The sequence below is a fragment of the Cellulosimicrobium sp. CpK407 genome (assembly GCF_051844275.1).
Classification (GTDB): domain Bacteria; phylum Actinomycetota; class Actinomycetes; order Actinomycetales; family Cellulomonadaceae; genus Cellulosimicrobium; species Cellulosimicrobium cellulans_G.
Genome location: NZ_JBGNYC010000022.1, coordinates 1 through 55,909, shown reverse-complemented (window position 1 = coordinate 55,909; position 55,909 = coordinate 1). Strand labels below are relative to the sequence as shown.

The window sequence follows — 55,909 nt, the reverse complement described above, 5'->3', positions numbered from 1 at the left end:
CCAGCCCCCGCACGTCGCTGCCCGTCGCCGGCCTGTCGAACGGCGCGACCGGACCTGCGACCGGCCCGGCGGCCGACGCCGCGCCGGTGCGCCCGAGCCGCACGTTCTACGACGAGGTCGGCGGCCACGAGACGTTCGTGCGCCTGGTCGACGCGTTCTACGAAGGGGTCGCCGACGACCCCGTCATGCGCCCGATGTACCCCGAGGAGGACCTGGGACCGGCGCGCTGGCGCCTCACCGCCTTCCTCGAGCAGTACTGGGGCGGACCGACGACCTACAGCGAGCAGCGCGGGCACCCGCGGCTGCGGATGCGGCACGCGCCGTTCAAGGTCAACCCCGAGGCGCGGGACCGCTGGCTCGCGCACATGCGCGCCGCCGTCGACACCCTCGACCTCGCGCCGGTCCACGAGGCGACGCTGTGGGACTATCTGGAGCGCGCGGCGCACTCGCTCCTCAACACCTTCGAGGACTGACCGACCCGCCGCCCGAGCGAAGGAGCCCCACCCGTGACCCCCGAGCCCACGCCGCCGTCGACCTCCCCGACCTCCCCCGGCCCGACGTCGGACGCCGCCCCGCGCGAGCAGGTCCCCAACCCCCTGAACCACCTCCTCGACGTCCTGCGCCTCGAGCGCGTCGGCGACGGCGACGGGTCGGCCGCCGACCCCGAGCACTTCCGCGGCGAGAGCGTGCACCAGCCGACGGGCCGGGTCTACGGCGGCCAGGTGCTCGCGCAGGCCGTCCTCGCCGCAGGGCGCACGGTGCCGGACGGGCGCCTCCCCCACTCGCTGCACGGCTACTTCCTGCGGCCCGGCGGCCTCGACGTGTCGATCGACTTCGCGGTCGAGCGGCTGCGCGACGGACGGTCGTTCAGCGCGCGCCGGACGCACGCGATCCAGCACGGCAAGCCGATCCTCTCGATGATCGCGTCGTTCCAGGAGGACCAGGGCGGCATCGAGCACTCGTCGCCGATGCCCGACGCCCCCGCCCCGGAGGACGTGCCGTCCGCGCTCGACGTGCTCGGCGGCATCGACCATCCGATCGCGCGCTTCTGGTCCCACCACTCGGCGTTCGAGCTGCGGCACGTCGGAGGTTCGCTCTACCTCGGCCCCGACCACGAGCCCAAGGACCACCAGATGGTCTGGATGCGGGCGCGCGGCGACGTGGGGGACGACCAGCTGCTGCACCGCGCGCTCATGGCGTACGCGTGCGACCAGGTGATGCTCGAGCCGATCCTGCGCGAGTCGGGCACGAGCTGGGTCACGCCGGACCTGTCGATCGCGAGCCTCGACCACGCCATGTGGTGGCACCGCGACGCACGGGTCGACGAGTGGTTGCTCTACGTGCAGTCGGCGTCGAGCGCCCAGGGCGGCCGCGGGCTCGGCGCGGCGCGCGTGTTCGCGCAGGACGGGACGCTCGTCGCGTCCATCGCGCAGGAGGGCATGGTCCGCCTCCCGGCGCTGTGAGCACCGGGAGGCGGACCGCCCTCACCGCGGTTGTCAGCCGGCTGTCAGCCGCACGCGACCGTCGGTGACGACGGCGGCGCGCCCGTGCCGATGAACCCGAACGACGTGGTGCCGCCGGCGGCGAGCGTGCCGTTCCAGCCGACGTCCGTCGCGGTCAGGACGCTCCCGCTCACGCTCGTCGTCGCGTTCCAGGCCTGCGCCAGACCACCGGGCGCGAGATCGAGCGACACGGTCCAGCCCGAGACGCCGGACGGCCCGGCCGTGACCGTGACCTCGCCCTGGTACCCGCCCTGCCACGACCCGCGCGTCGCGTAGGTCGCGGTGCACGCGCCGGGCTCCGGCCCGCCGTCGTCCGCGAGCGTCGTCGCCTCGGCGGCGAGCGACACCGGCGAGATGTTCCCGGCCGCGTCGCGCGCCCGCACCGTGTACCGGTACGTGGTCTCGGGCGCGAGGTCCTCGTCCGTGAAGGTCGTGCGCGCCGTGGAGCCGACGACCTCCCCGTCGCGCAGCACGTCGTACGCGACGACGCGGACGTCGTCCGTCGAGGCCGTCCACGACAGCGACGCGGTCGTCGCCGTCGTCCCCGTCACGGCGAGGTCGGTCGGCGTCGTGGGCGACTCGGTGTCCGGCTCGGTGGGGACGTCCTCGCCGAACAGGCGGTCGTAGTCGGCGAGCGCCGTCGCGACGGCGGTCTGGGCCCAGAACCGGTGGTAGGTGAACTCCGGCGCGGGCCCGCCGTCGAGGTGCGCCTGGACCTTCGACCAGTCCGGGTCGTCGAGGTAGAACGACCGCAGGTCGAGGAACGACGCACCGGGCTCGATGACGTCGCCGTTCGGCATGGTCCCCGTCCACCCGGCCGGCACGTAGGTCCCGTCGCCCGTGGTCGACGTCAGGACGTCGTCGAAGCGCGCGTAGTCGGCGCGCGTCTCGGTCGTCGCGACGCCGACCGGGTCGCTGTTCTGCTCCCAGATCGCGTCGAGCAGGTCCCGCGCGACCTGCTGCGCCGCGTCGTGCTGCGGCCCGTCGCCGCCGGCCGCGTAGTACATGAGCGAGCGGGCGAGCGCGCCGGCGACGCCGACGTCCTGGCCGTAGCCCGTCACCTCGACGCTCAGGCCCGCGTTGTCCCCCGGGTTCTGGGGGTCCCAGTCGTCGGGCTGGCCCGACCACGCGAGGTTGGACGGGATCTGCCAGGAGTCGTCCGTGACGGTGACGTGGTCGATCACCCACGGCACCCACTTGTCGAGGATCGCCTCGGCGCGCTCGTCGCCGGTCTCCTCGTAGAGCTGCGCGATGCGCTCGACGCCCCAGCCCTGCATGCCCATCCACGAGTTGGACGGCGGGTCGTGGTAGACGGGCGCCTCGGTGTACGCCATGCCGTAGAACGTCGCGACGTCGTCGGGGCGGTCGGCGTAGTGGCCGTCCCACGAGTTCGTGCTGCCGCCCGCGATCCCGCCCTCGGGCGACTGGAGCCACTGGAAGAGCTCGATCTGGCGGTCGAGGCTCGTGCCCCAGTCGTCGCTCGCCGTGGGCGAGGCCGGCTGGAGCGCGGGGTCGTTCGCGAGCGCCCAGGCCGCCATCGGGTTCTGGTACCCGAAGTGGGCGTGGCTCGACCCGATGCGCCAGGCCCACGGGCCGGACGTGTCGAGCGCGCCGCCCCACGCGTAGTACCAGGACAGCAGGTAGTGCGCGCTGCTCCGGCCCGACCCCGCGGCGCACGACGTGGACTCGCAGCCCGGCGTCTTGAAGTACTTGTCGAACAGCGCGTAGCGCAGGTAGTCGCCCATCTTCGAGGCCTTGCCGACCGTGTCGGCGACGGCCTCGGGCTGGCCCTGCTCGGTCGCGAACTTGTTCGCCCAGTAGGCCGCCTCGACCGCGCGCGCGTCGGCGTCGGGCGCGTTGGTGTACTTCCACTGCTTCGCGTACGACGCGTCGCCCGTGAAGAGGTCGAGGTAGCCGTTCTCGCCGCCGTAGGAGAAGTCGTCGATCGACGGCTGGGGCACCGTCTCCCAGACGGACTCCTGCGGGCCGCGCTGGAACGTGTTGATGTACGACGTGCCCTCGTGGTCCGGCCCGAGCAGCGTCGACGAGCCGGGTGCGGCGCCGAACCCGTAGACGTTGTCGACGTCGGCGAGCCAGTGCATGCCGTAGACCTCGGGCGTGCCGTAGGTCGAGCGCAGCTCGGCACCGATCGGGTCGGAGCCGACGGACACCGAGGAGTCGAGCTGCGACGGGTACTGGCTCGGGTGGTTGAACTCCGGCGCGTACGTCGCGGGCTTGGCCGGGTCGTACGCGCCGTTGGTGGGCTGGTTCTCCGTGGTGGGGATCATGTACGCCTCGAGCGTGTCCCACGCGTGGTTGAACGGCTCCCAGTCGCCGGTCACCTGGCCGTACGACGTCTCGAGCCACAGCCAGAAGGAGTACGCCTCCGACGTCGTCTCGTGGCCGTAGTCCGGCGCCTCGACCATGAGCGTCTCGACCGCGTGGTACGGGATGCCCTGGGGCGAGAAGTACCCGTTCGCCGGGTCGTGGATCTTCGCGTACAGCTCGAGGAACCGCTGGGTGTACTCGCCGTCGCCGGGCGCCGCGACCGCGTCGGCCGACGTGGACGGGGCCGGGTCCGCGCTCGCCGGCGGGACCGCGGCGAGGGCCGCGAGCGCGACGCCCGCGGCGATCGCCGCCGCCGTCGCGCGGCGCCGTGCGGCCCGAGCGTGCGGGGCGGTGGGTGGTGGCGCTGCGCGCCGGGACGTGCGTGGCATCGTGCTCCCTCTCGTCGTCGAGCCCCGCGGCGGCGTCACGGGAGCGCCGTCGTCGGCGCCCCACCTCCACGGGTCGATCGACTCTCGGCGGGAGCGCCGGGCTCTCACAACGCACGAAACGTTTCGGCCTGTGCCGACCACGGGACGACCGCGCCGTGCGCGCGCGCCCGCCGACGCGCGAGCGCCACCCCGGCGCGCCGCAGCACCTCGAGCGCGTCCGGCGCCCCCGTGACGTCCCCCAGGTGCTCGACGACGGCCGACCCGCACGCCCCGGCCGCGCGCACCGCCGCGTGGCGCGCGGCGTCCTCGGACACGCCGTCGAGGAGCACGACGAGGTCCGTCGGCGCCAGCGCGCACAGCGAGCCCGCCGCACCCAGCACGCCGCCGAGCCGGTGCAGCGCGGGGACCGTCGGCGGCGTGTCGAGCCCGACGGCGAGCACGTGCGCGCCGTACCCCGGGACCCGCGCGCCGCGTGCGATCGCCTGCTCGAGCCGGTCGACGAAGAGGGTGCGGTGCAGCACGCCCGAGTCGGGGTCGACGAGCGCCCGCTCGCGCAGCTCGCTGCGGTAGCGCTCGACGTCGGACAGCACGGCGAGCGCGCCGACCATGCGAGCCGGGCGCCCGCCGGCGTCGTGCACGGTCACCGCACGGCACCGGACCCGCACGTGCTCGCCGTCGGCGCACCGCAGCCGGTGCTCGACGTCGAGGGGCTCGGTCGTGCCCGCGAGCTGCGCGGCGACGGCGGCGTGCACCGCCTGACGGTCGTCCGGGTGCACGCGGCCGAGCCACTCCTCGGGGTCGTCCCTGAGGTCGGCCACGTCGCAGCCGACGATGCGCGCCCACGCCGGCGACCAGCGCACGGTGCCCGTCTCGACGTCCCAGTCCCACGTGCCGTCGTGGGACGCGATGGACACGAGCGCGGCGCGCTCGGCGCCCGCCTCGACCTCGAGCGCCAGCTCGCGCACGCGCTCGGCCGAGTCCGCGAGCGCGTGCCGCTGCTCCTGCAGCGACGTGACCAGGGCCTCGCGGTCCAGCGCGACGGCGAGCATGGCCGCCCAGTGGTTGTACCGCTCACGGGTGCTCGTCGTGCGCGTGTCCACGAGGCCGCCCACCACGAGGAACCCCCAGTCGGAGCGACCGAACGCGACCGGTGCGACGACCGTGAGCGAGCGCGGGTCGAGGAGCTCGCGGGGAGGGAACTGCGCGGTCGGGAGGACCGACCCCACGAGCCGCTCCACGGCCGTCCCCCCGCCGCGCGCACCCACGACCCGCAGCACGCGGCGCCCCGGGTCGCCGTCGAGGTCCTCCCACAGCGCGAGCGCCGCCGTGCCGCCCACCCCGCGCGGCAGCCAGTCGAGGCGCCGCAGGCCCTCCCCGTCGCCGCGCAGCAGGCCCAGGTCGACCTCGTAGAGGTCCACCAGGTCCTGCTCGAGCCGGCCCGTGCGCGCCACGGCCCCGTGCGCGCACCCGCGGGCGACGGCGACCACCACCTCGGCCGCGGTCGCCCGGACGGCGTCGGCCCGCGCGACCGCGGAGCCCGCCGGGAGGTCCCGGTGGGCCCCGCGCGACAGCACCGTGCGACCGAGCTGGGACGCGCGCGCCCCCGGGCGACGCCGTCGCACGTCCCGCACGAGCGCGGCGACCTCGGCCTCCAGCGCGGGCACGATCTGCTCGAGCGCCTCCTGCGACGGGCGCAGCGCCGCGGTGCGGTCCGCGAGCGAGCGCAGGGCCGGCGCCGGCGGGACCACGCCCGTGTCGGCGGCTCCCCGGAGCAGGTGCCGCAGCACCAGGAGCCAGGCGTCGACCGGGGCCGGGCGCTGGCCGCCGTCCGACCCGCGCCGCCGCAGGACCCCGCGCACGTCGGACCGCTCCAGGACGGACGCGAAGACCACCCGGGCCACCTCGTCGAGGGGCCGGGCCGGGTCCGCGGGCGCCGCCAGGGCGGCCTGGGCGGCCGGAGCGCCGATGAGCTCGCCCTGCGTGCCCTCCAGGCACCCGCACGACTCGCGCCGGATCAGGGCCGCCCGACCCAGCCGGTGCTCCCGGCCGACGTTCTCCCCGCGCGCCCGCGCGACGAGCAGCTCGGCGACCCGCTCGCCGACCTGGTCGTGCAGCGGGTCGACGGTCGACAGCCGGGGCCGCGACCGCGCTCCCGAGTCGGCGTGGTCGAACCCCACCACGGCCTGCTCCGCGGGCAGCTCGAACCCGCTGGCCTGCAGGCCCCGCATGAAGCCGATCGCGTTGCGGTCGGTCGCGGCGAGCGTCGCCGTCGTCGGCAGGCCCCGGGAGGCGAGCCGCCGCGCGGCGGCCTCGGCGCTCGCCTCCTGGTTGTCGCGCGTGCGGTAGACCCACGAGGGCGAGAAGGCCAGGTCGTGCGCGGCCAGCGCCGCGCGGTACGCGTCGTAGCGCTCGAGCGTGTCGCGCTGCTCGGTGTTGCCGACGAAGCCGATGCGGGTGTGGCCGTGCTCCACGAGGTGGTCGACGGCGGCGCGCACGCCTCCGGCGTTGTCGGGCGACACCGCCGGCGCGCGCAGCCCGTCCGCGCGCACCCCCAGGAGCACCAGCGGGACGCCCGACGCGTCGAGCTCGCGCAGCTCGGCGTCCGCGAGCGCCGTGGTCATCACGACGAACCCGTCGAACGACGAGCGCCCGAGCAGGGGCCTGCGGCCCGGTGGGCCCGGGAACTCGTCGCGGTCGAGGTCCGCCGGGTAGGTCTGGAGAGCGACCACCCGGTGCCCGTGCGCCCGCAGGACCCGGGCGATCCCCGCCAGGGACCTCCCGAAGTAGAACCCTCCGACCACGGGGCACAGCACACCGAACGTCAGGTGCTCCCCCGCCTGTCTCGGGCGCCTCGTCGCGTCCGTCGACATCCTCGTCACCGTCCTCGTCACGTCATCGTCACCGAGTCCTGGTAGGCATCATGCACCCAAACCGGGCACAGTGTGGGAGCGTGACCACCAACTCGTCCGCACACCCGGCCTCGCACCGCGGCGCCGACCCGGGTGCACGGCGCACCACGATCACCGACGTCGCGCGCGCGGCAGGGGTGTCGATCGCCGTCGTCTCCTACGCCCTCAACGGCCGCCCCGGAGTGTCCGAGCGCACCCGCCGGCACGTCCTGCGCACCGCTGCCGACCTCGGTTGGCGGCCGAGCGTGGCCGCCCGCTCGCTGCGCACGAGCGCGCGCAGCGTGGCGCTCCAGGTCGTGCACGCGACCGAGGGAGCCGCCGGACCGACCCGCGCCCTCGCGCTCGCCGCGGGCATGCGCACGGTCCTCGCGGAGCACGACCTCGCCCTCGGCATCGAGGTCACGGGCGACCGCGACGAGGGTGCCCGGGAGCTCGAGACGGGCTGGTCCGAGCGGCGGCACGCGGCGTACGTCGTGGTCGACGCCCACGCGCGCGACCCGCGGGTCCGGGTCGCCCGTGAGGCCTCGATCCCGCTCGTCCAGGTCGCTCCTGGCCCGGCCGACGCCGACGCGCCGGGCGCGCGGACCTGGTTCGCGGGCGACGCGGACGCGCGCGCGGCCCGCTACCTCGTCGAGCTCGGCCACCGCCGGATCGCGGTCCTCGTCTCGGACGCGCAGGACGAGCAGGCCCGCGCCGTGGTCGCGGCGGCGCGCGACGCGGGCGGCCCGGAGACCCGGGTCGACGTCGTCGAGTGCCGCACGTGGGAGGAGACCCGCACGCGTGCGGCGCGGCTGGTGGCGCACGACGCGCGCCCCACCGCCGTGCTCACCGACACGGACGTCACCGCGCTCGCCGTGCTCGAGGCGGGCCGGAGCCAGGGGCTCGAGGTGCCGTGGGACCTGTCGGTGCTGTCCGGCGAGGACTCCGCGACGTGCCGGCTCGTCGCCCCCGCGCTCACCGCCGTGCACCGGCCGTTCGAGCGGCTCGGTGCGCACGTCGCCGATGTCGTCGTCGCGCGCCTGGGCCTCGGACGCCCGGTCGCACGCCCCGACGCCGACCCGGCCGCGACCCGTCCGGCCGTCGACCGCGAGCGCCCCGCCGCCCGCCTCCTCCTGCGGGGCACGACGGCGCCACCCCGGAGCGCCTAAACGTTTCAGGCGGTAGCCGACGACGGCCCTCGTTCGTCACGTTGTCCCCGCCGGGCAGAGCCGCCCGGTGCGCGGACCCGTCCGCGCTCCCGGACCCTTGGAGGACCACGTGCCATCCCGATCCAGCCGACCGCGCAGGGGCGCGGCCGTCGCCGCGTCGCTCGTGCTGCTCGCCGCCCCGCTGGTCGCGACCGCCGCGCCGGCGAACGCCGCCGAGCCACGCGTGAGCAACCCGTTCGCCGGTGCCACGCAGTACGTCAACGACTTCTGGTCCGCCAACGTCGAGGCCGCCGCCGACCGCGCCGGCGGCGACCTCGGGTCCCGCATGCGGGCGATCGCCGACGAGCCCACCGCGGTCTGGATGGACCGCATCAGCGCGATCGAGGGCAACGCCGACGGCCCGGGCCTGCGGCACCACCTCGACGCCGCGATCGAGCAGAAGCAGCCCGGCGTGCCGATGGTCTTCAACCTCGTGATCTACGACCTGCCCGGTCGCGACTGCTACGCGCTCGCGTCCAACGGCGAGCTCAAGCCGAACGCCACGGACATGGCGCGGTACAAGACCGAGTACATCGACGTCATCGCCGACATCCTCGACGACCCGGCCTACGAGGACCTGCGCGTCGTCGCGACGATCGAGCCGGACTCGCTGCCGAACCTCGTCACCAACATCAGCACGCCCGACTGCCAGGCGTCCGCGCCGTACTACCGCGAGGGCGTGGCGTACGCGCTGGACGCTCTCCACGCCGTCGGCAACGTCTACTCCTACATCGACGCGGCGCACGCCGGCTGGCTCGGCTGGCCGAGCAACGGGGGCCCGGCGGCGAAGCTCTTCAAGGAGGTCGTGCTGTCGACGGAGGCGGGCTACGCGTCGGTCGCGGGCTTCGTCACGAACACGGCCAACTCCACGCCGCTGCACGAGCCGTTCCTCGAGGACGTCCAGCTCGGCAGCACGCCCGTGCGCTCGGCGAGCTTCTACGAGTGGAACGCCGACTTCGACGAGGCCGACTGGACCGCGCACCTCTACGACCTGCTCGTGGCGGAGGGCTTCCCGACGTCGATCGGCATGCTCATCGACACCTCGCGCAACGGCTGGGGCGGCGCCGACCGCCCGACGGCGGTGAGCACGTCGACGAACCTCAACACCTACGTGGACGAGTCGCGCGTCGACCGGCGGATCCACCGTGGCGCCTGGTGCAACCCGGCCGGCGCCGGGATCGGCGAGCGTCCGCAGGCCTCGCCCGCGGGCTTCCCCGAGTCGCACCTGCACGCGTACGTGTGGGTCAAGCCTCCGGGCGAGTCCGACGGCGCGTCGTCCGACATCCCGAACGACCAGGGCAAGCGGTTCGACCGCATGTGCGACCCGACGTTCGTCTCGCCGAAGCTCTCCAACCAGCTCACCGGCGCCCTGCCCGACGCCCCGCTCGCGGGCCAGTGGTTCGAGTCCCAGTTCCGGATGCTCGTCGAGAACGCCTACCCGGCCATCGAGGGCGACGGGGCCGGCGGCCCCGCGGACACCACCGCGCCGTCGGTGCCGACGGGCCTCACGGCGGGCGCGACCACGACCACGTCGGCGAGCGTGAGCTGGACCGCGTCCACCGACGACCGTGGCGTCACGGGATACACCGTGCTCGTCGACGGCGCGGCCGTGGGCACGACCTCCACGACCTCGTTCACCGTCACCGGTCTCGAGGCGGGCACGTCCTACGCCGTGACGGTCCGGGCGCGCGACGCCGCGGGCAACGTCTCCGCCGCGTCCGCGCCGCTCACCGTGACCACGGACGAGGACGACGGCTCGGGCGGTGACGACCAGCCGCCGTCCGCCCCGACCGGGCTGCGGGTCACCGGCACCACGACGTCCACGGTCGCGCTCGCGTGGAACGCGTCCACCGACGACACCGGCGTGACCGGCTACCGCGTGTTCCGCGACGGGACCCAGGTCGCCGAGGTCTCGGCGACGTCGTTCACCGACACCGGCCTCGCCGCGGGCACGGCGCACGTCTACGCGGTGCGCGCGGTCGACGCGGCGGGCAACCTCTCGGCCACGTCCGGCACCGTGACCGGCGAGACGGACGAGGACGGCGGCCAGCCCGCCGGGGCCTGCACCGTCGTCTACTCGGCGAGCTCCTGGAACACGGGCTTCACCGGCTCGATCCGGCTCACGAACGACTCGGCCCAGGCGCTGCAGAGCTGGACCCTGACCTTCGACTTCCCGGACGGTCAGAGCATCACCCAGGGCTGGTCCGCGCAGTACGCGCAGACCGGCTCGACGGTGACCGTGACCCCGGCGGCGTGGAACACCACGCTGGGCGCGGGCGCGAGCGTCGAGATCGGCTTCAACGGCTCCCACTCGGGGACCAACGACGAGCCGACGGCCTTCACGCTGAACGGCGCGTCCTGCACCGTCGGCTGATCTGAGACGACCGGCGGTCGGGGCCCCACGCCTCGACCGCCGGTCCTGTGCGACGTTCGATATCGATATCGACCCGAAGGGTGCACCCATGAGCAGGACCATCTGGAGACGACCTCTCGCGACGACGCTCGCGACCACGGCGCTCGTCGCCGCGACCGTCCTCCCGGTCGCCACGACCGCGACCGCCGCCACCGAGCCGCTCGGCGACGCCGCCGCGAGGCACGGCAAGACCGTCGGCTTCGCGCTCGACCCCGGCCGCCTCTCGGAGAGCGGCTACCGGGCGGTCGCCGACCGCGAGTTCTCGCTCGTCGTCGGGGAGAACGCGATGAAGTGGGACGCGACCGAACCCGCCCGGGGCTCGTTCTCCTGGGGGGCAGCGGACCAGGTCGCGAGCTACGCGGCCGCGCAGGGCGCGGAGCTCTACGGCCACACGCTCGTGTGGCACCAACAGCTCCCCGGCTGGGTCCAGGGCCTGACGGGCACGGAGCTGCGCACCGCCATGACGGACCACGTCAGCGCCGTCGCCGGGCACTTCGCCGGCGACGTCGAGGCGTGGGACGTCGTCAACGAGGCGTTCGAGGACGACGGCTCCCGCCGGCAGAGCGTCTTCCAGCAGCGCCTCGGAGACGGCTACATCGAGGACGCCTTCCGCGCCGCACGGGCGGCGGACCCGGACGCGGACCTGTGCCTCAACGACTACAGCACCGACGGGATCAACGCGAAGAGCACGGCGATCTACGACCTCGTCGCCGACTTCAAGGCCCGCGGTGTGCCGATCGACTGCGTCGGGTTCCAGGCGCACCTGATCGTGGGCCAGGTCCCGTCGACCCTGACCCAGAACCTCCGGCGGTTCGCCGACCTCGGCGTGGACGTGCGCATCACCGAGCTCGACATCCGCATGAACACTCCCGCCGACGCGCAGAAGCTGGCGCAGCAGGCGTCGGACTACGCGAAGGTCTTCCAGGCCTGCCTCGACGTCGACCGCTGCACGGGCGTCACGCTGTGGGGCATCACCGACAGGTACTCGTGGATCCCGGGCGTGTTCCCGGGGCAGGGCGCCGCGCTCGTCTGGGACGACGCGTACGCGCCCAAGCCGGCCTATGCGGCGATCGCCGATGTCCTGGGCGCCCGGGACGACGGACCGGGCGGCGACGAGCAGGCGCCGTCGGCCCCGACCGGCCTGCGGGTCACCGGCACCACGACCTCATCGATCTCGCTCGCGTGGAACGCCTCCACCGACGACGTCGGCGTCGCGGGGTACCGCGTGTTCCGCGACGGGACCCAGGTCGCCGAGGTCGCCGCGACGTCGTTCACCGACACCGGCCTCACCGCGGGCACCGCGCACGTCTACGCGGTGCGCGCGGTCGACGGGGCGGGCAACCTCTCGGCCACGTCCGGCACCGTGACCGGCGAGACCGAGGAGGGTGGCGGCGAACCCACCGGGACCTGCACCGTCGCCTACACGGCGAGCTCCTGGAACACGGGCTTCACCGGCTCGATCCGGATCACCAACGACTCGACGACCGCGCTGCACGGCTGGACCCTGAGGTTCGCGTTCCCGGACGGGCAGACCGTCCAGCAGGGCTGGTCGGCGCAGTACGCGCAGCAGGGCTCGACCGTCACCGTCACCCCGGCGCCGTGGAACACCACGCTCGGCGCGGGCGCGAGCGTGGACATCGGCTTCAACGGCGCCCACTCCGGTATCAACACCGAGCCGACCTCCTTCACGCTCGACGGTGCCGCCTGCGAGGTCGCCTGAGCGAGCGCGGGCGCCGTCCGGGGCGTGCAGGGGCCGCCCCGGGCGGCGCTCGCGCGGGATCAGTCCTCGAGGACGGGGACGGGGGTGCCGTCCGCGGTGCGCCCCACCACGACCGTCGGGGGCACGTCGGTGGGTGCCACCCGCTCGAGGTCGGCGCCCTCGCGGGCCCAGGTCGCCGGGTCGGGGCGCGGCCACGTGAGCGTCGACCCCTCGACGCGTTTGCCGTCCGTCGACGCGAGGACCTCGACGGACACGACCTCGCCCGACCCGACCACCACGAGCTCGGGCCGCGGCTCGGCGTCACCGCCGGGACCGCCGTCGATCCACTGCGCGACGAGCGGGGGGATCCGCGTCGTCGCCGGCGACCCCGGCGCGACCTCGCCGCCCCCGAGCCGGTCGGTCCGCGGGTCGCCCGGCTCCTCGCCGTCGGCGGGCGCCGGCGCCGGCCGGGAGGCGTAGACCTCCCACCACGCCCGGGGGTCCCACGCGCTCGTCGTGACCGCGACGACCGCCAGGGGCGTCCCGTCCCGCAGCGCGACCCCGTCCCAGAGCGCGGCGACCGGCGGGTCGGCGCGACGCCGCTCCTCCGTGCCGCGGTACGCGCCGAGGAGCGCGCTCCAGGTCGGAGCACCCGCGGCGGGGTCGAGGAGCCGGTCCCACAGCGTGTCGAGGTCGGCCGTCGTCACCGCGCCTCCGTCGGTGAACAGCAGACCCGGGTCGTCGCCGTCGGGGACCGCGCTCACCGAGGCCGCCCGGATCGCGCCACCGCGCTGGCCGACGAGCAGGCCCTCGTCGACGGGAACGGCCACGACGACCGGCGCGTCGTCGCCCTCGCCCCGGGGATGCACGACCTCGAGGCCGTCCGGCTCCGCACCGCGGGCGAGCGACTCGGCGAGCAGCAGCAGACCGTCGTCGAGCTCGACGGCCGCGCGCGGGGCCCACCGCTGCTCGTCGCTGTCCGCGAGGATCCTGTAGGCGTCGGTCCGTTCGCCCTCGGCGTCGACCGGCGCGAGGAAGGTCGCGACGTGGTCGTCCGAGCGGAGCGCGACGAGGCGGCCGGTGGGCGCGTCGTCGAGGCGGAGCTCGTAACGGCTCTCGAACGCGAGATCGGCTGCGGGGACGTCCCCGGCCCACAGCACCTCGATGGGCTCGTCGGCGGCGGGCGGCTCCTCCTGCCCGCCGACGTCCTCGCGCCGCCAGGTGTCGGCGGCGGCCTCGACGTCCTCGAAGGGCGCGCCGTCCACGGTGAGACCACCCCGGGTCGGGTAGCCCTCGAGGGTCGACGTGCTCACCGGCTCGTCGACGGGATCGGTGCCACCCCGCGCGACCAGCCAGAGGGTCAGCGCCCCGGCGAGCACGAGCGCCACCGCCCCGCCGACCAGCACGCGCCCCCTGCGGGTCCGCCACCACGGGCTCTCCGACGTCGTCATGTCCCCTCCCTCGTCCGCGCCCGCCACGCTAGCCGTGACGGGGCGCCGCCGGAGGCTCGGGCCATGGGGACCGCTCCCCATGCGCCGCGCGGCCTCGGTGCTCCCTGCCGCGCGAGCGGGCGTCGCGTCCCGCACCATGACCGGGTGCGACTGCGTCGGGTGTCCGTGACCTCCCCCGGGTACTCCCGCCGCCCGAAGGGCGACTCCTGGGTGTTCCTCGACGTCGAGGGGACTCCGCTCGCCGACGAGGACGAGGTCGCGCGGTGCACGCGCCTCGCGGTCCCTCCCGCCTGGACCGACGTCTGGATCTGCCGGTACCCGAACGGGCACATCCAGGCGTTCGGGCGCGACGTCGCCGGTCGCGGCCAGTACCTGTACCACGAGCAGTGGCAGGTGCGCCGTGCGCGGCGCAAGCACGACCACGTGCTCGACGTCGGCCGGCGCCTGCCCGCGGCCCGGCGTCGGGTCGCGCGCGAGCTCGCGCAGCCCGGCATGGGTCGCGAGAAGGTGCTCGCCCTGGCGTTCCGGCTGCTCGACCTCGCGTACTTCCGCGCCGGCGGCGAGATCTACGCGAAGCAGAACGCCAGCTACGGCCTGGCGACGATCCGCAAGGAGCACGCGCGGGTGCGGCGCGACGGGAGCGTGCACTTCCGCTACCCCGCGAAGTCGGGCCAGGTCCGCGACGTCGTCGTGGACGACCCGGTGGTCGCCGAGCTCGTCACGACGCTCAAGCGGCGCCGCGGCGGCGTCGAGCTGCTCGCGTGGCGCGACGACGCGCCCGGCGGCCGGGCCGCGTGGCACGACGTCACGAGCGCCGACGTCCAGGCGGGCATCAAGGAACGGCTCGGCGAGGACGCGACGCCCAAGGACTTCCGCACGTGGCACGCCACCGTCCTCGCGGCACGCGCGCTCGCCGACGCCGGGGCCGCGCCGGCCTCGGAGCGGGCGCGGCGACGGGTCGTCACGGGGATCGTCAAGGACGTCGCGGAGGAGCTGGGGAACACGCCCGCCGTCGCGCGGTCGTCGTACATCGACCCGCGCCTGTTCGACCTGTGGGAGCGCGGCGAGACCATCGGGTCCACGCGGTCGCAGGCGCGAGCCGAGCGCGAGCTCCTGGAGCTGCTCTCGTGAGGGCCGCGGTCACCGGCGTCACCGGCTACGTGGGCGGGCGGCTCGTGCCCGAGCTGCTGCGCGCGGGGTTCGAGGTGCGCGCGCTCGCACGGCACCCCGAACGGCTCGCGGGGCGCGAGTGGGTGCACGACGTCGAGACGGTGTCCGCCGACGCCGCCGACCTCGGGCAGATCCGGGCCGCGCTCGAGGGCGCCGACGTCGCGTACTACCTCGTGCACTCGCTCGGGACCGGGAGCACGTTCGAGGCGCGCGACCGCCGCACCGCGCTGACGTTCGCGCAGGCGGCGCGCGAGGCGGGGGTCGGGCGGATCGTGTACCTCGGCGGGATGTTCCCCGACGTCCCGGAGGGCACGCTCTCGCGCCACCTCGCCTCGCGCAAGGAGGTCGGCGAGATCCTGCTCGCCTCGGGCGTCCCGACGACGGTCCTCCAGGCGGCGGTGATCCTCGGCTCCGGGTCCGCGTCGTTCGAGATGATGCGCTACCTCACCGAGCGGCTCCCCGCCATGACGACGCCGAGGTGGGTCGACAACCGCATCCAGCCCATCGCGGTCCGGGACGTGCTGCGCTACCTCGTGGGGTCCGCGACGATGCCGCCCGACGTCTCGCGCGCGTTCGACGTCGGCGGGCCCGACGTCCTCACCTACCGCGACATGATGCAGCGCTACGCGCGGGTGGCCGGGCTCCCCCGCCGCGCGATCGTCAGCGTCCCGGTGCTCACGCCGAGGTTGTCGAGCCTGTGGGTCGGGCTCGTCACGCCCGTGCCGTCGGGCATCGCACGCCCGCTCGTCGAGTCGCTCCAGCACGAGGTCGTGTGCCGCGAGCACGACATCGCGCGGTACGTGCCCGACCCGCCCGAGGGCCTCGTCGGGTTCGACCGCGCCGTCGCGCTGGCCCTGGAGCGCGTCCACGACGGCGAGGTGACGACGCGCTGGTCGTCCGCCTCAGTACCGGGAGCGCCGTCGGACCCGCTGCCGAGCGATCCCGACTGGGCCGGCGGCTCGCTGTACGTCGACGAGCGGCGGACCGTCGTCGACGCGCCGCGCGATGTGCTCTGGCGCGTCGTCGAGGAGATCGGCGGGCAGGGCGGCTGGTACTCGTGGTCGCTCGCGTGGCGCGTGCGCGGGCTCCTGGACCGCGCGGTCGGCGGGCCGGGGCTGCGCCGCGGTCGGCGCGACGAGCGGCACCTGCGCGTGGACGACGAGCTCGACTGGTGGCGGGTCGAGGCGATCGAACCCGGCCGTCGGCTGCTGCTCCGGGCGGAGATGCGACTCCCAGGGCTCGCGTGGCTCGAGCTGCGCGTCGACGAGGCGGCCGCGGAGCTGCCCGACGCGACCGACCCCGCCGCGCCCGGGCCCTCGCCCGAGGACGCGAGCGGTCCGGGCCGGACCTACTTCGCCCAGCGCGCGCTGTTCTACCCCCACGGCCTCGCGGGCCAGCTCTACTGGTGGGCGGTCAAGCCGTTCCACGGCGTCGTGTTCGGCGGGATGCAACGCAACGTCGCCGCCGCCGCGGAGCGCGCCGCTCGCGCCGGCGAAACGTTTCAGGGTCGCGCGCGTCCTTGACCCCGGTTCCGCCGCGTCCGGACAGTGGCGTCGACCTGCGTCGACGCGGACGCAGCCGGACCGAGAGGCAGCCATGCACCCACGACCCACCGCGGCCCTCGCCGCGGGCGCCCTGCTCGTCGCGAGCCTCGCTGCCGCGACCCCGGCCTCGGCCGCGCCGGGTCCGACGCCGGCCCCCGCGGCGGCCGCCGCTGCCGCCACCGCGCCGAACTACGCCGAGGCCCTCCAGAAGTCGCTGTTCTTCTACGACGCCCAGCGCTCGGGCGACCTCCCCGACGACTTCCGCGTGAGCTGGCGCGGCGACTCCGCGCTCGACGACGGCGCCGACGTCGGGCTCGACCTCACGGGCGGCTGGTACGACGCGGGCGACCACGTGAAGTTCGGGCTGCCGATGGCGTTCACCACGACGATGCTCGCCTGGGGAGCGATCGCGAGCCCCGACGGGTACGCGGCGTCGGGGCAGCGCGACGAGCTGCTCGACTCGCTGCGCTGGGTCAACGACTACTTCGTCAAGGCCCACCCCGAGCCGGACGTGCTCTACGCGCAGGTGGGCGACGGCGACGCGGACCACACATGGTGGGGACCCGCCGAGGCGATGCAGATGGCCCGCCCGGCGTACAAGGTCGACCCGTCGTGCCCCGGGAGCGACGTCGCGGGCGAGACCGCGGCAGCCATGGCCGCGTCGTCGATCGTCTTCGCGGACTCCGACCCGGCGTACGCGGCCGAGCTCGTCGAGCACGCCGAGCAGCTCTACGACTTCGCCGACACGTACCGCGGGAAGTACTCCGACTGCGTGCCCGCGGGCGCCTTCTACAACTCGTGGTCGGGCTACCAGGACGAGCTCGTGTGGGGCGCGTACTGGCTCTACGAGGCGACGGGCGACGCGTCGTACCTCGCCAAGGCCGAGCAGGAGTACGCCGGTCTCTCCCGCGAGAACCAGACGAGCACGCCGTCGTACCGCTGGACGATCGCGTGGGACGACAAGACGTACGGCGCGTACGCGCTGCTCGCGCAGGCGACGGGCAAGCAGCAGTACGTCGACGACGCGAACCGGTGGCTCGACTACTGGACCACCGGGTACCAGGGCGAGCGCGTGCGCTACTCCCCCGGCGGGCAGGCGTTCCTCGACTCGTGGGGCTCGCTGCGCTACGCCGCGAACACCGCGTTCGTCGCGCTGACGTACGGCGACTGGCTGCGGGGCCGCGGCGACGCGACCCGTGCGCAGACGTACCATGACTTCGGCGAGCGCCAGATCGGCTACGCGCTCGGCGACAACCCGCGCGGCGCGTCGTACGTCGTCGGGTACGGCGAGGACTCGCCGCAGAACCCGCACCACCGCACCGCGCACGGCTCGTGGCTCGACTCGCTCGCCGAGCCTGCGGCGACGCGGCACGTGCTGTACGGCGCGCTCGTCGGCGGCCCGGGCGCGCCGGACGACGCCTACACGGACAGCCGCTCCGACTACGTCGCGAACGAGGTCGCCACGGACTACAACGCAGGCTTCACGTCGGCTCTCGCCTACCTCGTCGCCGAGCACGGGGGCTCCCCGCTCGCGGACTTCCCCCAGCCCGAGACGCCCGACCAGGACGAGTTCTTCGTCGAGTCGCGCCTCAACCAGCCCGGCACCGCGTTCACGGAGATCAAGGCCGTCCTGCGCAACCGGTCGGCGTTCCCGGCGCGCGTGCTGGACGACGTGCGCCTGCGGTACTGGTTCACGCTCGACGACGGCGCCGACCCGGCGACCCTGCGCGCCACGACGAACTACTCCGAGTGCCCCGGCGCGACGGCGAGCGTCGGCCACGCGGGCGGCGACCAGTACTTCGTCGAGATCGACTGCTCGGGCTCGGTCGTCTCCCCCGGCGGCCAGTCCCAGCACCGCCGCGAGGTGCAGTTCCGCGTCACGGCGGACGTCTGGGACGCCGCGGACGACTGGTCCTTCGCGCAGGTCGCGACGGGCGACGCCCTGGCGAAGAACGCGCGCATCACCCTCTACGAGGGCGACGAGCTGCTGTGGGGCGACGAGCCGTCGGCGGGGCCCGTCGAGCCGGACACCACGCCGCCGTCGACCCCGGGGGCGCCGACGGTCTCGGCCGTCACCGCGGCCGGGGCGACCGTCGCGTGGGCGCCGTCCACGGACGCGGGCCGCGGCGTCTCCGGGTACGACGTCCTGCTCGACGGCGTGCGGGTCGCGACCACGCCGGGCACGACGCTGGCCCTGACGGGACTCGCGCCCGAGACGACCTACCGCGTCGCCCTCGTCGCGACCGACCGGGCCGGGAACGCGTCCGCGCCCGGGCCGGCGGCGACGTTCACGACCCCGGCCGCGTCGACGGGTCCCGCGCCCGGCGCCTGCGCCGTCCGCTGGTCGTCGAGCGACTGGGGCTCCGGCGGGACGGTGACCCTCCGGCTCACGAACACGGGCACGACGGCGCTCGACGGGTGGGCGCTCGCGTTCGCCCTCGCGTCCGGGCAGACCGTGACGAACGGCTGGAGCGCCACCTGGACGCAGTCCGGCGCCGACGTCACCGTGCGGTCCGCCGCCTGGAACGGCGGCCTCGCCCCGGGGGCGTCCGTGGAGGTCGGCGCGAACGTCGCGCACGGCGGGACGAACACGCCGCCCGCGCGGTTCACGCTGGTCGGCGGGTCGGGCGAGACGGAGTGCACCGTCGGGTGAGCCCTCGCCCGGGTGCGTCGCTCGCGCCGGGACGCTGCTCCCCGGCGCGAGCGACGGTCACCTGCGGCGGCGGAAGGTCAGCGGGTCCTCGACGAACGGCTCCCAGGCCGCACGCTCGGCCTCGGTGATGCGGCGGGGCGCCCCCGTCGCCGCGTCGACCACGACGATCGTCGTCACGGCCTTCGCGTAGGGGACGCCGCCCGAGGTGGGGCCGGTGCGCTCGAAGCGCGCGGCGCCGTCGTGCACCTCGTAGCAGACCTCCAGGCTCGCACCGCCGAGGTGCCCGATCCACAGCTCGACCCGCACGGGCGTGCGCGTGAAGCCGAGGGGGCGCAGGTACTCGATCTCCTGCCGCGCCACGAGCGTGTGGCTCGTCGCGGCCGGCCCGGTCTCCAGGACCGCCGTCGGCCAGGCGTCCTCGCCGGCGTCCGGGTGGGTCCAGAACGCCGTGATGCGCGCGTCCTCGAGCAGCCGGAACATCTCGACGTTGTTGACGTGCGCGTACGCGTCGAGGTCGGACCACCGCAGGGAGACGGGGACGTGCAGGCGGGTCATGGAGGGTCCTCTCGTTCGACGGTGGCACGCTCATTCTCCCCTCCCGCACACCCCGCCCTACCCCCGCGCCGCCACCGGCCCCGGGGGCCAGCCGCCGAGCACGACACCACCCCGCGCCGAGCACGACATGAGGGTCGTCATGGGCGCGTTGACGACCCTCATGTCGTGTTCGGCGGGGAGGCGGGTCGTCAGGAGGCCGCGACCAGGGCCGCGGCGCGACAGCTCGCCAGCGCGGACAGCTCCTCGCCGACCGGGAGCCGCACCAGGCGGTCGGCGACCTGGCCGACGGCCTCGCGCAGGCGGCGTCGGGCACGGGCCGCCCGCCGGCGCCCGCCCACGGACGCGGCGGCGCGCGAGAGCACGGCGACGACGATGCCGACGACGATGCCGCCGAGCGCGAGCAGGGTCGGCCACGGGAGCTCGGGTGCGCCGGGCCCGCCGAGCGTGAGCACGGGCGTCGGCGGCTCGGGCAGGCGCAGGTAGGTGAACCCCCACAGTGCGGCGAGCCACAGCAGCCCCACCACGAGCGCCGCGAGCACGAGCCACTGCAACGCGCCGACGACGCGCCACCACACCGGGCGGCGCGACGCCTCGAGCTCCGTCCCGGCGACCGCCTGGTCGAGCGCGTCGGCGAGGTCGCTCGCGCCCTCGGAGGCCCGACGCCGCACGGCGAGCGCCCAGTCGTCCGGCACCCCCGCGGTGGCCTCGGCCGCGTAGTCGCGCACGGCGGTCTGCGCACCGGCGCGCAGCGCCGCCCCGACCGCGGGGAGCGACGTCCGGGCGAGCTCCGGCCGCAGCTCCGTCTCGCCCGCTCCCAGCTCCTTCGCCGCGCGCGCCCGGGACGAGCCGGGAGCGGGTCCCGTCCGGAGCCCGATGCGGCGCAGGGGGTCAGGCCGGAACCGCCCGACCCAGCGCGTGACGGGCCAGCCGGTCGCCGCGCGCGCGTCCCGGACCGCCGAGCCCCGCACGGCCGCGACGACCGTCGGCACGCCCGCGGCGGCCTCGAGCGCGTCGACGAGCCCGTCGCGCGCCCGTCGCGCGGCGCGCTCCGGCACGGGCTCGCCGCACGCGGCCGCGACCCGACGGGCGACGGCGCGCACGTCGGCCGCGAGCCGGTCGTTCGCCGCCCGCCGCCGGGCTGCGGCGTCCGCGAGCAGACCCCGGAGCTCGTCGAGACCCTGTCCCGTGCGCGCGGAGACCCCGAGGACGCGCGCGTCGCCGAGCCCGTCCTCCACGGCGAGCCGGCGCAGGTCCGCGAGGCACGCGTCGGCGTCGGCGGGCGAGAGCCGGTCGACCTGGTTGAGCACGAGCACGACGACCGAGTCGTGCCCCGCGAGCGGGCGCAGGTAGCGCTCGTGCAGCGCGGCGTCCGCGTACTTCTGCGGGTCCACGACCCACACGAGCAGGTCCGCGCGCTCGACGAGGCGCTCCGCGCGCACGCGGTGCTCGACGACCACCGAGTCGTGGTCGGGCAGGTCGAGCAGCACGAGGCCGCTCGTGACGTCACCCGCGCGTCGGCCGCGCAGGAGGCCGCGCAGCCCGCCGCCCGCGCGCGCGTCGTCCGGGTCGCCCGACGTGAGGGGCGTGCCCATCTCGTGCCGGCGCCGCACCTCGAGCCAGTCGAGGAGGGCCCCCGCGCCCGCCGCACCGGGAGTGCCACCAGGCGCCACGCCGCCCGTCGGGTGCCCCGCCCCACCCGTCCCCCACACGGCAGCCAGCGGGTGCGACGTCGTCGGGCGCTGGACCCCGACCGCCGCGAGCTCGTCCCCGACGAGCGCGTTGAAGACCGACGACTTGCCCGATCCCGTCGCACCGGCGAGCGCGACGACGGTGTGGTCGGCCGAGAGGCCCGCACGCTCGCGCGCCCGGGCGACGACGGTGCGCGCGTCGGCGAGCAGGTCGGCGTCGAGGCGCCCCTCGCCCGCGCGGACGGCGGTCTCGAGCGCGGTCGTGCGCGCCGCGAGGTCGATCGTCATGCGCGCTCACCGCCCAGGAGCCGTCGCCAGAACCCGGGTCTGCGGCGCGGCTCGTCGTCGGCCTCGGGCACGCTCGCAGGCTCGTCGTCCTCCGCACCGCGCCGGCCCGCGCCCCGCAGGAGCCGCGCGGCGTGCCGCCCGGTGGTCGGTCGGGCCGTGTCCTGGTCCCGCCCGCGCGCACGGCGCTCGACCCGCGCCGCCGCCTCGACCGCGCGCGCGGCCTCGCGCACGGTACGCGCCGTCTCGTCCGCCTCCGCGGTGCCGAGCGCGTCGAGCTGGGCCGTGTAGCGCCGTGCCTCGTCGTCGAGCACGGCACGCACCCGCTCGGCGAGGCGGTCCCGCGCCGTCCGGGTGAGGCGCCGGACCGCGTCGTCGCCGAACACGGCCTCGAGGAGCTTCTGCGCGAGGATCGCCGTCCCGCCCGCGATGCCGACCTCCGCGCCGGTGAGACCGCCCGTCGACGCGAAGACGACGACCATGAGGCTCAGCCCGAGCCCGTTGATCCCGAACGACAGCGCGCGTGCCGCCCCGCGCTTGCCCGCACCCTGCTCGCGCACGAGGTCGAGGACGTCGGACTGCCACCCCCGGATCTCCTCCGCGACCCGCGCCCGCACGCCCGCCGACGAGCGCGAGAGGTCGAGCCCGTCCAGGAGCGCCGTGCCCGCCGGGTCGGCGCGCCACCCGCCGTACGCGCGCTCGGCGGCCGCGTCCGTCGCGTCGAGCACGACGGCCTCCAGCCCGTGCGCGATCGCCTGCTCCACCTGCGGCGCCTGCGCCGGGCGCCCGCGGAAGAACGCCGCGACGGCGTCGCGCACGCGCCCGACGCCCTGCTCCACGGACCGGAACAGCTCGCTCGTCCCGACGAAGTCCTGCCAGCGCGCGAGCACCTCGCCGCGCAGCAGCGCGCCGTCGCTCGTGGCGGCGTCCACGGTGGCCGCGGCCTCGTCGTACGCGCGCCCGACGACGGCCCGCAGGCGCACGTCGGACGTCGCCTGGGCGTCGGCGGCTCCGGCCACGAGCACGGCCCGGCGCACGAGGTCGTCCACGACGCCGTCCCGCGTCGCGGTCGCGACCCGGTCGCGCGCGGCGCCGTCGGCCCCCAGCGCGGACAGCCACGAGGCGACCTCCGCGACGGACCGCTCCGGGAGGAAGCCGTCGACCAGCTCGGACTCCCCCACGACGAACAGCGGCGCGGTGTCCAGCCCGTTCTCGTCCATCATGCGGCGGAGGTCGTCGGCCACCGCCTCGGCTCCCGGGTCGACCCGGTCGAGCACGATCGCGACCTGCGCGCGCCGCTCGGCCGCACGATGCAGGAGGTCCCACGGGACCGCGTCGGCGTAGCGCGCGGCCGTCGTGACGAAGAGCCACAGGTCCGCCGCGGCGAGGAGCTGGGCCGCGAGCTCGCGGTTCGCCGTCTCCACGGAGTCGACGTCGGGCGCGTCCACGAGCGCGAGACCCTGCGGCAGCGCGTCGCTCGCGACGAGCCGGAGCGTGCGCGTCGGGTCGGCCGGGCTCGCGGTCGAGGTTCCCGCGGTCCGGCCGGGCACGGCGGTCGCGTCGCGCGCGACCGCGACGGGGTCCCGCCCGTGCTCGCTCACGCGCGCGAGGCCGGGGAGCACGCGGTCGGTGGAGAACCAGCGCTCGTCCAGCGGGTGGTGCACGAGGACGGGAGCGCGGGTGGTCGGCCGCAGCACGCCGGGCGCGGACACGTGCTCGCCCAGCAGCGAGTTCACGAGCGTCGACTTCCCCGCGCCGGTGGACCCGCCGACGACGACGAGCAGCGGCGCGGCGTGCGAGCGCAGGCGCGGCAGCAGGTAGTCGTCGAGCTGGTGCACCGCCAGGTCGAGGTCCTCGCGCGCCGCCGCCGAGCCCGGCAGGTCGAGCGGCAGCCGCGCGGCCGCGAGCCGGCCGCGCAGGATCTCCAGGGACTCGACGAGCCCCGCCGTCGCCGCGGCGCCCGCGGCGACGGCCCCGCCGGTCGCCGCGCCGCCCGGCCCCGCGCCGCCCCCTGCGGCCACGTCCGTGCGGACGTCGTCTCCGGGGTCACCGCTGGCCGTCATCCCGCCAGTCTGCCGGAACGCCGCTGGTCAGGCCCGGTGTGACACGGTCGGACCCCACCCTCTCCGCACGCGAGGTCGACCCGCCCGGCATCAGATCGGCCCTCCGAGGGTCGATCTGGGACGCTCGGGTCGATCTCGCGGTCGTGGCTCACTCCCCCAGGCGGCGCCGGAGCCACGCGACCCCCACCTCGGCCTGCGCGCGCTGGAACGCCCGCACGTGCGGGATCCCCGGCGGCGCGGGGTCGAGCGAGGACGCGAGGAAGTACCCCGTGAGCGCCGCGAGGTAGCAGGTCACGGCGTCGGGCTCGACGTCGCGCGGCAGCGGGTGCCGCCGGAGCACCTCTTCCGGCGGCGGGCCGCCCTCGACCTGCACGGCCGGGAGCATGCCGACCGCGTCGCAGAACGCGGCGCCGCGCGCGGCGTACGGCCAGTCGACGGCGACGGCGACGTGCCCGTCCGTGGCGCGCTCGCCGTGGACCGCGGCCCCCAGCACCGCGCCGTCCACGAGCAGGGCGTTGTCTCCCCGGAGGTCGCCGTGGACGAGATGGTCGCCCGCGGTGGCCTCGGGCCACGGCTCGGCGAGCGTGGCGAGCCGGTCGAGCCGGGCCGCAACCCACGGGTCGTACGTGCTCAGACCCGGCGGACGGCGGTCCGCGAGGTCCTCCCACTCGCGCCACCGGACGGTCTCCGCGAAGCGCGGGAGCGGCGCGTCCCCGGGGACCTCGACCTCCGCGACGCGGCGTGCGAGGCCGGCCACCGCGGCGAGCTCGTCGTCCCGCCACGGCGTGGCCACGGACCGGCCGGGAACGGCGTCGAACGCCAGCGCGACCCACTCGCCGACGCCGTCGAGGTCGTCGTCGAGGACCCACCGGAGCGCGGGTGCCGGCGTCCCCGCCGGCAGCGCCGCGGCGACGCGCGCCTCGAGCCGGTACAGGTCGCGGGTGAACGCGTGCTCGGGCCCGACCGCCTTGACGAACACGTCCCCGCCGCTCGTCCGCAGCGTGGACGCGAGCCCTTGCGAGTAGCCGCCGTCGTGGCTCGTCCACCCCGAGACGACGGCGCCCAGCCGGGCCTCGACGGCGGCGCGCACCGCCCGCGGGAGGTCGGGCCAGACGGGGCGTACGCGCGAGGGAGCGAGGTCGAGGGTCATGCCGCGCGATCCTGCCGAGGTGCCGACGGCGGCGTCAACGGGTTTCCGCGCCCGCAGCGGCGCGGGAGCAAGCGGGCGCGGAACCCGCGAACTCCCGGACACCCGGACACCCGGACACCCGGACACCCGGACACAGACGCACACACGCACAGACGCCGGACGGGAACGAGTCCCGCCCGGCGTCGTGGTCGCTCGACTCGCGGCGTCAGTCGCGCGTGAGCTTGCGGTACGTCACGCGGTGCGGGCGCGCAGCGTCGGCACCGAGGCGCTCGACCTTGTTCTCCTCGTAGGACGCGAAGTTGCCCTCGAACCAGTACCAGTTCGCCGGGTCCTCCTCCGTGCCCTCGTACGCGAGGATGTGCGTCGCGACCCGGTCGAGGAACCACCGGTCGTGGGACACCACGACGGCGCAGCCCGGGAACTCGAGCAGCGCGTTCTCGAGCGATCCCAGGGTCTCGACGTCGAGGTCGTTCGTCGGCTCGTCGAGCAGCAGGAGGTTGCCGCCCTGCTTGAGCGTGAGCGCGAGGTTGAGACGGTTGCGCTCACCGCCCGACAGCACGCCCGCGGGCTTCTGCTGGTCCGGGCCCTTGAAACCGAACGACGCGACGTAGGCGCGCGACGGGATCTCGACGTTGCCGACCTTGATGAAGTCGAGACCGTCGGACACGACCTCCCACAGCGTCTTCTTCGGGTCGATGCCGCCGCGCGACTGGTCGACGTAGGAGATCGACACGGTCTCGCCGACCTTGAGGTCGCCGCCGTCCAGCGGCTCGAGCCCGACGATCGTCTTGAACAGCGTCGTCTTGCCGACGCCGTTCGGGCCGATGACCCCGACGATGCCGTTGCGCGGCAGCGTGAAGCTCAGGCCGTCGATGAGCTGGCGCCCGTCGAAGCCCTTCTGGAGGTTCGACGCCTCGAGGACCACGTTGCCCAGGCGCGGGCCCGGCGGGATCTGGATCTCCTCGAAGTCGAGCTTCCTCGTGCGCTCGGCCTCGGCCGCCATCTCCTCGTACCGGGCGAGGCGGGCCTTCGACTTGGTCTGGCGGCCCTTCGCGTTGGACCGGACCCACTCCAGCTCCTCCTTGAGGCGCTTGGCGAGCTTGGCGTCCTTCTTGCCCTGGACCTGGAGGCGTTCGCCCTTCTTCTCGAGGTAGGTCGAGTAGTTGCCCTCGTAGGGGTACAGGCGGCCGCGGTCGACCTCGCAGATCCACTCCGCGACGTGGTCGAGGAAGTACCGGTCGTGGGTGACGGCGAGGATCGCGCCGGGGTACGTCGCGAGGTGCTGCTCGAGCCACAGCACGGACTCGGCGTCCAGGTGGTTCGTGGGCTCGTCGAGCAGCAGCAGGTCCGGCTTCTCGAGCAGGAGCTTGCACAGCGCGACGCGGCGACGCTCACCACCGGAGAGCACCGACACGTCGGCGTCCGGCGGCGGGCAGCGCAGCGCGTCCATCGCCTGCTCGAGCTGCGAGTCGAGGTCCCACGCGTCCGCGGCGTCGATGGCCTCCTGCAGCGTGCCCATCTCGGCGAGGAGCGCGTCGAAGTCCGCGTCGGGCTCCGCCATGAGCGCGGAGATCTCGTCGAAGCGCTGCTTCTTGGCGAGGATGTCCGCGACGGCCTCCTGCACGTTGCCGAGGACCGTCTTCTCCTCGTTGAGCGGCGGCTCCTGGAGCAGGATGCCGACGCTGTAGCCCGGGGAGAGGCGCGCCTCGCCGTTCGACGGCGTGTCCAGGCCGGCCATGATCTTGAGGATCGTGGACTTCCCGGCGCCGTTGGGGCCCACGACGCCGATCTTGGCGCCGGGCAGGAAGTTCAGGGAGACGTCGTCGAGGATGACCTTGTCTCCGTGCGCCTTGCGCGCCTTGTACATGGAGTAGATGAACTCAGCCACAGCCTGTCGTTCCACCGTTTCGGTCGGGAGAGGTACGGGATTCGTCGACCACTCAGCCTACGCGGTCGTGCCACCGGGGCGCGCCCGACGGCGCCGCGACCCCCGCGGGCCGCGGCACCGCCCGCAGGCGTCGCTCAGACGGACGCCAGCGCGCCGGTCTCGGCGTCGGCCACCGGCTCGGCGTCGACGTCGGCGGGTGCGTCGGCGTCGGACGGCTCGCCGGGCTCGCCCGCGAGCTCCGCGCCGGCGTCCGCGAGGGTCCACGGGTCGTCGAGCGGCGCGCCCTCGAACGCGGCGCCGTCGTGCGGCGCGGCGCCCGGTCGGCCGGACGACCGGTCCGGCCCGTCCGGGCCACCCGCGGTGCCGACCGCCACGGCACCGGCCGCATCGCCCCGGCGCGCGCCGTCGTCCTCGCGCCGGTGGACCGTGCGGGCGAACCGGGCCTCGCCGAGCGTCAGGTCGGGGCCGAGCGCGGTGGCCTCCACGACGAGGCTGGTGCGCGGGCCGTCCGGGCCGTCCCACTCGTCGAGCGAGAGCCGCCCCGTGACGACCACGGGGTCGCCCTTGTGCAGGGACAGCGCGACGTTGCGCGCGACGTGCTTCCACGCCTTGACGGTGAACCACAGCGTGCGGCCGTCGACCCACTCGCCGCGCTCGCGGTCGAGGTAGCGGCGCGTCTGGGCGATGCGGAAGCTCGTGAAGTCGTTGCCGGACTGCGAGCGGAACAGCGTGGGCGTGGTCGCGACGAAGCCGGACAGCGTGACCGTGACGTCACCGGGCATGGTTCCTCCTGAGGTCGGCGGCCGGGCTGGTCCCGACCACCGCCTCAGGGTGCGGTGGGAGCGGCGGTGCCGTCCGTCGTCGTGCCGTCGCCTGTGGACGGGCCCGCGACCTCCGGGCCTGTGGGTAGCCGTAGCGCCCCGGTGAGCGGCGCCGCGGGCGCCTTGTCCCGGGCGGACTGCGCCAGCTCGCGGACCTGACGGTGGGTGTCGAGGAGCGCCTGGGTCGGCTTGCCCATGGCGTCCTGCACGACCCGCTCGATCGCTCCCCGGCCGGACGCGAGCACCTGCTGCTCGCGCCGTCGCGCGAGCGTGCGGCGCACCTGGAGCGCGACGAGGAACGCGACCACGGCGCCGAGCACGGCGACCGCCGCGACGACCGCGCACACGGTGACGAGCGTCCGCCCGAGGTCGAGCACGCGCAGCGAGCCGAGCACGGCGAGGACGCCCGCGACGACCCCGAGGCCGAGCGCCGTCCAGGCCGCGCGCCGCGTCGGGCGCGACGACGAGGGCCCGCGCGTGTCGAGAGGGATCTTCGCGAGCGCCGACCGCGTCGCCTCCGCGACCTTCCCCGACGGCGCGACGGCGGCGTCGAGCGCCCTCTGCCACCCCGGTCGCAGGGACCGCCCGGCGCGCGCGAGCCAGCGCGAGCGCGAGAGCGCGACGGCGTCGGGCTGCGGCGGCGAGAACTCGGGTCGGCCGTAGCCGTTGCGCACCGCCGCGCCGACCTGCCCGGCGACGGCGGCGAGGCCCGTCGCGTCGGCGAGCGCGTCGACCTCCTCCTCGACGGCCGTGCTCATGGTCCACGGCACGTCGCCCGGGAGCTGCTCCAGCAGGAGCACGCCCGCCCGGTCGAGCTCGCCGGCGACGCGGCTCGCGGCGACGCTGCGCCGCGCGACCGCCTGCTCCAGCAGCGAGCGCAGCTCGTCCAGGCCCTCGCCCGTGCGGGCGGAGACGGTCGTGACGTAGACGCCGTCGAGCCCGTCCTCCTCGAGCAGTCGCCCCATGTCCTCGACGAGCGAAGCACGGCGCGCCTCGGGGACGGTGTCGATCTGGTTGAGCGCGACGACCATCGACCCCTCGAGCCCCGCCGACTTCTGCAGGTAGCCCGAGTGCAGCGCGTCGTCCGCGTACTTCTGCGGGTCCACGACCCACACGAGCAGGTCGACGAGCGGGAGCACCCGGTCGACGACGTCGCGGTGCGCGGGCTCGATCGAGTCGTGGTCCGGGAGGTCGAGCAGGACGAGTCCGCCGAGCGCCGCCTCGTCCTCGGCGTCGAGCTCGCCGTCGCGCGTGATGCGGCGCTCCGGGTCCACCTCGAGCCAGTCGAGCAGGGCCGTCGCCGCGCCGCTCCACGAGCACGCGGTGACGCGCGCCGTCGTCGGGCGCTTCACGCCGACGTCCGCGAAGTCGAGCCGCGACACGCGGTTGAACAGGCTCGACTTGCCCGACCCGGTGCCGCCCGCGAGCGCGACGACCGTGTGGTCGACGCCGAGCGCGAGGCGCTCGCGCACGCCCCCGATCGCGTCGCGCACCTGGGCCGCGACCGCGGGGTCGAGGCGGTCCCCCGCGAGGTCCACCGCGCGCGCGAGGTCGTCGACCCGGGCACGCAGCTGGGCGTCGTGGGACGTCACATGAGCCTCCTCAGCTCGGCGAGTCGTAGGCGCAGCCCGACGGCGGCGTCCGCGGCGAGCGCGGGGTCGGCGAGCGCGGTGAGGACGGGCTCGGCCTCGCGCTCGACCATGGTCGCGGCCCGGTCGGCGAGGTCCTCGCGCAGCGCCGCGAGCGCGTCGTCGCCCGTGTCGGCGAGCACGGTCCGCACGAGTCGGGCCGCGTCGTCGCTCCCGGCGGCGCCCGCGAGCAGCAGGGCGGCGAGACCGGTCTCGCCGAACGCCTTGACCGCCGCCCGGGCGGGCTCGCCAGCCGTCGGGGCGGCGAGCTCGGAGACGACCTGCTCGGCCCGCCGGGACCACTGGAGCACCTGGGTCGTGGCCGAGGCCTCGCGCCGCGCGGCGGCGTCCTCCTCGGTCGGCAGGACGTCGGAGGCTCCTGGCAGCGGCCGGTCCCCGTCGAGCGCGGCGCGCAGCGCCTCGTGGGCCAGGACGCCGTTCGCGGCGAGCGTGCGGTGCGCGGCGTCGCGCGTCTCGTCGAGCAGCGGGGCGAGCACGAGGTCGCGCGCGCGCCCGCGGCGCTTGGACGACCGGACCACGCCGCCGCGCACCTTGACGCGGTCCACGCGCTCCGCGCCCGTCACCTGGGCCCACCGCGCCTCGAGCGACCCGTGCGCGACGGCGCCGTCCAGCGCGGCCCGGCGTGCGGCGTCCCGCACGGGCGGGACCGCCTTCTCCGCCGCCGAGCGCAGGTCCGCCGCGGCCTCCACCTGCTGCTCCACCGCGTCCGAGACGCCCGTGACCCACGCGGGCAGCGCGCCGAGCGCCCCCTTGAGCGTGCGCACGATCACCGCGCGCGACCGGTCCGGTCCCGCGAGCATCGTGAGCCAGCGCGCGACCGGCGCCACGACGGAGCGGTCGAGCAGTCCCTCGTGCGGGCCGACGTCGGGCACGACGAAGAGCGGGGTCCCGTCCATGCCGTGGTCGCGCAGGCGCTGCAGCAGGTCGCCGCGGATCGTCGTGAGGGTCTCGCGCGGGACGCGGTTGAGCACCATCGCGACGCTCGCGCCACGCTCCTTCGCGCGCGACAGCGCCTGCCACGGCAGCGCGTCGCCGTAGCGCGAGGCGGTCGTGACGAACAGCCACAGGTCCGCCGCCTCGAGCAGCAGGCTCGCCGTGTCGCGGTTCTCGGACAGGAGCGAGTCGAGGTCCGGGGCGTCGAGCAGGCCCGTGCCGCGCGGGACGCCGTCGTGGTCGACGACGCGCGCGACGCGCGTCACCGGGCCCTCGACGATCACGTCCGCGTCGAGCGGGTTGAACGCGAGGACCGGCTCGCGCGTCGTGGGCCGCAGCACGCCCGCCTGCGACACCTCCTCGCCGAGCAGCGAGTTGTACAGCGTCGACTTGCCCGCGCCCGTCGACCCCGCGATGACGACGATCGCCGGGGAGGACAGCTCGCGCAGCCGCGGCAGCAGGTGCTCGTCGAGCTGCGTGAGGAGGCGGCGCCGTGACGCGTCCGACTCCGCCGCGCCCTCGATCGCGAGCGGGAGGCGCACGTCCGCCACGTCGCGGCGCAGGTCGCGCGCGACGTCGTAGACCGTGACACCGAGCTCCTCGGTCGCCTGCGCGGGCCTCCACGAGCCCGGCGACCGGCCGGGCGCGGCGGGGCTCGCGTCGCTCGTGGCGGCGTCTGGGGTTCTCACTGGTTCATAGTGACGGCTGCCGGGGGCCCCGCCAAACGCACGCGCCGCACGACGCGCGACCACCCCACCTGCACGTCCGTCATCACGGCCCCACCTCCCGAGCACGCCCCGCGCCCACTACGATGGGCGCGCGCCTCGATAGCTCAATGGATAGAGCAACGGCCTTCTAATCCGTAGGTTGCAGGTTCGAGTCCTGCTCGGGGCACCACCGAAGCGGCCCGTGACCAGCGCGAACGCTGGCACGTGTCGTCTACTCGTATCGTCCATTTCGCCCCGAACCCACGCTTAGCCCACGGAAACGGCTCAGCGACGAGGCTAGTGTCCCGGCATCCGTGCCGAGTCTGTGAAGATCGCGGCGTGGCGCTGACAGCGTTGGTGGGTGCGTGGTGTAATCGGGTTACGCGAGAGGGGTTCGACCCCGAGCGTCCCGCCTTCGGCCTCCGTCACGAGACGGGGGCCGTCGTGCTTCTAGCCTCGGGTCGGTCTCGGAACATCGAGGGGCTTCAAAGGGGGCGGCACGTAGGGGGCCCACAGTCGGTCGCGAACCACGAGCGACGACACGCGCTCCCACAGCTCGAGATTCGCACGGTGCACTTTCGGCCGGTGTGCATCCCTCTCGCTCGCGATGCGCTGCTTGAGGTAGGTCACGAGGTCGATCGCCTGAATCTGACGGTACTTTTCGGAATCGACGAACTCGATCTTGAGGATGCGGTCCAGGTTGGTCGATCGGTAGCCCCACGTCCCGGTCCGCTTGAACTGCTGGAGCGAGCGAACCACTGATGCGGCGAAGCGGCAGTCGTCCGCGAAGACGTACGCCGCCTGATTCGCGACCTTCGCCCTCTCCTGAATCCGTTCCAGGGTGTACATGAGCGCAGCCTCGTGCTCGTTGTACCCCCGGCTCTTGTAGGCCGCTTCGAAGCTTCGCCTCTCGATGCCCTCGAAGATGAACATCGACGCACGGAATGCGATCGCGTCCAGTGCCCACCCGTAGACCGCGATCCTCTGCCGAGGAGCGAGCGCCCGCCACTCCTCCTTGCCCTGGAACATGTTGACACCGTGCAGTTCGGTCTCCGCCGGCACCCCGAACTCGCGCTCAGCCCGAGCCATCACCGCGTCGAGGTCTGCCGCGAGTAGACGCCGCTGAGCGGCGGGCATCACCATGGCACCAATTCGGTAGACGTCGCGATCTGCCGACTCATCAATCAGCGCAATCCAGCGCTTCTCAGCGTTCAAACCGTGCTGCCCAATCGACGCTCCTACGTGGACCCGCGTGGTACTCGAACGAGCGTACTAGTTGGGGTGCGACCCCACGCCTCCCCTACGGCGTGTCTGAAACCAGACGCTCCAGAACCGTACGGACGTCCGGGCCAGCATGGGTCCTCTGGACGTAGTGACGCGCGGTGACGTCGGTGCCTGCGTGGCCGAGCTGCCCGGCGGCCGCGGCGAGGTCGGCGTTCGCGTCGATGAGCGTCGCGACGGTCTTGCGGAACGTGTGCGGGGTCACCCACCCGAACCCTGCCTGGTCGCGGACCTTCCGCCACGTCTTGCGGACGTTGTTCGGGTCTCGGAGCGCTCCGCTGCGGGAGGGGAACACGAGGTCGTGCACGTTCCCCGCGGGCTGGGTGACGCGGCGGCGCAGGAGCGTGTCAGTGGCGAAGCGCGGGAGGAGCAGGCGGCGGCGCGACGTCGAAGTCTTCGGGTGCGCCTGTCGCTCGAGGTGCCAGTGCCCGGCGTCGTCCTTCACGTTGATGATCGTGCCCGTGATGGTCACGGCCGCGTGGTCGGGGTCGAGCTCGACGTCGGCCCACCGGATCGCGAGGAGCTCGCCGATGCGCGCGCCGGTCGCGAGGAGGACGTCGACGATGTCGAGGAGGTCGTCGGCGCGGCGCGGGCCGCGCACGGGCTCGACGTAGCCGCTCGTCGGCTTGATCGGGCGACCCTCCTGCCAGGCGAGGGCGGCGGCGCGCAGCGTCGCGACTTCCTCGAGCGTGAGCGCGCGCGACTCAGGGCGGGTCACGGTGATGTCGGCGACGTCGCGGACCGGGTTCGCGGTGGCCGCGCCGTGGCGTACGGCAAGGCCGAGCGCGCCGGACAGCACGGTTCGGCAGAGCTTCGCGGTGGGAGCGCCGACGCGGGTCGTGACGCCCTTGAGGAACGCGTCGAGCCGGGACACGGTCGCTTCTCGCACGAGGAGCCCGCCGACGCCCGGAAGGACGTGGTCGTCGAGCACCTCGCGGTAGCGGCGCACGGTGCCCGCGGCGAGGTCGCGTGCGCGCACCTCGGCGTGCCAGACCTCCGCGACGACGCGGAGCCGCGTGTCGGCGGTGATGTCGTCGCCGGCGGGCGCGGAGCGTTCGGTGAGGTACGTCGTGAGCGCCGAGCGGGCGGCGTTCTTCGTGCGGCCGGTGCGCTCGACGAGGCGCGTGACGCCGTCGTAGTCGCGGAACCGCGTCCGTGCCCGGTAGCCGCCTCGCGGGAGCGCGGTCACGAAGACGGTCCCCCACGTGCCGACGGGGAGGGGCGGCCTACCCATCCTTGGTCTCTCGCGCCCAGACGACGTCGACGAGGTCGGCGATGATCTGGCGCGACTGCGGGGTGATCTGCTGCAGGCGGTCCGCGATCACGCTGATGTCGGAGTCGGGGAACGTGTCGCTCTCCGCGATGCCCGACGAGACGAGCGCAGCGCGCTTCACGACCTCGGGCGGCAGCCGTAGGCCCTTGGCAAGCTTGTTCAGGGTCTCGTCGCGCGGGAGCTTCGCGCCGGTGCCGATCGCGAGCTGCCCGACGCGGGCTTTCGAGAGGCCGGCGGCGCGGGCGATGTCCGCGTAGGAGTCCCCCGTCGCGTCTTGGTGTCGGCGGATGAGCTCGGCGAGGCTCAACCGCGTGGGCATGCTCGGGTTCGCTCCATCTGTCATGCGCGGGAGTCTACAAGTTGTAGACGATCGCGTCTAGCAGTGGACGACGCGCTGACCAGTAGGGATAGACGATCACCCGACCCGGTGCTACCTTCGTAGCGTCTACTAGAAATAGACGCTCGACTACGAGGGGTGACCGTGACCACGAAGACCAGCAAGCTGACGGTGATCGCGAAGCGCGGTCCGCTCGCGGCGGCGATCAAGAAGAGCGGCCTGTCCTACCGCGAGTTGCAAGAGAAGACCGGGCAGTCGCGATCCGCGATCAACAACCTCGTGCGCGACGGCCAGCGATACGCGATGGACGAGGAGCGCGCGAAGGCCCTCGCCAGCGTCCTCGGCGAGCCCGTCGAGCGGCTGTTCGCTCACAAGAACGGCGACCCGCTCGGCGGCGTCCAGTGAGCTACGAGTCCTTCCTCGCGAACGAGATCGAGCGGCACGACGAGCGGCGGTGCCTGCGCTGCGACGACGAGCCCGTCGAGCACGACGGCGACCTGTGCCGCGAGTGCGTCGCCGCCGTCGAGAGCGAGTACGAGGAGGCCGCCGGTGACGACGACGCTGCCTGATGGACTCCGCGGGCGGCTCATCCTCCCCGCCGCCGAGTACCGCCGCTCGCGCCTCCCGTGGCTGCGTGCGCGCCGCACCGGGCTCGGTGCGTCCGACACGTCGGCCGTCCTCGGCCTCAACCCGTGGGCTACGCCGTACTCGGTGTGGGCCGACAAGGTCACCGCCGCACGTCCCGTCGACCGTGTCGTGTCCGAGGCCGCGGAGTGGGGCTCCGAGCTCGAGGCCGTCGTCGCGCGCAAGGTCGCGACCCGGCACCCCGACCTCGGGAAGATCGCGCCGACACCGGGCCTCCTCGCGCACGAGGAGCACCCGTGGATGCTCGCGACGCTCGACCGCCTCCTCGTCCCGCGTGGCCAGCGCGACGCCGCGCCGACGTGTCCGCTCGAGGTGAAGACGGTCAGCGAGCACATGTACCGCCACCACTGGCTCGACGGCGTCCCTCCGACGCACATCCTCGTCCAGGTGCAGCAGCAGCTCGCCGTCACGGGCTACGACCACGCGTTCGTCGCGGTGCTCGTCGGCGGCCAGTACATGCCCGAGCCGTTCCGCGTCGAGCGGGACGACGCGGTCATCGCGCGGATGACGGAGTACGCGGGCGAGTGGTGGTCGCAGTTCGTGGACGGGCGCACCCCTCCCCCGCTGACCTACGCCGACCGCGCCGACCTCGCCGTCGTGCACCCGGGCGACCTCGACCTCGACCCGCTCGTCGCGGACGACGCGATCCTCGCCGCCTTCGCCGACTACGTCGACGCACGCCGCCGTCGCGACGAGGCGATCGAGGACATGGACCACAGCGGCTTCCTCGTGAAGCGCGCGCTCGGCGACCACACCGCTCTCGCCGACGAGTTCGGCACGATCCTCGCCACCTGGCGACCCACCAAGACGGGACGTTCGTTCCGCGTGAAGGGATGACCATGACCACCGACTCCCCGACCTCCCGCACGTCGCTCCTCGCCGTCGTCGCGGCCCGCACGGGCAAGACCCCGGCCGCCCCGCGCGAGCGCCGCACCCGACCGCTCACCGGCACCGCGCAGCACCCGCTCGTGCTCCTCGCGGGCGGGCCGAAGGTCGGCAAGTCCTACGCCCTCGCCGCGGCGTCCGCCGACCGTCGCGTCGCCCGGCTCGCCGTCGTCGAGGTCGGCGGCGACCAGGGCGCGATGGACGCCTACGGCGCGATCCCCGGCGCGCGCGCCGAGCTCGTCGAGCACGACGGCACGTGGGCCGACATCACCGCCGCGATCCAGGCCGAGTGCGCCGCCGACCCGACGCCCGGCGGGCTGAACGTCCTCGCGATCGACGGCGCGACCAGCCTCTGGGCCGTGCTGTCCCGCGAGGCGCAGCGCGGCGGGCGCGACCTCGGGCCCGGCGGATGGGCCGCCGTCAACTCGACGTGGGCCGACTTCCTCACCGTGCTGCGCACGTTCCCCGGCCCGGTCGTCCTCACAGCCCGTGTCGACGGCGAGACGATCGTCGACGACGCCCTCGGCCGCATCCGCACGCAGCGCGACCTCGCATTCGAGACCGACGTCGTCGTGCAGGCCACCGGGCACCGCCGGTTCACGCTCGCCGGCGCGCGCTCCCTCGCGCTCTCCGACGTCGCCGAGTCCGGCCCTGTCGAGCTCGGCGACCTCGTGCTCGCCGACCTCTTCGAGCTGCTCGGCGCGGACGAGGCCGGTGCCCGGTGAAGCGGCCCCGGTTCAAGGTCCGGTGGTCGCGCCGCGCGGGCCTCTGGTACGTGTTCGACCGCCTCACCGGAACGGTCCTGGCCGCGCCGACGCACGACGAAGCGATGGAACGGTGCCGCATGCTCGCCGCGAGCATGGCACTCACGCCCCCCGCCTGGCTCGCCAACGCGGCCACGGAGCCGACGGCGTGAAGAGGTCGAAGCCGCTGACCCGGCGCACGCCGCTCGCGCGGTCCGCGACGCCCCCGAAGCCCCGCGCGCGGACCAAGCGGTACGTGCCGCACGTCATCCCCGCGCGGCTGCGCATGGACGTGTACGCCCGCGCGGGCGGGCGCTGCGACCTGTGCCGCATCCCGCTCGCGGGCAACGCGTTCGACGCCCACCACCGCAAGCTGCGATCGCGCGGCGGCGAGGACTCGCTCGAGAACCTCGTCGCGCTGCACCGGCACTGCCACGACTGGGTGCACCACCACCCGGCGGACGCGACCCGGCTCGGCTTCATGGTCGCCTCGCACGCCGACCCCGCCACCACTCCCCTGCACCTGCACGGCCGCACCTGGGTCCTGCCCGACGGCCGCGCGTTCGTCCCGACGACACGAAGGAGCACGACATGAGCACCGCCCTCGCCCGCCGCACCGACCCGGAGACGTCGCACCTCGCGGCGAAGCGCGCGAAGAAGCACGCGCCGACCGTCCGGGCGTGCGTCCTGACGGTACTGACCGAGAACGGGCCCCTAACGCACGACGACCTCATCCGGGCGTTCACGCGCCGCGGTGTCGACGAGCTCGACTGGCCGCACGCGACGGCGTCGTCGATCCGGACTCGCTGCCACGAGCTCGTGGACGACGGCCTGGTCGAGGTCGTGCCCGACGAGGTCGGGCGGTCGGCCAACGGCGGCAAGGCGCGTCTCTGGCGCGCCGTCGACGTCCACTAGTAATAGACGAAGGAGCGAACTTCGATGTCCAACCTCACCATGACCGACCTGTTCTGCGGCGCTGGCGGCTCGTCCACGGGCGCGGTGTCCGTCCCCGGCGTGTCCGTCCGGCTCGCCGCGAACCACTGGGATCGTGCGATCGAGACGCACAACACGAACCACCCCGACGTCGACCACCTGCAGGCCGACATCTCGAACACCGACCCCCGGTACGTCCCGACGACCGACATCCTCTGGGCCTCCCCGGAGTGCACGAACCACTCCCGCGCGAAGGGCCGCAAGGCCCACCGTCAGCCCGACCTCTTCGGGGACGTCCTCCCGGACGAGGCCGCCGAGCGGTCCCGCGCCACCATGTGGGACGTCGTCCGCTTCGCCGAGACCCACCACTACCGCGCGGTCCTCGTCGAGAACGTCGTCGAGGTCGTCGACTGGTCGGCCGAGTGGGGCGTCAAGGGCGGCCTCTTCCAGTCCTGGCTCGGCGCGATGCACGCCATGGGCTACCGGCACCACATCGTGTCGATGAACAGCATGCACGCGCAGGGCTACGGGCTGCCCGCCCCGCAGTCCCGCGACCGGGTCTACATCGCGTTCTGGCGGCAGGGCGAGCGCGCGCCCGACTTCGAGCGCATGCAGCGCCCCCGCGCGTATTGCCCGCGCTGCGACGAGGTCGTCGACGCCATGCAGTGGTGGAAGAAGGTCGACGGGCAGGCCCGCCCGGGCCGGTACCGCTCGCAGTACCTCTACCGGTGCCCGAACGTCACGTGCCGCAACGAGGTCGTCGAACCCGCGTGGCTCCCGGCCAGCTCGATCATCGACTGGTCGAACCCGGGAACCCGGATCGGCGACCGCGACAAGCCGCTCGCCGACAAGACGATGCGCCGCATCCAGGTCGGGATCGAGCGGTACTGGTCCCCGATCCTCGCCGAGAACGGCGGCAACCCCTACGACGCCGCCGACCCGAAGCACCCCGGGTTCGGCAACCCGGGTTCGTACTACCGGGCGTGGCCGATCACTGACCCGACGCAGACGATGCACACCCGCGAGTCGAAGGGCCTCGCGTACCACCCGCTCATGGTCCCGGTCGAGGGCCGCGAGGGGAAGGAAGCGCGCATCGCCGCCGAGGCCGCGCGCACCATGACCACGAGGAACGAGACCGGGCTCGCGCTCCCGCCGTTCCTCCTCGACCGGCGCTTCGAGTACCGGGCCCGGGACCTCGACGACCCGATGCCGACGCTCACCGCGAACGACACGAGCAAGGCGCTCGTGCACCCGCCGTTCATCGCCGAGCTCCGCGGTGGCGGATCGACCGCGCGGCTCGCCGACGACCCACTGGCGACCGTCACGGCATCCGGCAACCACCACGCGCTGATCCTTCGGAACAACGGCGGCGGCGCGGAGATGACCACGCCCGCGTCCGAGCCCGTGCGGACCGTCACCACCGCCGGGCACCAGTCGCTCCTCACTGGCGGCACCGTCAACATCGACGACGTCCGCTTCCGGATGCTCGAGCCCGACGAGATCAAGCAGGCCATGGCGTTCCCCGCCGACTACGTCGTGGTCGGCAACCGGCGCGAGCAGGTGAAGCTCTCCGGCAATGCCGTCACCCCGCCCGCCGCGCGCGACCTCGTCGCGACCGTCGCCGCCGCGATCACCGGAGAGGACGTGGCGGCGTGAGCGCCGAGGAGGGCACCACCGTCCCCCTGTGGTGCGCCGTGTGTCAGCGCTTCGTCGACCACCACGCCGCGACGGTCTCGGTCACACGCGGGGGTCGCGTGCTGCACGTGACACCGGAGGTCCTCGCGAGGCATCGCGCGACGCACGAGGGCGGTGACGCGGGGTGAGCGTGATCTTCGAGGCCGCGCTCGACCAGTACCGCGCGTGCCGAGAGGCGTTCGAGGACTACCGCGAGGGCCAGTACCGGCGCGCGCTCGACGAGCTCGGCGGCGTGCTGCTCAACCGCGACGGGCAGCGCGAGCGCGTCGACACGTACTCGCTGTTCATCGGGTCGCACCAGCGCGCCGACCGGTGGGCGTCGGAGGAGCTGCGCGGCTGGTGGGCCCGGCACGGACGCATGACGTACGCGGAGTTCGAGCGGCAGTACGTCGAGCAGATGTGGGGCGAGGCAGCGTGAGCGGCGAGGTCATGCGCGCGATGCCCTACTCGCCCGACTGCGGCCAGGGGAAGCACAAGGCGTGCACGGGCGACGCGTGGGACTTCGACGTCGACGAGCCCGCGCCGTGTGCGTGCGGCTGCCACGCCGCCGCGTCGGGGCCGCCGACGCTGCGCTTCGTCGTGCCGCCCGCGCTGTGGCTGACGTCGAACCGGCCCATCACGAACCACGCGTACAAGGCGCGCCTCGTGCGGGCCCTGCACGGGCTCGCGAAGGACGCGGCCGAGGAGCAGTCCCTCACGCCCGTCACGGGCCGTGTGCACGCCGTCTGGCGCATCGCCTACCCGAAGGGCACCGGATGGAAGCACGGCGACGCCGCGAACGGGCACCCGACCTGCAAGGCGCTCCTCGACGGCCTCGTCACCGCGGGCGTGCTCGCCGGTGACGGGCCCCGGCACGTGCGCCCCGAGACCTACGACCGATCCGAGAACCACACGGAGCGCGGCGACCACGTCGTCGTGCTCGAGCTCCACCCGGAAGGAGGCGGTGCACCGTGAGCGTGGAGTCCATGGCGCTCGCCCTGCATCACTCGCGGGCGAAGGGCACGACGAAGCTCGTGCTCCTCGGCATCGCGAACCACGACGGCGACGGCGGGGCGTGGCCCGCGCTGTCGACCCTCGCGCGGTACGCAGGCGGGGTCGACGAGCGCACCGTGCGGCGGTCGCTGCGCGAGCTCGAGGCGCTCGGCGAGATTCGTGTGCACGTGAACGGGGGCGGTGACCGGAGCACCCCGGGCGACCGCCGCCCGAACCTGTACGAGGTGCTCGTCGCGTGCCCGTCGAACTGCGACCGGACGGCGCGTCACCGCCTCGTCGACGGGGGGACGCCAGTGTCCGCCCGTCCCGCGAACGGGGGGACACGCACGTCCTCCCGTGGCGTCGACGGGGGGACGCCAGTGTCCGAACGGGGGGACGTGCGTGTCCGGGACGGGGGGACGTGGGTGTCCGGGGAACCATCCTTTGAACCATCCACTAACCGTCCGAGGGGGGAGGCTCCCGAGGAAGCGTCACCAGCGCGCGACGACGACCGCGACACCCCCTCCCCCTTCGAGGACCTCGGAGGGAACATCGCACCCGGGCCCGTGCCGCTGACGCGGCCGGACCGGTGCCCCCGCCACCAGCTCGACGACGACGCTCCCCCGTGCTGGGGCTGCAAGGCCGCCAGAGAGCGCGCCGAGCAGGCAGCCAAGGACGCAGCGCACGCCGAGGCCGAGCGGCAGCGCCAGGAGCGACACACGGCCGCCGTGCAGGCCCGGGCCGCGATCCGGTTCTGCCCCCTGTGCGACGAGCGCGGGTACATCTCCGTGCCGGGCAAGGGCGCGCGGGTCTGCGACCACGACCTCAGCCCCGAGCAGGAGGAGCGGGCTCGGCTCGGGCGTGAGCTCGTCGAGCGTGCACGCCGGGCCGCTGCCGAGGGGAACACGACGACGGAGGGGGACGAGTGAGCACGAGGCTGTACGAGGAGCAGCGGGCCCGCGAGCTCGCGCTGTACGTGACCAAGGCGGCGCGGGTCGTGCGCGAGGTCGGGGAGCGGTGGATCGAGTTGCACGGCCTCGTGCCAGCGGGCTCGGGCGGGTCGGCAGACGGGCCGTCGGGCCCGGCGCACGCTGGGCCGCGGGTCCCGGTCCGGGTGGACGTGATCGACCTCATGCGCGAGGTCGAGGCGTTCGTCGAGCGGTTCGTCCCGACGGTGCGCGGCACGCTGCGCATGGGCCTCGGCAGCACAAGGTCGGTGCCGACCGGGGTCGGGTTCCTCGCTGCGAGCCTTCCGGGCGTGTACGAGCAGGACCCGGACCTCGGCGACGAGGTCGCTCGGGACGGATTCCGCCTGCACCACCGGGCGGGGGTCGTCCTCGGCATCGTGTCGGGCGCGTACCGGCTCGAGGCGGAGTGCCACGAGTGCGGGATGCAGTCGCTGTGGCTTGAGCCGGAGTCCGCGACCGTGGCGTGCGGGATGCCGGGCTGCGGGGGTCGGTGGCCTCTTTCGGCGTCGCGGCTCGTGCACTCTTCGGCGACGTCGTCCCAGGTCGGGGGGTGATGTCCGGGCGAGTTGGGAGCCGGGTCCGTCCGCTACCCGCTATGGTTCGAACACGTGTTCGAACTAGAACGGGTGTGCATGTTCGGATGCGACCGCGGCGAGAGGTAGACATCACAACGAACTGTGCACTATCGTCTACAACTAGTAGACGGGAAGGAGCGAACATGACCCACACCGCTTGGAGCCCGATCGACGACGACGGGTTCTCCCACAAGGAGCCTGTCACCCTCGGGTGGGGCCCGATCGGCCCCGACGGGGAACCCGCACGCGTCGTGACGGTCCAGGCAGTCTGGACCGACCAGGACGGCGTCGCGGTGAGCATCACCGTCACCGACGACGAGCCCATCCCGGCGGCACTCATCCCCGCCGTCGCGGACGTCCTCGCCAACATCGCCACGGCCGCGCCTCCCGGCGCGATCAAGGCGGCATGACCCGGGCGCGGGTCGACCCGACCACGGACGGTCGACCCGCGCCCTCCCCGTCCACTGAAACTAGACACTCGTCCAGGGAGCGAACCCATGGCCCGACGCGCAGCCCTCAACGGCACCGCCGACCTCACGCACTCCGCGCGCGTCACCGTCGCCGAGCACTCGACCAGCACCAACGACGCACGCGAGCTCCTCACCATGCTGGGCCTCGACACCGAGCCTCTGCCCTCGCCGGCCGCCGTCGACCAGACGATCGTCGAGCGCACCGAGGCCCGGCCCCGACTCACCGCGCGGAGGCTCGCATGAAGGCGCTCGCCCTCGCGGCCGTCGCCGTCATGGTCGGCCTGCTCGCCTCCGTGATCCTCCTGCCGCCCGCCGCCGGCGGGCTCGACGGCCGGGCAACCCTCGCCCTCGCGATCACACTGGGGGTCCTCATCGCGTACCGCGCGCACCGACGCACGCCCTGAACGTCCACCTGTTGTAGACGACCGACCACATGGAGCGAACCATGACCACGACCATCGCCGACCGCGTGCCCGTCGGCACCCGAGTCCGCTGCACCGACGGAGCGACCGCGACCGTCGTCGACCACCGCGACAAGGCCGCCGTCGGCCGCGCCTACGACTACGTCATCCGACTCGACCAGCCCGACGCGGACGGCGAGCGGATCGCGTTCGCGGCACGCGACGGCTTCGAGCCCATCGACGGCGGGACCCCCACCGGCCACCGCCCCGCCGTCGCGGCCGTGCCGGACGTGTGCGCCGTCGTCGCCGAGAACGGCGGCACGACCCTCATCGCCCCTCCCCCGCAGGCGCGCCGCGCCTACTCGCCGGACAGCCTCGCGTCCCTGCTCGTCGGCACACCACCTGGCGTCGCGCACCGGGTCGACGTCGAGCACGCCGTCCGCATCGCGACGCTCGAGTCGATCCTCGCCGAGTCCCGGCAGGAGACGCAGCGCGCGCAGGACGCCCTCGTCGTCGAGCGCGCGAAGGCCGAGGCGTTCGCCGCCGAGCTCGAGGCCGAGCGCGCGAACCACCTCGCGGCGTACCAGCGTGCCGCCGCCAACGGTGCCGCGCTGCTCGCGGCGCGCCCCGTCGTCGACGCCGCGCGCGAGCTCGTCGACCAGTGGGCCAACCCCGACGGCGGCAGCCTCCGGGAGTCCGCGCTCTCGACGGCGCTCACGGTCGCCGTCCGCGCGCACGCCGAGGCGACCCGATGAGCACCGAGTACCTCAAGCTCGCGGAAGCGCCGAGCCTCGTCATCCACTACCCGACGTGCAGCACGTGCGACGTCGACCTCGAGAACGACGGCGGCGACGGGTGGACATGTCCGTCCTGCGGCACCTCGTGGGACTACGACGCGAACGACGGCGACACCGGCGAGCTGTACGAGTCCTGGTCCGGGGAGGAGCTCGCAGGGCCCGTGCTCGACAAGGATGAGGCGTTCCAGGTGTCCTACGGGCGGAAGCGCGAGGAGCAGGAGCGATACCTCGAGTCCATCGGCATCAAGCCGTTGGCGATGAGGGCGGGGAGTGCCCGATGAGCACGCCCGCCCTGGCCCGCGCCACCGAGGCGACGCGGGAGCACGACCCCGCGCGGATGGATTGCCTCGACCACGACGGGTACTGCTGCCCCACTGGCGACGCTCACGACATGGGCGGCGCGCACGCTGCCCGAGCGCACCAGGCCCATGCGACCGTGTCCGCCGCCCTGCACGACCCCGACGACCCGGACTGGCTCAAGCGGGTGCTGGCCGATGCGGTCGGTGACGGCGAGGACTTCCGCGCCGGTCATCCCGGCATCGTTGCGGAGTACACCGCACAGGCCGATGCCGTGCGGGCCGCGATCCTCGCGGAGGTGGAGTGATGGACACGCTCGTCGTCGAGTTCCCGCTCGAGTACGCCGGCCTGGACCGCACGCTCGACGCGCTCCGCGAGGAGGCAGCCGAGCAGCTCCCCGAACTCCTGTTCGAGCTCGGTGCCGCGTGGGCATCCGACCCGGTGTGGCGCGTTGGCCCGTCGGAGCGCGCCGAGGACGGCGCGGAGGGCCTGTCCCTCTTCGCCGAGGGCCCCGGCGAACCGTGGCAGGACCCCGTCCGCTACCGCGGACGCGACTGGGTGAACACGTGACCGCGTCCGTCCGTCCGGCCCGGACGCCGGACACCACCGTCCCGGACAGCGCACCGGACACCAACCGAGAGCGAGCAGCCATCATGACCAACCCGCACCACCGCCCGGCCCGTATCAACCCGGACACCCGGCACGCGCTCGTCGCGGCGATGTCCGCGACCGGCCTCCTCGTGGCCGTGTCCTTCGTCCTGTCGTTCGCCGGACTGTCCGCCCTCGCCCCCTGGGCCGCCGTCCTGTGGTTCCTCGCCCCGCTCGTCCCGCTGTTCATCGACGGCGCGATCCTCGTCTACACGTACTCAGCTCTCGCAGCACGCGCCCGCGGCGAGTCCGCTGTCCGGCCGTGGACGTGGGTCGCGCTCTGGACGGCCGTGTCCAGCCTCGCGAACGCCGCGCACGCGTTCGGCATGGGTCCCGGCGGGTGGCAGGGAACCGTGGGCGCGGTCCTCGCCGGGCTCTTCCCGATCGGCAGCCTTCTCGGCTGCCACGAGATCGCCGACCGGATGATCGCCCGCCCGGACACCTCGGACGCGGCACCCACCCCGGACACCGGACGGCCCGCCCGGACGGACTGGGCCTCCATCGTCGACGAGCTCGGCTCCCCCGCCCGTCGCCGCCCTCGCACCGTCCGCCGGCACCGCGTCGCCGGACAGCCCCGTCCGTCCCGAGCCACCGACCACGCGGACACGATCGTCCGCCTCAAGGCGGACGGACTGTCCGTCCGTGCGATCGCCGACCACGTCGGCCTGAGCAAGACCACCGTGTCCGACTTTCTTCGCACCCAGGAGGTGCCCGCATGACGAACACCCACCACCCCACCCTCACCGAAGACGAGCTCGACGCGCTCCCGCTCGGCGCGCGCGTCGGCTTCACCGACGCCTGCGGGTGCCCGGGCGCGGCCGTCAAGGTGGGCACGCGCCAGTCGTCCGGCTCCGAGACGTTCTCGATCACCGGCCCCACCTGCGTGAGCTCGTTCGCCGTGTCGCGCCGCCGCGCCGTGCTGCTCGAGCCCGCGCAACCTACACCAACCGGCGACGACGTCCAGGTTCCGGCCGCAACCTTGACGGGCCCGGATCAGGTCGACAGCCTTCCGGCCCGCGCCGTCCTCCGCGACGCCAACGGCACCGTCGTCGAGAATGCGGGCGGGCTCCGTCCCTGGCTCCCGACCGGCTTCACCGAGGGCGTCGAGTCGACCGACCTCGTCTACCCCGTCGCCGTCCTGTGGCCGAACTCGCGGCGGTACGTCGCGGACCGCGAGCTCGCCGCGCATCACGTCGAGGCGGCCCGCCACCGGTTCGCGTCCGGGTCCGACCCCGTCGGGAGCAGGTACAACCCGGAGCTGCAGGCCGTCCAGCGCGGCGTCTTGCGCGTGCTCGACGCCACCATCAAGGCGATCCGCGATGGAAGCGAGGCGACCCGATGAGCCTCACGCCCAGCCCCCAGCACCTCGGCCGATCGTGGACCGGGCACCCGCTCGAGGACTCGTGCCCCTGCCCGCAGACCGCCTGCGGACTCGTCAGCACGGACACGATCGACCCGGCCTGCGACCAGCACGGCTTGAACGCCGCGCGGACCATGCGGCAGGTGCACGACGCCACCGCATGCACTCATCGGCACATCGTCACCGTCACCGTGAACCCGGCCGACCCCGACGACGAGGACGAGCGCCCGACGGTCGACAGGGTCGTCTTCACGTGCAACGCCCCGGAGGACGCCGACTGCCGCACGTACCCGACGTGCGACTGCGAGACGTGGCGGTGGAGCAACGACCGCATGTTCGACGAGGCTGGGCACCGCCGTGTACCGGGCCAGCCCTGCTGGATCACCGACTGGTTCGAGAACGACGGCGCGGTCTACGCCGGCGACGACCTCGACGACCTTCGCCGCGACGACTGCGTGCCAGCCGTCGCCCGCTCCGGCCCGATCAGCATGACGTTCGACGGTGACGGTGTCGAGTGGACGTGGTCCGCGTGAGCGGGCACGCCGACGCGACGGCCTACCTCGTGATCCGAGCCGAGCGGAACGCGTGGCGACCCCCGGACCCGGAGACCGGGCTCCGGCCCGTCCGCGGTGCGCGCGTGGTCGCGCTCCGCCAGGGACGCCCCGCGAAGCTCGAACGCGACGAGGTCGCGGTGAAGGTGACCGTGCGGTTGCCCACCGAGGCGTTCGAACCGCTCACCCCGACGGCCATCGTCACCGTGCCGACGGACCTCGCGCTGCGCGGCCCGATCGAGGTCAACGCCCGCGACATGAACGACGAGGAGGTCGACGGTGGCTGAGCTCATCACCGGCACCGCTCCGTCCGCGGGCGACGGCCGGGCCGCCGTCGAGAACCCCGCCGGCGAGGGCTTCCCCGGGCCGGGACCGTCCGTGGAGTACTACCGCTTCGTCCACAAGCACCAGCACATGGGTGACGCGCCCGGCGTGTACTGCCACGTCCCGTGGTCTGCGGTCTGCCAGTCCGAGGGCGTCGACCAGTCGCGCCTCTGCTGGTTCGACGACTTCGCCACGCAGCCCGAGGCGACCGCTGCCATGGACGCGCACATCCGAGCCAACGCCTGCGACCCCGACCGCGACGTCCCCGACGTCCCCCACCCGAAGGAGCCCACCCATGGCTGACTGCGAGCAGGAGCTGTGCCCGATGTGGGACGGCTGCGGCTGCCCGTGCGCGGCGTTCGGGCTCGACCGCGACGACCTACCGACATCAGGCGTCTTCACCGTCGAGGTCCCGGAGGAGAACGCGTGAGGCGGCCGAGGTGGCTCGACGCGCGCGAGGTGCACCGCTGGCTCACCCTCCGGTGCGGGCACTGCGGCCACCGCTTCCGGTGGAAGCGCGACGGCCGTCACCGCCTGAACCCCGGCGGGCCGGTCTACCACGGCCCCTGCATCGCGTACCTCGACTGGCGGAGGAAGGCCGACGAACGCCTCGACGTCCTCGGGACCGTCATGGACCTCGCCACCTTCACCGCGCGAGACGTCCAGACCGTCGTCGAGCTCCGCTACGAGAAGCCGACCGAGCGGTCCCAGGCGAGCAACCTCGCATGGCGCGTGTTCTACGACCTGGAGTGCGCTAACTCCCAGCCCCCGGCGTCCACAGGCCCGTGAAGTACGCGGTGAGCACGCCGGCGAGGAGCGTGCCTGCGACGGTCACCGCGACGACCTTTGCGTCACGGTGACCGCTCGCGCGGGTGGCGAGCATCTTCTCGCGGGGGGTGAGATCGACCATGAGCCGGCCGTTCGCCCCCGGGTGGTGGGGCCCGAGGCTGCCCTGCGGGATCGGGGGCGCGAGCAGGCGAAACAGCGAAGCGCCGACGAGCACCGTGAGCACCGCCGAGAACAGCCAGACGGCGAGTGGAGGTTCTGCCGCGAGCATCGCCCAGAGCCACAGACCGCCCAGAACTGCGGGCGCGCTACCGGCAGCGGCCTGCTTCCGACGCGCAGGGGGGGTCCGGCGACGCACGCCGGAGAGGAGCGCCTTCAGTGCGGCAGCGTGGGCGCGTTCCGAGGTCGACTCCCCTACCCGTGTTCCCATCATCTCGTCCCGGTTGGGGCTGGACATGAGCGCGGCTTCGTATTCGTTCAGACTGAGCCGCATCGTGTCGTGCCACTGATACCGGTTCCACTCGTCTGGCGGATTCTCAATCTCAGATGCGAACCCGACTTCGAACGTCACGTTCTCCCACTCGGCCCCGGCGAGGTCGGAGACCTTGACTCCGTACCGGGTGTTGCCCGTCCCGGAGTGGCTCCGCACGACCACTGTCGCGCCCGGAGGAGCGTGCGTTGCTGCCTCCGACTTGAAGATCCCCTCGGCGAGTTCGAGCGCTTCCTGGACGTCGGTCACCGTCACCACGCCGCTGAACACCCAGTCGTGCCGGTTGTCATCCGGGAGCGCACTGGGCACCGATCCCTGCGCTGGCCCGTACCAAACGTCCCGGCCCCATGACAGCAATCCCATGACCGAGAAAGGTACCCGCATCCCGTGACACAACTTGTAGACACGCACGCCGCGGCGGTCGCCGTCGCCCGCTCCCCCGCGACGATCCGTGACTGGCTCCGCAAGGGCTGGCTCACCGCGCATGGACGCGAGAACCGCCGCACCCTCGTCGACCTCGCGCAGGTCTACGAGGTCGCCAAGTCGCACGCGCCCAAACCGTCCACCACATCACGCACGCGCGGCTACTTGCAATAGACGTGCAGGTCGGCCACACTTCGATGCAGCGCTACACGTGTGCCCGCTTCGCTCCCGGGCGTGCTGGTGGCGCGACACCGTCCGCCCCCGGTCGAGCTGCGCGAGCTCCCGGGGGCGGACCCTGTTCCACAACCGAATAGCGCGCGAGCGGGCCGGGACCTGATGCCGGTCCGGGGCACCGAAGGGCACGACGTTGGCCCGCTCGCGGCACCCATGAGCACGCCCCGCCCTCCGGTGACAGCGTCGACACCCGGACGGCGGGGCCGCCACCCGTTCACAGACCCAGCGCCCGCGCCTTCGCCGCCGTGAACTCCTCGTCCGAAAGGATGCCCCGCTGGTGCAGGTCCGCGAGCCTCGCGACCTCCTCCGCACCAGACGCCGGCGCGGCTGGTGCCGACGGTGCGTGGTGAGCCGCGATCGCCGCCTCGACGGCGGCGCGTAGCGCCTCGAACTCCGGGCCCTGCTTCTTCGTCATGATGACGGAGTTCTCGTCCTTGCCCGCGTCGAAGGTCTGCGACCCGAACGACGACCGCCGCTCGACCCCGCCGCCCAGCGTGAACTGGATGAACCCGTTCACCAGTGCGCCAGGCTGCTTCCACTGCACCGCGGTGATCGACGCGATCGGGATGCGCTTCGTCCCCTTCCCGATCGTGGCCCGCGCGAGCCCCTTCCGCTCGATCGTCACGAACGACCCGTCGAACGTCACAACCCCGTTGACACCCTTGACCTGCAGCTCCTCGTTCATGGCCGAAGGGTAGCGATCGCCCGGAGGTGACGCCCGGTGCCCGTCGCTCCCCCGTCCCGCTGCCCCGTCCCCGGGTGCCACCAGCTCACCACCGACAGGGGTCGGTGCGCCGACCACCAGCGCAAGCCGTGGGAGAACCCGTCCGCGAACACGCGCGCCCTGACGGGTGCCGAGCGGGGCCGGTTCCGCCGCCTCGTGCTCGAACGCGACCCCGTGTGCCGCTGCACCGGCTGGTGCGGCAACCACCCCGGCCCCTGCACCGCCCCAGCAACGCAGGCCGACCACATCGTCCCGATCGGTGAGGGCGGTGCCCGCACCGACACCCGCAACGGGCAGGGCCTCTGCGCCTCGTGCCACGACGTGAAGACGTACCGCGACACCGAGCGCATGCGCGCACGACGACGAGGAGCGAACCGATGACCGACCCCCAGCCCACGGCCGCGACCGACGACGTCGTCGACCTCGTCCGCATCACGTGCGACGAGAAGTTCGGCAACCTCGTCGGCGAGCTCACGTCCCACCGGGACGCCGCCGCGTTCGTCGCCGCGCTCGAGCAGCGCGGCGTCGTCCTCACGCTCGACGGCGAGCTCGACCGCGCCACCCAGCAGGAAGCCCCCGCCGAGCCCCTCTCTCCCGCGCTCGACGTCGTCGTCAACGTGACGGTGCACGCTGAACCGGACACCCTCCCCCAGGTGCTCGACGCCCTGCTCCGCGACGCGGCCTCCACTGCCCGGGTGACCCGGTGACGGCCGCCGCTCTCGCCCTCGTCCTGGCCGCGATCAAGCGGGCGCGCGAGACGACGAAGGATGACTACGTCCTGTGGAGCGAGTCATGAGCGACGTCGCCACCGCTCTCCTTGACCTCGGCGGGTTCTTCCTCTGCCTCTGGTTCGCCGTCGCTGCGCTGTTCGGGTACGCGCTCGGCCGGATGATCCGACGACGCGACGAGCAGCAGGCACGCGAGCCCGAGCCGACCCCGCGTCCCGCGACACCCGACCGTGGCCCGCTCGTGTTCATCGCCGCACCGACGCAGCAGGCCGCACACCACTGGCGAGCGAGCCAGGCGCTCAACCCGTCCCACGTCCGCGTGTACACGACGGCCACGACGCTGTACGGGCTCACGCTCGTCGATGGCGACCGCATCGTCATCCTCAACGGCACGCCCGCCGACGTCCGCGTCGCCCTCGCAACAGTCCGAACCTGGTGTCACGGCGCGGACGTCACCGTCGAGGTCCCCGAGGTCGGGTACAGGAGCCGCTGACCACCCTCCCCAGGTGGAGGGGGTGTCGCGATCTGGCCCGACCTCGGCTCCGGCCGCGCCGCCGATCCTCTCTTCGCGGCTGCTCAGATCGGCGAAGGGGGGTGTCCACCGCTGGGTGGACACGGGAGGGGGTGACGTCGGGTGGGTCGGACCGCTGCTCCCGCGAAGCTGCGCCTCCTCAACGGGCGCGGCGAGGGCAAGGACTCGGGCGGTCGCCCGGTCGAGACCGGGCCGACGTTCCGGCGCATCCCGCCGACGCCGCCGGACGACCTCGTCGGCGAAGCGCTCGACGAGTGGAACCGGGTCGTGCCCGAGCTCGTCCGGCTCGACCTCCTCAAGGAGGGCGACCGGGCGACGCTCGTCACGTACTGCGAGGCGTGGGCCGTGTTCTGCGAGGCGACGGACCAGATTCGCGTGCACGGCCTGTTCATCGAGGCGAAGCAGGGCCTCATCCCGCACCCGGCGGTCGCGATCCAGCGCAACGCCGCGAAGGAGGTTCGCGCGATCGCCGCGCACTTCGGCCTGACCCCGAGCACGGAGCAGGCGCTCGCAAGGGGTGACGGCCGTGGCAACGACGACGAGAACCCGTTCGACTAGCACGAGCCGGGCCGCCAAGTCGGGGAACCCGGCGAAGCGCGCGACCGCGTCCGAGCCTCGTGGGCCGTCGGCCGCGGCGCTGCGCCGCCTCAAGATCAGTCCCGAGGTCGCGGCGTACATGGCGGCCCGGGGCATCCCGCTCCCCGACTGCCCGCCGAAGGTCAAGACCCCGGAGCCGCGCACCGTGCGCGGCGCGCAGTTCTCTTTCGACCACGTCGACCGCGTGCTCCGCGCGTTCACCGCGCTGCGGCACGTCGCCGGCCAGTGGGCCGGGAAGCCGCTCACGCCCGACCCGTGGCAGGTCGCGTACATCATCGCGCCGACGTTCGGGTGGGTCCGGTGGGACGACGACGCCGGGGACTACGTCCGGATCATCCGCGACCTGTACGTCGACGTCCCGCGCAAGAACGGTAAGAGCACGCTCTCGGCGGGCCTCGCGATCTACCTCGCGTGTGCCGACGGGGAGGCGGGCGCGCAGGTCGTCACCGCGGCGACGAGCGAGCGGCAGGCCGGGTTCGTCTTCAACCCGATCAAGACCCTCGCGGAACGCACACCCGCGCTCAAGGGCAAGGTCAAGGCGTTCGCGAAGCGCGTCGTTCACGTGCGCTCAGGGTCGTACATCGAGGTCGTCTCCTCGTCGGCCGACGCACAGCACGGCGCGAACATCCACGGCGGCATCATCGACGAGCTCCACGTCCACAAGACACCGGACCTCGTCGAGACGATCGAGACCGGCCGCGGATCCCGCACCCAGCCGCTCGTCGTCATCATCACGACGGCGGACTCCGGGAAGCCCGACACGATCTACGACCGCAAGCGCCGGTACGTCGAGCAGCTCGCCCGAGCGGTCATCAAGGACGAGTCGGTGTACGGCGTCGTGTGGGCCGCGGACGAGGGCGACGACCCGCACGCGGAGTCGACGTGGCGCAAGGCGAACCCGGGGTACGGGATCAGCCCGACCCGCGCGTACCTCGCGGCCGAGTCGCGGAAGGCGAAGAACAGCCCGGCGGACCTCGCCGCGTTCCTGCGTCTGCACCTCGGCATCCGCACGAAGCAGGAGTCGCGGTACATCGACCTCGCTGTGTGGGACGCGAACGCGGGCATGACCGTGCGCGAGGACGACCTCGTCGGCCGCGCGTGCTACTCCGGTCTCGACCTCGCATCGGTGTCGGACCTGTCGGCGATGTGCCACCTGTTCCCCGCGGACGGCGGAGGGTTCGACGCCGTCTGGCGGTTCTGGACGCCCGAGGCGAACCTCGAAGCGCTCGACAAGCGGACCGCCGGCGCGGCGTCCCGCTGGGTCAAGGAGGGGTGGCTCACGGTCACCCCGGGCAACGTCACGGACTACGACTTCATCGAGACGCAGGCCGTCGCCGACTCCGAGCGGTTCACGATCCGGTCGTTCGGGTTCGACCCCTACGGCGCGACGCAGCTCGTGAACAACCTCGCCGGCAAGGGCCTGCCCATGGTGAAGGTGCGGCAGGGGTTCCTCACCCTCTCCCCCGCCCTCAAGGAGTGTCAGCGGCTGCTGCTGCTCGGCTCCCAGGAGGACGCCGCGCGCCCGATGCTCCGCCACGGCGGGAACCCGGTCATGCGATGGATGACCGACAACCTCGCCGTCGAGACCGACGCCGCCGGGAACGTGAAGCCCTCCAAGCAGCGCGGCGGCACGTCCGGCAACAAGATCGACGGCTGGTCCGCGGTGGTGACCGCGATGTCCGAGGCCATGGCGAACGCCGAGGTCGAGTCCGTCTACACCACCAACGACCTGCGGGTCGTGTGATCCCGAGGAGGGGCGCGATGCGCGAGTTCCGCAAGCACTTCGGTCGGAACGTGAACGTCGTCGACGTCAGCGGCGAGTCGTTCCGCGGGCGGCTCATCGACGCCAGCAAGGAAGCGATCACGGTCGAGGTCGAGGAGTACTGGTTCGCCGACGGCGAGCGCGGCCCGAACCTCGCGGGCCACGTCGTGTTCCTCGCCGCGGCCGTCCGCTTCGTGCAGGTGCTGTGATGGGGCGGTTCGTCACGGTCGACGGTGAGCGCACCGGCCCGGCCGTCTACGTTCCCGACCCGCCCGTTCCGCTCGACACGCTCGTCGTCGACCCGCGCGACGTCTGGCGCACGCAGCCGTCGGTGCGCAAGGTCGTCGACTTCATCGCGCGGAACCTCGCGTCGATCCCGCTGCACGTGTACTCACGGACGGACGACTCGGGAGACCGGCGGCGCATCCGGGCCGGCGCGACGGCCGAGCTCCTCGGGCGGCCGATGCCGTACACGACGCCCTACCGGTTCTGGCACACCATCCACGTTGACGGCCTGATCTACGACCGGTGGTGCTTCGTCGTGCTCGACGCCGACGGCGACGCCCCGGCGCAGTTCTTCCGCATCCCCCCGGGCCGGTTCCGGGTGAAGCGCGACGAGTACGGCGTGCCGACCGCCGTCCGGGTCTGGCCCAAGGACGGCGAGCGGTACGACATCGACCCGGCCGTGTGCGTGTTCGACGGCGGCTACTCGTCGTCCTGGGGCCACGAGACCGCGCCCATCGAGACGATCAAGGACGTCCTGCTCGAGTCCGACGAAGCGCGCAAGTACCGGCGCGACCTGTTCCGCAACGGCGCGCGCGTCTCCAACGTGATCGAGCGTCCGAAGGAAGCCGGCCAGTGGAGCGACGCCGCCTGGAACCGCTTCCGGTCCCAGTTCGCCGCGTACAAGGCCGGCGGAGGCGACGAGGGCGGCACGCCCATCCTCGAGGACGGCATGACGCTCAAGAAGGTCGAAGCGTTCAGCCCGCAGACGCTCGAGGTGCTCGAAGCGCGACAGCTCACGGACGCCGAGGTCGCATCGTTCTGGCACATCGCGCCCGAGCTCGTCGGCGCGCGCGAGGGCAACTTCTCGAACGTCGACGCGTTCCGACAGATGCTGTTCAGCATCGCGCTGGGGCCAGGCATCGTCGCGTGGGAACAGGCGATCGACGTCATGCTCCTCCGGGTGCTCGGCGAGGCGGACGGCCGGTACGTCGAGGCCCACGTCGACGCGAAGCTGCGCGGGTCGTTCCTCGAGCAGGCGCAGGCGATGCAGTCCTCGATCGGCGCGCCGTGGATGACGCGCAACGAGGGCCGCCGCATGCGGAACATGCCGCCCGTCGAGGGCGGCGACGACCTCATCACGCCGCTGAACGTGCTCGCCGGCGGGCTCGCCTCACCGCGCGACACCGGTCCCGGTTCGGGCGGAGCAGGCGGCCTGCAACTGAGCGTCCCGCTCGGGGCCGACGACATCGCAAAGCGTGTCACCGCCGCGACTGCGCTCATCCGCTCCGGCTTCGACCCAGAGGCGTCCCTCGAGGCCGTCGGTCTCGACCCGATCAAGCACCTCGGCCTGCTGCCCGTGACGGTCCAGCAGCCCGACGACGAACCCGAGGAGGGCGCAACGTGACCTACCTGAAGCAGGCGAACGCCGCGATCAAGGCCGTTGGCCCCGGCGACGACAACGACCTGGCCGAGGGCGAGTTCCTCGCGCTCGTGTCCGTGTTCAACGTCGTCGACACCTACGGCGACGTCGTCCTTCCGGGCGCGTTCACGGACACGCTCGCGAAGCACGCGGCGTCGGGCGACCCGATCCCCGTCGTGTGGTCGCACCAGTGGACCGACCCGTTCTCCCACATCGGCCACGTCGTGAAGGCCGAGGAGATCGTCGAGGGCCTGCTCGTGCGTGGGGCCCTCGACCTCGAAAACCCGACGGCGACGCAGGTGCACAAGCTGCTCAAGGCGCGCCGTGTGCGGCAGTTCTCGTTCGGCTTCGACGTCGACGACGGCGGGTGGGGCGAGCGCGACGACAGCGAGGTGTACGAGCTGCGCAAGCTCACGCTCCACGAGGTCGGGCCCTGCCTGCTCGGCGTGAACCGCCAGACCGAGCTGCGAGACGTGAAGGGCACCCCGCCCTCGTCTCGCCGCGACAAGACGCCCCCCGAACGCAAGGGGGACGAGGGGTCCGCAGCCCCGCTCATCACCGCTGACGCCCTCGGGGCGTGGGCGTTCACCAACAACCCCGAGGGGAGCAACGCATGAACCGCAAGGCACAGCGCCTCGCGCTCATCAAGGAGGCGCGGACCATCGCCGAGAAGGCGCAGGCCGAGAGCCGCGACCTGACCGAGAGCGAGGTCGAGCGCGCCAAGGCGATCCAGACCGAGGTCGCCGACCTCGACCGGCTCATCAAGGCCGACGACGAGGCCCGCGCCGCGCTCAAGGCAGTGACCGCCGCCGAGCCCGACGAGGACCGCGACGACGACGCGCCCGACGACACGGACACGAAGTCGTCCCGGACGCAGGTCACGGACCGCCGCGAGAAGGCGGACGCCCTCGCCCTCGGGCAGGCGTTCGTCAAGTCGGAGGCGTACCAGCGCTTCCGCAAGGCGTTCCCGTCCGGCGTCGGCACGGGCTCCGCCGTCCGGATCGAGCGCGAGCGCGTCGGTGACATGAAGGCGCTCATCGGCACGCCGGTCGCGCGCATCCAGCCGATCCGGTACCCGACGCTCGACATGATCGACCGCCCGCGCCTCACGCTGCTGGACATCATCAGCCGCGGTGAGATGGCCGGCGCGTTCGAGTACGTCCAGATCACGGGCGTGAACCGCGGCGCGAAGATCGTCTCCGAGGCGACCGACGCCGGGGACGGGAACGAGCTTAAGCCGCTGTCCGACTTCACGACCGCCCTCGCGGACGCGAAGCCGTACACGTACGCCGATGGCTACGACGTCACGAACGACCTCCTCGCCGACGCGCCCGCGTTCGCGACGTTCCTCAACACCGAGCTCGAGTACTCGCTCAAGTCGGAGATCGAGGACAAGCTGCTCAACGGCACCGGCACCAACGGCGAGCCGCGCGGCATCCTCAACACGACCGGCGTCCAGAACCAGGCGTTTGACGTCGACCAGGTGCGCTCGGTCCGCAAGGGCATCACGAAGGTGACGCGCCTCGGCGGCCAGGTCACCGCCGTCGTGATGTCCCCCGAGGACGACGAGGCGTGGGACCTGCTGCAGGACGACACGGGCCGCTACCTCGGTCAGGGCCCGTTCTCGTCCGGGCCGGGCACCGCGTGGGGCCGCCCCCGCATCGTGTCTGAGCGCCTGTCCGGCACGGGCACCGCGATCCTGGGCGACTTCTCGACCGTCGCGCTCCTCGACCGCGAGGGCCTGTCGATCGAGGCGTTCAACCAGCACAAGGACTACGCGCAGCGCAACAAGGTGTACGTGCGCGCGGAGCTCCGCGCCGGCCAGGTCATCTGGCGGCCGAACCGGCTC

60 protein-coding genes and 1 tRNA gene are annotated in these 55,909 nt (G+C 73.8%); 45 read left to right on the top strand and 16 right to left on the bottom strand.

The features are described from left to right. Positions 1-86: 86 nt before the first annotated feature. Complete coding sequence (locus ABWU78_RS11500) at positions 87-473, top strand: globin (protein ID WP_353709601.1); 387 nt, start codon at positions 87-89, stop codon at positions 471-473. 144 nt (positions 474-617) lie between these two features. Next, positions 618-1,463, top strand: a complete 846-nt coding sequence (locus ABWU78_RS11495) for an acyl-CoA thioesterase (RefSeq protein WP_439158442.1) — start codon at positions 618-620, stop codon at positions 1,461-1,463. 44 nt (positions 1,464-1,507) lie between these two features. Here ABWU78_RS11495 and ABWU78_RS11490 read toward each other — a convergent pair whose 3' ends face one another. After that, the gene (locus ABWU78_RS11490; RefSeq protein ID WP_439158437.1) at positions 1,508-4,219 is read right to left on the bottom strand and encodes a glycoside hydrolase family 48 protein; all 2,712 of its coding nucleotides are present in this window, start codon (positions 4,217-4,219) and stop codon (positions 1,508-1,510) included. Between the two features lie 104 nt (positions 4,220-4,323). Continuing rightward, positions 4,324-7,089, bottom strand: coding sequence for a substrate-binding domain-containing protein (locus ABWU78_RS11485; protein ID WP_439158436.1), 2,766 nt, complete (start codon positions 7,087-7,089; stop codon positions 4,324-4,326). 80 nt (positions 7,090-7,169) lie between these two features. Between ABWU78_RS11485 and ABWU78_RS11480 the strand changes: the two genes are divergently transcribed. The 3 genes from ABWU78_RS11480 (at position 7,170) to ABWU78_RS11470 (ending at position 12,448) form a co-directional block, all read left to right on the top strand. After that, on the top strand, positions 7,170-8,276 hold the full coding sequence (locus ABWU78_RS11480) for a LacI family DNA-binding transcriptional regulator (protein ID WP_253051214.1): 1,107 nt from the start codon (positions 7,170-7,172) through the stop codon (positions 8,274-8,276). 109 nt (positions 8,277-8,385) lie between these two features. Next, a complete protein-coding gene (locus ABWU78_RS11475; protein ID WP_439158435.1) occupies positions 8,386-10,689 on the top strand; it encodes a glycoside hydrolase family 6 protein in 2,304 nt (767 codons plus the stop codon). 88 nt (positions 10,690-10,777) lie between these two features. Beyond that, positions 10,778-12,448, top strand: coding sequence for an endo-1,4-beta-xylanase (locus ABWU78_RS11470; protein ID WP_439158434.1), 1,671 nt, complete (start codon positions 10,778-10,780; stop codon positions 12,446-12,448). A gap of 59 nt (positions 12,449-12,507) precedes the next feature. On the opposite strand, the gene ABWU78_RS11465 is transcribed toward ABWU78_RS11470, so the two are convergent. Beyond that, positions 12,508-13,878 carry a hypothetical protein gene (locus ABWU78_RS11465; protein ID WP_439158433.1) on the bottom strand — a complete coding sequence of 457 codons (1,371 nt, stop codon included), beginning with the start codon at positions 13,876-13,878 and terminating at the stop codon, positions 12,508-12,510. Between the two features lie 144 nt (positions 13,879-14,022). Here ABWU78_RS11465 and ABWU78_RS11460 point away from each other — a divergent pair, with 144 nt between their 5' ends. The 3 genes from ABWU78_RS11460 to ABWU78_RS11450 all read left to right on the top strand — a co-directional run bounded on the left by ABWU78_RS11460 (position 14,023) and on the right by ABWU78_RS11450 (position 19,245). Further along, positions 14,023-15,009: a DNA topoisomerase IB gene (locus tag ABWU78_RS11460; RefSeq protein ID WP_439158432.1), complete on the top strand. Its 987-nt coding sequence runs from the start codon at positions 14,023-14,025 to the stop codon at positions 15,007-15,009. After that, positions 15,006-16,571 carry an SDR family oxidoreductase gene (locus ABWU78_RS11455; protein ID WP_253051209.1) on the top strand — a complete coding sequence of 522 codons (1,566 nt, stop codon included), beginning with the start codon at positions 15,006-15,008 and terminating at the stop codon, positions 16,569-16,571. Before ABWU78_RS11460 ends, ABWU78_RS11455 begins: the two co-directional genes overlap by 4 nt. Before the next feature lie 73 nt (positions 16,572-16,644). Further along, positions 16,645-19,245, top strand: coding sequence for a glycoside hydrolase family 9 protein (locus tag ABWU78_RS11450; RefSeq protein ID WP_439158431.1), 2,601 nt, complete (start codon positions 16,645-16,647; stop codon positions 19,243-19,245). 57 nt (positions 19,246-19,302) lie between these two features. On the opposite strand, the gene ABWU78_RS11445 is transcribed toward ABWU78_RS11450, so the two are convergent. The 8 genes from ABWU78_RS11445 to ABWU78_RS11410 all read right to left on the bottom strand — a co-directional run bounded on the left by ABWU78_RS11445 (position 19,303) and on the right by ABWU78_RS11410 (position 30,966). Next, the gene (locus ABWU78_RS11445; protein WP_439158430.1) at positions 19,303-19,800 is read right to left on the bottom strand and encodes an acyl-CoA thioesterase; all 498 of its coding nucleotides are present in this window, start codon (positions 19,798-19,800) and stop codon (positions 19,303-19,305) included. Between the two features lie 188 nt (positions 19,801-19,988). Next, positions 19,989-21,776: a GTPase gene (locus tag ABWU78_RS11440; RefSeq protein WP_439158429.1), complete on the bottom strand. Its 1,788-nt coding sequence runs from the start codon at positions 21,774-21,776 to the stop codon at positions 19,989-19,991. After that, a complete protein-coding gene (locus ABWU78_RS11435) occupies positions 21,773-23,836 on the bottom strand; it encodes a dynamin family protein (protein WP_439158428.1) in 2,064 nt (687 codons plus the stop codon). The genes ABWU78_RS11440 and ABWU78_RS11435 overlap by 4 nt, the downstream gene beginning before the upstream one ends. Before the next feature lie 148 nt (positions 23,837-23,984). After that, entirely contained in the window at positions 23,985-24,986 is a 1,002-nt protein-coding gene (locus ABWU78_RS11430) for a phosphotransferase family protein (protein ID WP_353708076.1), read from the bottom strand. A 205-nt stretch (positions 24,987-25,191) separates the two neighbouring features. Then, complete coding sequence (gene ettA, locus ABWU78_RS11425; protein ID WP_047233192.1) at positions 25,192-26,874, bottom strand: energy-dependent translational throttle protein EttA; 1,683 nt, start codon at positions 26,872-26,874, stop codon at positions 25,192-25,194. Positions 26,875-27,008: 134 nt separating this feature from the next. Then, positions 27,009-27,656 carry a single-stranded DNA-binding protein gene (locus ABWU78_RS11420; protein ID WP_353708075.1) on the bottom strand — a complete coding sequence of 216 codons (648 nt, stop codon included), beginning with the start codon at positions 27,654-27,656 and terminating at the stop codon, positions 27,009-27,011. Positions 27,657-27,700: 44 nt separating this feature from the next. Then, the gene (locus ABWU78_RS11415; RefSeq protein WP_353708074.1) at positions 27,701-29,287 is read right to left on the bottom strand and encodes an ABC transporter; all 1,587 of its coding nucleotides are present in this window, start codon (positions 29,285-29,287) and stop codon (positions 27,701-27,703) included. Beyond that, a complete protein-coding gene (locus tag ABWU78_RS11410; RefSeq protein WP_353708073.1) occupies positions 29,284-30,966 on the bottom strand; it encodes a GTPase in 1,683 nt (560 codons plus the stop codon). Before ABWU78_RS11410 ends, ABWU78_RS11415 begins: the two co-directional genes overlap by 4 nt. A gap of 132 nt (positions 30,967-31,098) precedes the next feature. On the opposite strand from ABWU78_RS11410, the gene ABWU78_RS11405 reads away from it, so the two are divergent. Beyond that, a tRNA-Arg gene (locus ABWU78_RS11405) sits at positions 31,099-31,174 on the top strand. A 260-nt stretch (positions 31,175-31,434) separates the two neighbouring features. On the opposite strand, the gene ABWU78_RS11400 is transcribed toward ABWU78_RS11405, so the two are convergent. From ABWU78_RS11400 to ABWU78_RS11390, 3 genes are all read right to left on the bottom strand, one after another. Next, positions 31,435-32,199 carry a DUF3800 domain-containing protein gene (locus ABWU78_RS11400; protein ID WP_439158427.1) on the bottom strand — a complete coding sequence of 255 codons (765 nt, stop codon included), beginning with the start codon at positions 32,197-32,199 and terminating at the stop codon, positions 31,435-31,437. Between the two features lie 85 nt (positions 32,200-32,284). After that, positions 32,285-33,499: a tyrosine-type recombinase/integrase gene (locus ABWU78_RS11395; RefSeq protein WP_439158426.1), complete on the bottom strand. Its 1,215-nt coding sequence runs from the start codon at positions 33,497-33,499 to the stop codon at positions 32,285-32,287. Beyond that, positions 33,492-33,881, bottom strand: coding sequence for a helix-turn-helix domain-containing protein (locus ABWU78_RS11390; protein ID WP_439158425.1), 390 nt, complete (start codon positions 33,879-33,881; stop codon positions 33,492-33,494). The genes ABWU78_RS11395 and ABWU78_RS11390 overlap by 8 nt, the downstream gene beginning before the upstream one ends. A gap of 138 nt (positions 33,882-34,019) precedes the next feature. Between ABWU78_RS11390 and ABWU78_RS11385 the strand changes: the two genes are divergently transcribed. The 26 genes from ABWU78_RS11385 (at position 34,020) to ABWU78_RS11260 (ending at position 46,928) form a co-directional block, all read left to right on the top strand. Next, positions 34,020-34,280 carry a helix-turn-helix domain-containing protein gene (locus ABWU78_RS11385; RefSeq protein ID WP_186810365.1) on the top strand — a complete coding sequence of 87 codons (261 nt, stop codon included), beginning with the start codon at positions 34,020-34,022 and terminating at the stop codon, positions 34,278-34,280. Next, complete coding sequence (locus ABWU78_RS11380; protein WP_439158424.1) at positions 34,277-34,444, top strand: hypothetical protein; 168 nt, start codon at positions 34,277-34,279, stop codon at positions 34,442-34,444. The genes ABWU78_RS11385 and ABWU78_RS11380 overlap by 4 nt, the downstream gene beginning before the upstream one ends. After that, positions 34,425-35,357: a YqaJ viral recombinase family protein gene (locus tag ABWU78_RS11375; RefSeq protein WP_439158423.1), complete on the top strand. Its 933-nt coding sequence runs from the start codon at positions 34,425-34,427 to the stop codon at positions 35,355-35,357. The genes ABWU78_RS11380 and ABWU78_RS11375 overlap by 20 nt, the downstream gene beginning before the upstream one ends. 2 nt (positions 35,358-35,359) lie before the next feature. Then, positions 35,360-36,130: an AAA family ATPase gene (locus tag ABWU78_RS11370; protein ID WP_439158422.1), complete on the top strand. Its 771-nt coding sequence runs from the start codon at positions 35,360-35,362 to the stop codon at positions 36,128-36,130. Further along, positions 36,127-36,321: a hypothetical protein gene (locus ABWU78_RS11365; protein ID WP_439158421.1), complete on the top strand. Its 195-nt coding sequence runs from the start codon at positions 36,127-36,129 to the stop codon at positions 36,319-36,321. Before ABWU78_RS11370 ends, ABWU78_RS11365 begins: the two co-directional genes overlap by 4 nt. After that, a complete protein-coding gene (locus ABWU78_RS11360; protein ID WP_175008148.1) occupies positions 36,318-36,743 on the top strand; it encodes an HNH endonuclease in 426 nt (141 codons plus the stop codon). Before ABWU78_RS11365 ends, ABWU78_RS11360 begins: the two co-directional genes overlap by 4 nt. Beyond that, positions 36,740-37,063: a hypothetical protein gene (locus ABWU78_RS11355; protein WP_439158420.1), complete on the top strand. Its 324-nt coding sequence runs from the start codon at positions 36,740-36,742 to the stop codon at positions 37,061-37,063. Before ABWU78_RS11360 ends, ABWU78_RS11355 begins: the two co-directional genes overlap by 4 nt. Positions 37,064-37,087: 24 nt before the next feature. Further along, the gene (locus tag ABWU78_RS11350; protein WP_439158419.1) at positions 37,088-38,737 is read left to right on the top strand and encodes a DNA cytosine methyltransferase; all 1,650 of its coding nucleotides are present in this window, start codon (positions 37,088-37,090) and stop codon (positions 38,735-38,737) included. A gap of 163 nt (positions 38,738-38,900) precedes the next feature. After that, positions 38,901-39,194 carry a hypothetical protein gene (locus ABWU78_RS11345; protein ID WP_439158418.1) on the top strand — a complete coding sequence of 98 codons (294 nt, stop codon included), beginning with the start codon at positions 38,901-38,903 and terminating at the stop codon, positions 39,192-39,194. Continuing rightward, positions 39,191-39,730 (top strand): hypothetical protein, encoded by a 540-nt coding sequence (locus tag ABWU78_RS11340; protein WP_439158417.1) that lies wholly within the window; start codon positions 39,191-39,193, stop codon positions 39,728-39,730. The genes ABWU78_RS11345 and ABWU78_RS11340 overlap by 4 nt, the downstream gene beginning before the upstream one ends. Further along, the gene (locus ABWU78_RS11335) at positions 39,727-40,677 is read left to right on the top strand and encodes a helix-turn-helix domain-containing protein (protein ID WP_439158416.1); all 951 of its coding nucleotides are present in this window, start codon (positions 39,727-39,729) and stop codon (positions 40,675-40,677) included. Before ABWU78_RS11340 ends, ABWU78_RS11335 begins: the two co-directional genes overlap by 4 nt. Further along, positions 40,674-41,270, top strand: a complete 597-nt coding sequence (locus tag ABWU78_RS11330; protein WP_439158415.1) for a hypothetical protein — start codon at positions 40,674-40,676, stop codon at positions 41,268-41,270. The genes ABWU78_RS11335 and ABWU78_RS11330 overlap by 4 nt, the downstream gene beginning before the upstream one ends. Before the next feature lie 164 nt (positions 41,271-41,434). Next, positions 41,435-41,701 carry a hypothetical protein gene (locus ABWU78_RS11325; protein ID WP_439158414.1) on the top strand — a complete coding sequence of 89 codons (267 nt, stop codon included), beginning with the start codon at positions 41,435-41,437 and terminating at the stop codon, positions 41,699-41,701. Positions 41,702-41,788: 87 nt separating this feature from the next. After that, complete coding sequence (locus ABWU78_RS11320; protein WP_439158413.1) at positions 41,789-42,004, top strand: hypothetical protein; 216 nt, start codon at positions 41,789-41,791, stop codon at positions 42,002-42,004. After that, a complete protein-coding gene (locus tag ABWU78_RS11315) occupies positions 42,001-42,165 on the top strand; it encodes a hypothetical protein (RefSeq protein ID WP_439158412.1) in 165 nt (54 codons plus the stop codon). The genes ABWU78_RS11320 and ABWU78_RS11315 overlap by 4 nt, the downstream gene beginning before the upstream one ends. A gap of 41 nt (positions 42,166-42,206) precedes the next feature. Beyond that, positions 42,207-42,917: a hypothetical protein gene (locus ABWU78_RS11310; protein WP_439158411.1), complete on the top strand. Its 711-nt coding sequence runs from the start codon at positions 42,207-42,209 to the stop codon at positions 42,915-42,917. After that, the gene (locus tag ABWU78_RS11305; protein ID WP_439158410.1) at positions 42,914-43,240 is read left to right on the top strand and encodes a hypothetical protein; all 327 of its coding nucleotides are present in this window, start codon (positions 42,914-42,916) and stop codon (positions 43,238-43,240) included. The genes ABWU78_RS11310 and ABWU78_RS11305 overlap by 4 nt, the downstream gene beginning before the upstream one ends. Further along, the gene (locus ABWU78_RS11300; protein ID WP_439158409.1) at positions 43,237-43,563 is read left to right on the top strand and encodes a hypothetical protein; all 327 of its coding nucleotides are present in this window, start codon (positions 43,237-43,239) and stop codon (positions 43,561-43,563) included. Before ABWU78_RS11305 ends, ABWU78_RS11300 begins: the two co-directional genes overlap by 4 nt. After that, complete coding sequence (locus ABWU78_RS11295) at positions 43,563-43,826, top strand: hypothetical protein (protein WP_439158408.1); 264 nt, start codon at positions 43,563-43,565, stop codon at positions 43,824-43,826. The genes ABWU78_RS11300 and ABWU78_RS11295 overlap by 1 nt, the downstream gene beginning before the upstream one ends. Positions 43,827-43,909: 83 nt before the next feature. Continuing rightward, positions 43,910-44,623 (top strand): DUF2637 domain-containing protein, encoded by a 714-nt coding sequence (locus tag ABWU78_RS11290; protein WP_439158407.1) that lies wholly within the window; start codon positions 43,910-43,912, stop codon positions 44,621-44,623. Continuing rightward, positions 44,620-45,246, top strand: a complete 627-nt coding sequence (locus ABWU78_RS11285; RefSeq protein WP_439158406.1) for a hypothetical protein — start codon at positions 44,620-44,622, stop codon at positions 45,244-45,246. The genes ABWU78_RS11290 and ABWU78_RS11285 overlap by 4 nt, the downstream gene beginning before the upstream one ends. Continuing rightward, complete coding sequence (locus ABWU78_RS11280) at positions 45,243-45,797, top strand: hypothetical protein (RefSeq protein ID WP_439158405.1); 555 nt, start codon at positions 45,243-45,245, stop codon at positions 45,795-45,797. The genes ABWU78_RS11285 and ABWU78_RS11280 overlap by 4 nt, the downstream gene beginning before the upstream one ends. Then, positions 45,794-46,102, top strand: coding sequence for a hypothetical protein (locus ABWU78_RS11275; protein ID WP_439158404.1), 309 nt, complete (start codon positions 45,794-45,796; stop codon positions 46,100-46,102). Before ABWU78_RS11280 ends, ABWU78_RS11275 begins: the two co-directional genes overlap by 4 nt. Next, positions 46,095-46,442, top strand: coding sequence for a hypothetical protein (locus ABWU78_RS11270; protein WP_439158403.1), 348 nt, complete (start codon positions 46,095-46,097; stop codon positions 46,440-46,442). Before ABWU78_RS11275 ends, ABWU78_RS11270 begins: the two co-directional genes overlap by 8 nt. After that, a complete protein-coding gene (locus ABWU78_RS11265) occupies positions 46,435-46,569 on the top strand; it encodes a hypothetical protein (RefSeq protein WP_439158402.1) in 135 nt (44 codons plus the stop codon). Before ABWU78_RS11270 ends, ABWU78_RS11265 begins: the two co-directional genes overlap by 8 nt. Further along, positions 46,566-46,928: a hypothetical protein gene (locus ABWU78_RS11260; RefSeq protein WP_439158401.1), complete on the top strand. Its 363-nt coding sequence runs from the start codon at positions 46,566-46,568 to the stop codon at positions 46,926-46,928. The genes ABWU78_RS11265 and ABWU78_RS11260 overlap by 4 nt, the downstream gene beginning before the upstream one ends. On the opposite strand, the gene ABWU78_RS11255 is transcribed toward ABWU78_RS11260, so the two are convergent. Continuing rightward, positions 46,894-47,778, bottom strand: a complete 885-nt coding sequence (locus ABWU78_RS11255; RefSeq protein WP_439158400.1) for a hypothetical protein — start codon at positions 47,776-47,778, stop codon at positions 46,894-46,896. The genes ABWU78_RS11260 and ABWU78_RS11255 overlap by 35 nt on opposite strands. Positions 47,779-47,802: 24 nt before the next feature. On the opposite strand from ABWU78_RS11255, the gene ABWU78_RS11250 reads away from it, so the two are divergent. Then, positions 47,803-48,012 carry a hypothetical protein gene (locus ABWU78_RS11250; protein WP_439158399.1) on the top strand — a complete coding sequence of 70 codons (210 nt, stop codon included), beginning with the start codon at positions 47,803-47,805 and terminating at the stop codon, positions 48,010-48,012. Positions 48,013-48,286: 274 nt separating this feature from the next. On the opposite strand, the gene ABWU78_RS11245 is transcribed toward ABWU78_RS11250, so the two are convergent. Beyond that, the gene (locus tag ABWU78_RS11245; protein ID WP_439158398.1) at positions 48,287-48,757 is read right to left on the bottom strand and encodes a DUF4429 domain-containing protein; all 471 of its coding nucleotides are present in this window, start codon (positions 48,755-48,757) and stop codon (positions 48,287-48,289) included. Positions 48,758-48,793: 36 nt separating this feature from the next. On the opposite strand from ABWU78_RS11245, the gene ABWU78_RS11240 reads away from it, so the two are divergent. The 9 genes from ABWU78_RS11240 to ABWU78_RS11200 form a co-directional block, all read left to right on the top strand. Then, on the top strand, positions 48,794-49,177 hold the full coding sequence (locus tag ABWU78_RS11240) for an HNH endonuclease (protein ID WP_439158397.1): 384 nt from the start codon (positions 48,794-48,796) through the stop codon (positions 49,175-49,177). Then, positions 49,174-49,503, top strand: a complete 330-nt coding sequence (locus ABWU78_RS11235; RefSeq protein WP_439158396.1) for a hypothetical protein — start codon at positions 49,174-49,176, stop codon at positions 49,501-49,503. The genes ABWU78_RS11240 and ABWU78_RS11235 overlap by 4 nt, the downstream gene beginning before the upstream one ends. Before the next feature lie 85 nt (positions 49,504-49,588). Beyond that, positions 49,589-50,017, top strand: coding sequence for a hypothetical protein (locus ABWU78_RS11230; RefSeq protein ID WP_439158395.1), 429 nt, complete (start codon positions 49,589-49,591; stop codon positions 50,015-50,017). 141 nt (positions 50,018-50,158) lie between these two features. After that, entirely contained in the window at positions 50,159-50,614 is a 456-nt protein-coding gene (locus ABWU78_RS11225; RefSeq protein ID WP_175008126.1) for a phage terminase small subunit P27 family, read from the top strand. Then, positions 50,583-52,397 carry a terminase large subunit gene (locus ABWU78_RS11220; protein ID WP_439158394.1) on the top strand — a complete coding sequence of 605 codons (1,815 nt, stop codon included), beginning with the start codon at positions 50,583-50,585 and terminating at the stop codon, positions 52,395-52,397. Before ABWU78_RS11225 ends, ABWU78_RS11220 begins: the two co-directional genes overlap by 32 nt. A gap of 17 nt (positions 52,398-52,414) precedes the next feature. Beyond that, positions 52,415-52,624 carry a hypothetical protein gene (locus ABWU78_RS11215; RefSeq protein ID WP_439158393.1) on the top strand — a complete coding sequence of 70 codons (210 nt, stop codon included), beginning with the start codon at positions 52,415-52,417 and terminating at the stop codon, positions 52,622-52,624. Next, positions 52,624-54,045: a phage portal protein gene (locus ABWU78_RS11210; RefSeq protein WP_439158392.1), complete on the top strand. Its 1,422-nt coding sequence runs from the start codon at positions 52,624-52,626 to the stop codon at positions 54,043-54,045. The genes ABWU78_RS11215 and ABWU78_RS11210 overlap by 1 nt, the downstream gene beginning before the upstream one ends. Further along, positions 54,042-54,677 carry an HK97 family phage prohead protease gene (locus ABWU78_RS11205; protein WP_439158391.1) on the top strand — a complete coding sequence of 212 codons (636 nt, stop codon included), beginning with the start codon at positions 54,042-54,044 and terminating at the stop codon, positions 54,675-54,677. Before ABWU78_RS11210 ends, ABWU78_RS11205 begins: the two co-directional genes overlap by 4 nt. Beyond that, positions 54,674-55,909 (top strand): phage major capsid protein (locus ABWU78_RS11200; protein WP_439158390.1); only part of this gene is annotated, 1,236 nt, incomplete at its 3' end. The genes ABWU78_RS11205 and ABWU78_RS11200, both read left to right, overlap by 4 nt.

What these genes read in the sequence shown, in the direction of transcription:
- ABWU78_RS11490 (WP_439158437.1), bottom strand. Translation starts at nt 4,219, where the DNA reads ATGCCACGCACGTCCCGGCGCGCAGCGCCACCACCCACCGCCCCGCAC.
- ABWU78_RS11485 (WP_439158436.1), bottom strand. Translation starts at nt 7,089, where the DNA reads ATGTCGACGGACGCGACGAGGCGCCCGAGACAGGCGGGGGAGCACCTG.
- ABWU78_RS11470 (WP_439158434.1), top strand. Translation starts at nt 10,778, where the DNA reads ATGAGCAGGACCATCTGGAGACGACCTCTCGCGACGACGCTCGCGACC.
- ABWU78_RS11465 (WP_439158433.1), bottom strand. Translation starts at nt 13,878, where the DNA reads ATGACGACGTCGGAGAGCCCGTGGTGGCGGACCCGCAGGGGGCGCGTG.
- ABWU78_RS11450 (WP_439158431.1), top strand. Translation starts at nt 16,645, where the DNA reads ATGCACCCACGACCCACCGCGGCCCTCGCCGCGGGCGCCCTGCTCGTC.
- ABWU78_RS11445 (WP_439158430.1), bottom strand. Translation starts at nt 19,800, where the DNA reads ATGACCCGCCTGCACGTCCCCGTCTCCCTGCGGTGGTCCGACCTCGAC.
- ABWU78_RS11440 (WP_439158429.1), bottom strand. Translation starts at nt 21,776, where the DNA reads ATGACGATCGACCTCGCGGCGCGCACGACCGCGCTCGAGACCGCCGTC.
- ABWU78_RS11435 (WP_439158428.1), bottom strand. Translation starts at nt 23,836, where the DNA reads ATGACGGCCAGCGGTGACCCCGGAGACGACGTCCGCACGGACGTGGCC.
- ABWU78_RS11430 (WP_353708076.1), bottom strand. Translation starts at nt 24,986, where the DNA reads ATGACCCTCGACCTCGCTCCCTCGCGCGTACGCCCCGTCTGGCCCGAC.
- ABWU78_RS11420 (WP_353708075.1), bottom strand. Translation starts at nt 27,656, where the DNA reads ATGCCCGGTGACGTCACGGTCACGCTGTCCGGCTTCGTCGCGACCACG.
- ABWU78_RS11395 (WP_439158426.1), bottom strand. Translation starts at nt 33,499, where the DNA reads ATGGGTAGGCCGCCCCTCCCCGTCGGCACGTGGGGGACCGTCTTCGTG.
- ABWU78_RS11390 (WP_439158425.1), bottom strand. Translation starts at nt 33,881, where the DNA reads ATGACAGATGGAGCGAACCCGAGCATGCCCACGCGGTTGAGCCTCGCC.
- ABWU78_RS11370 (WP_439158422.1), top strand. Translation starts at nt 35,360, where the DNA reads ATGACCACCGACTCCCCGACCTCCCGCACGTCGCTCCTCGCCGTCGTC.
- ABWU78_RS11355 (WP_439158420.1), top strand. Translation starts at nt 36,740, where the DNA reads ATGAGCACCGCCCTCGCCCGCCGCACCGACCCGGAGACGTCGCACCTC.
- ABWU78_RS11350 (WP_439158419.1), top strand. Translation starts at nt 37,088, where the DNA reads ATGTCCAACCTCACCATGACCGACCTGTTCTGCGGCGCTGGCGGCTCG.
- ABWU78_RS11325 (WP_439158414.1), top strand. Translation starts at nt 41,435, where the DNA reads ATGACCCACACCGCTTGGAGCCCGATCGACGACGACGGGTTCTCCCAC.
- ABWU78_RS11320 (WP_439158413.1), top strand. Translation starts at nt 41,789, where the DNA reads ATGGCCCGACGCGCAGCCCTCAACGGCACCGCCGACCTCACGCACTCC.
- ABWU78_RS11315 (WP_439158412.1), top strand. Translation starts at nt 42,001, where the DNA reads ATGAAGGCGCTCGCCCTCGCGGCCGTCGCCGTCATGGTCGGCCTGCTC.
- ABWU78_RS11310 (WP_439158411.1), top strand. Translation starts at nt 42,207, where the DNA reads ATGACCACGACCATCGCCGACCGCGTGCCCGTCGGCACCCGAGTCCGC.
- ABWU78_RS11305 (WP_439158410.1), top strand. Translation starts at nt 42,914, where the DNA reads ATGAGCACCGAGTACCTCAAGCTCGCGGAAGCGCCGAGCCTCGTCATC.
- ABWU78_RS11300 (WP_439158409.1), top strand. Translation starts at nt 43,237, where the DNA reads ATGAGCACGCCCGCCCTGGCCCGCGCCACCGAGGCGACGCGGGAGCAC.
- ABWU78_RS11295 (WP_439158408.1), top strand. Translation starts at nt 43,563, where the DNA reads ATGGACACGCTCGTCGTCGAGTTCCCGCTCGAGTACGCCGGCCTGGAC.
- ABWU78_RS11290 (WP_439158407.1), top strand. Translation starts at nt 43,910, where the DNA reads ATGACCAACCCGCACCACCGCCCGGCCCGTATCAACCCGGACACCCGG.
- ABWU78_RS11285 (WP_439158406.1), top strand. Translation starts at nt 44,620, where the DNA reads ATGACGAACACCCACCACCCCACCCTCACCGAAGACGAGCTCGACGCG.
- ABWU78_RS11280 (WP_439158405.1), top strand. Translation starts at nt 45,243, where the DNA reads ATGAGCCTCACGCCCAGCCCCCAGCACCTCGGCCGATCGTGGACCGGG.
- ABWU78_RS11265 (WP_439158402.1), top strand. Translation starts at nt 46,435, where the DNA reads ATGGCTGACTGCGAGCAGGAGCTGTGCCCGATGTGGGACGGCTGCGGC.
- ABWU78_RS11255 (WP_439158400.1), bottom strand. Translation starts at nt 47,778, where the DNA reads ATGGGATTGCTGTCATGGGGCCGGGACGTTTGGTACGGGCCAGCGCAG.
- ABWU78_RS11245 (WP_439158398.1), bottom strand. Translation starts at nt 48,757, where the DNA reads ATGAACGAGGAGCTGCAGGTCAAGGGTGTCAACGGGGTTGTGACGTTC.
- ABWU78_RS11235 (WP_439158396.1), top strand. Translation starts at nt 49,174, where the DNA reads ATGACCGACCCCCAGCCCACGGCCGCGACCGACGACGTCGTCGACCTC.
- ABWU78_RS11230 (WP_439158395.1), top strand. Translation starts at nt 49,589, where the DNA reads ATGAGCGACGTCGCCACCGCTCTCCTTGACCTCGGCGGGTTCTTCCTC.
- ABWU78_RS11215 (WP_439158393.1), top strand. Translation starts at nt 52,415, where the DNA reads ATGCGCGAGTTCCGCAAGCACTTCGGTCGGAACGTGAACGTCGTCGAC.
- ABWU78_RS11210 (WP_439158392.1), top strand. Translation starts at nt 52,624, where the DNA reads ATGGGGCGGTTCGTCACGGTCGACGGTGAGCGCACCGGCCCGGCCGTC.